This is a genomic window from Shewanella carassii, from assembly GCF_002777975.1.
GTDB lineage: Bacteria > Pseudomonadota > Gammaproteobacteria > Enterobacterales > Shewanellaceae > Shewanella > Shewanella carassii.
Window position 1 is genome coordinate 1 of the sequence record NZ_NGVS01000012.1, and the last position, 57,671, is coordinate 57,671.

Here is a 57,671-nt window from a genome sequence, read left to right on the forward strand (position 1 = left end):
AACTCAGAAGTGAAACGCAATCGCGCCGATGGTAGTGTGGGGTCTCCCCATGTGAGAGTAGGTCATCGCCAGACGCCCAATAAACGATGGATCCCCAGCACTCTGTGTTGGGGATTTTTCGTTTTAATAGCATTTTGAAATGTCCACTCTTATACCAATTTGATTAATTATCTGGTCAGATTTATCCAGTCTCTGGAGCACAGAGATTTCACCCGACAGTATCCTCAATGAAGGTATTCCAGGCTCGGGATACGTGGTCAACAATGTGCTTGTAGCAATCGAATACTCGGTTGGAAAGACAGTGTTGTCTGAGTGATTGCCGTATCCATAGTTGCGTCATCAACTATGAACTCTGCAGAGGTGATTTGGGACATCTGAGTCGACAAGACAGGGATAATAAAAAGCCAGCATAGGCTGGCTTAGGGCTTAGTTTGAAAGCTCTGTAAGGATTTTATCAAGAATCGGTTGGTTGGCATCCGGGAAAGTATATTCCTGGAGTTTTTCCAAGTGCACCCACTCGACTTGCTGTCCCTCTACGCCATAGGCCGTACCACTGAATTCCGTGACCAGGTGGATATCCAGCAACACCTGTTTGTCCGGGTAGTCATAAGACAACAACATGAACGGAGTTGAGCCCGTTACCTTGAGCCCGACTTCTTCTATCAATTCTCTGGCAAGGGCTTGGGTGACGGTTTCACCGGTTTCGACTTTTCCACCTGGAAACTCCCATTTCCCACCTTGGTGCAGATGCCCATGGCGCTTGGCCAAGAGGATCTGCTCGCCGGATTTGATCACTCCGACTGCGACATGAACTCGTTTCATCACTACTGATCCTTGAAGAAGTTACCCTCATCGTAGCCAAACTCATCCAGCAGTTGTTCATCGAATTCTGGTTTGACCGGAATGGCGTGTTTTTCCGAGGCCCAATCACCGAGATCGATGAGTTTACAGCGCTCGCTACAGAAGGGCTTAAATTTGGATTCGGGGCTCCATTCCACCTCTTTTTGACAGGTGGGGCACTTAACTGTGATAGGCATTTGTGTGTCTCTTGGGCTAACAGATGGCGCCCATGGTAAAGAGTTTAGCTGCAGGTCGCCAGTAGGAATTTGACGGTTTTATCCGAATGTTTTTGCTGGTCGAACTGGACAAAGTGAATAGCAAAACGATTCCTGTGGCCACTTATCGTAGGATAACAGCCGTGTTCGGCATCCAGTTTGACTCTGACCAGTGATAGGCTTTGTTGGCTATCGCCTTGATAAAAGCCGGCATGAGCCACGGCATCTCGATATTCACTACTCATTCGGGTGAGTTGCAGTATCAGACTGATGGGCTGTAATAGGCTATTGAAATGGCTGGTCCATTGGCGAAACTCCTGGCTTCGCTCTTCCCAAGGCTTGGCCAGCCAAAAGTGGAGTTGTGGCAGGTCGAAGTTACAGCAAGCACCGGGCATGCTGAACCTCTGCCTGAGCGCCGATATAAATCTGTCTTGTTTTAACTGACTACCGGGGCGCTGTGGATGTTGTAGAGCTTCGCGGGCGAGGGAAAATTGTTCGAGATAATACTGGAGCTGCTGCTGATCGACTTGGTCTTGCTGTTGCCAGCTTTGCAGTTGAATGAGTTGACGGTCGATATCTTTAATAACTTCGCTGCGATAATCACAGCGTTCCGTGAGTTCACAGAGAGAAAAAAGCGGGTAGAAGCATCTGTGCTGATGATCTTGCTGCAAGTTATTGTCTAATTGATGGGCGAGATATTCCAGACGCAAATAGCTGCGGACCTTTTCATTGAGCGGCTGTTCGAATATCAGTTCTGTTGTATTCATGGATTTTGTCGTTCTGCCAGCTGTAAGTATTTATTATGCAGCGCCAGCACTTGCGACTGTAGCGCAGTAACATCTCCCTGATTATCAATGACATCATCCGCCTTATCGAGCCGGGTTTGGCGGTCGCTCTGGCTATTGATAATGTTTTGAACTTGTTCCTTAGACACCTTGTCACGCTCAATAGTTCGCTGCAATTGTAATTTGGGTGAAATATCTACCACCAAGGTGCGATGCACCAGTTTATCCAAGCCGTTTTCAAAAAGCAGGGGAACGACCATGATGACATAAGGGGAGCTTGCCGCTGCTATCTGTTGCAGCATACGGGTTCGTATCATGGGATGCAGCAGGGCATTGAGCCATTCCCTGTCTTGCGGATGATGAAATATTTGCTCCCTCAGCGCCGCTCTATTCAGATGGCCTTCAGGAGTCAGCATCTGAGGGCCAAATTTATCGCCAATTTGTCTGAGGCCATCTGAGCCCTTGGCGACCACCTCCCTGGCAATGATATCGGCATCGACCAGGACGATTCCCTGTTCGGCAAACAGATTAGCGACTGTGGTTTTGCCACTGCCTATACCGCCTGTGAGGCCTACAATAAAGTTTGCCATTTAAAGCGTCCCCAAATACCAATCAACAATCTGTTGTCCCCACACCAAGGCAACCCAACCAGCTACGGCAATATAGGGGCCAAAGGGGATGGGATTCCCCCGATTGAGATCCTTGAACAGTATGAGCAACACGCCCACCAAGGCGCCGACCAATGAAGATAGCAGGATAATCAGAGGTAGCATTTGCCATCCGAGCCAGGCGCCAAACAGTGCCAACAGCTTGAAGTCGCCATAACCCATGCCTTCCTTGCCGGTGACTAATTTAAACAGCCAGTAGATAGACCAGAGGCTCAAATAACCGGCCGCGGCACCTATGGTGGCATCAGTAATACTGGTAAAAGTGCCGGAGAGATTGATCAGTAAACCAAACCACAACAGCGGCAGGGTTATCTGGTCGGGCAATAGCATCTCATCCAGATCTATGCCGCTGAGAGCTATCAACCCAAAAGTGAGAATAGTGGCGTAAACAAATTGCAGGGTCGGGCCAAAGTACCAACCCAGAGTACAAATGAGTAAGGCCGTCAGCAACTCGAATAGGGGATATCTGGCGGAAATATTCGTCTTACAGGAGGCACATTTGCCGCCAAGCAACAGGTAGCCGATTATGGGGAGGTTGTGCCAGGGTTTGATATGGGTTCCGCACTTGGGGCAGGCAGACTTTGGCAATAATAGATTATATTTTGGGGGATAATTATCTATTGGGGCATTTAACTTTGTTTCACCTATCTGTTTGACAAAGTCGGCTTGATATTCATGCAGGTACTGATTGCATTCCTGCTGCCATTCACGCTTCATCATTACCGGCAGACGATGGATCACCACATTGAGAAAACTGCCTATTACTGAGGCAAACAGAAAACAGAGAACAAGAAAGAGCCAATGATTGTGGCTCAGTATGGCAATAAATTCTGACATGAAATATTAAGCTGCCCTAAAATAATGGTTTCGAACCTACTGTTTTTATTATTACATTTTGCTGGATACCAATAACAGCATTAACCTACCACGTTACCCATTTGGAAGATAGGCAGGTACATACCAACGATTAGCCCCCCTACCAGGGTGCCGATAACCACCATCATAATGGGTTCAATCAGGCTGGAGAGGCCATCAACGGCATCATCCACCTGCATCTCATAGATATTGGCAATCTTGTTGAGCATATTGTCCAGCGAGCCGGACTCTTCGCCTATCATCACCATCTGGATCAGCATATCCGGAAACAGCCTGGTGGTGCGCATCGCCACGTTCATCTGCATCCCTGCCATCACTTCGGTACGCACATTTAACAGCGCCTTGCGGTAGACATAGTTACCCGAAGCCCCGGCGGCAGACTCCAAGCCATCGATCAGAGGTACACCGGCGGCAAAGGTTGTGGCTAAGGTGCGGGCGAAACGGGCCATGGCCCCTTTATGAAGAATTTCACCTATCAATGGAATTTTAAGCACCATTTCATCTATACGGTTTCGGAAATGCTCAGAGTTGCGATGGGCGCGCACAAATAGCCAAACACTGATGACAATGGCCGCCAGGAAAATATACCAGGTACTCTGCAGGGCGCGGCTGATATTGACTATCAACTGGGTAAATGCGGGCAGCTCGGCACCAAAGCCAGCAAATATGCTTTCAAATTGTGGTACCACAAACAACAGCAACAGTACGGTCACGGCGATGGCTACCACAACCACGGCGGCCGGATAGAACATGGCCTTTTTGATTTTGGACTTGAGCGCCTCGGCCTTTTCCTTGTAAGTGGCGATACGTTCAAAGACTGCATCCAGTGAGCCGGAGTGTTCACCGGCAGCGACCAAGTCGACATAGAGGTCATCGAAATAGATTCTATGAGGACGCAGGGCATCGGAAAGGGGAATACCGGCCTGAACATCGGCCAGCACTGTGCCCAGCAGAACCCGCATCCTATTCTTTTCATGGCCGCGGGCGATCAGTTCGATGGAGGTTACCAGGGGCACCCCGGCGGCCAGCATGGTGGCTATCTGGCGGGTGATCACCGCAATATCCATCGCTTTGATTTTTTTATCGCCACCAAACAGCGAAGCCGATTTTTTGCGTACCGTCTTGGGGTTGATCCCCTGACTTTTTAGCAGGGTTTTGATTTCGGCTATGCTGGCACCGCGCAACTCGCCGGAGCTTTGCTTGCCGTCGCGGTTGAGCCCCTTCCAGGTAAAGGTATAGATCTGGGGTTGAGCCTTGGCACCTTTCTTCTTGGTTTTATTGTTTTTGGCTGCCGCCGTTGCTGTTGCCATAATAGTTCCTTGCGATATGCCCTTTCAGCCATCTGCCGTTAATTCTAGTCAGATTCATCGGTAACCGCTTTGGCGATTATCCCCATCAATAACTGGTTACCCGGTTGACCTCGGCAATGCTGGTGACCCCCTGGATCACCTTCAGTAAGCCCGACAAACGTAGATCGCGCATGCCCTGTTGTTTGGCGGTGGCGGCAATTTGCAGTGAATTACCGCCTTCCATAATGGTTCGAGCTATTTCATCGGACATCTTCATCACCTCATAGATGCCGACCCGGCCCTTATAACCGCCGGAGCAGAGCTCGCAGCCACAAGGTTTATAAGGGGTAAAGCCCGCATCTATCTGTTGCTGGCTGAAGCCCAGCTGCAGCAACTCATGTTCGGGGATCTCCTCCGGTTGCCGACACTCGGGGCAGAGACGGCGCGCCAGGCGCTGGGCAATGATCAGATTGACCGAGCTGGCAATGTTATAACCGGGTACGCCCATGTTGAGCAGGCGGGTGAGGGTTTCGGCCGATGAGTTGGTGTGCAGGGTCGAGAGCACCAAGTGGCCGGTTTGTGCCGCCTTGATGGCGATTTCGGCGGTTTCCAGATCGCGAATTTCCCCCACCATCACCACGTCCGGATCCTGACGCAGGAAGGAGCGCAGCGCCGAGGCGAAGGTTAACCCGGCCTTGGTGTTGATATGTACCTGGTTGACCCCTTCGAGGTTGATCTCTACCGGATCTTCGGCGGTGCTGATATTGCGCTCTTCGGTGTTGAGAATATTGAGGCCGGTATAGAGGGACACGGTTTTTCCCGAACCCGTGGGGCCGGTGACCAGGATCATTCCCTGGGGTCTTGCCAGCATCTCCAGATAGGCTTGTTTCTGGTCTTCCTCGTAACCGAGTTTTTCGATCCCTAATTGCGCCGAAGAGGAGTCGAGGATCCGCATCACTATCTTTTCGCCCCAGAGGGTGGGCAGAGTACTGACCCGAAAGTCGATGCTCTTGTTGCGCGACAGCCTCATCTTGATGCGACCATCCTGAGGCACCCGGCGCTCGGCGATATCCAGCTTGGACATCACCTTCAGTCGCGCCGATATCCGCCCGGAAAGTGAAATCGGCGGCTCGGACACCTCATGGAGTATGCCATCGATACGGAAACGGATGCGATAGCGCTTCTCGTAGGGTTCGAAGTGCAGATCCGACGCCCCCTTGCGGATGGCATCGGTGAGAATTTTATTGATATAGATGACGATGGGGGCATCGTCTTTGCCTTCGCTGTTGTCTTCCGGACGCTTGTCGGTGTCGGTGACTTCAATGCCAGCGAGGGACTCTTCGTCGAGGCCATCGAGCTCCAGCGAACTCAAGTCCTCTTCCAGCACTTTTTCCAGCGCCTTGGCTAATTTGTCCTCTTCGACCAGTATCGCCTCGGCATGCAGGCCGGCGCTGAATTGAAAGTCTTCCAGGGCGGCGATATTGGTGGGATCCGAGGTGGCGATATAGAGGCGGTTGCCGCGCTTGAACAGCGGCAGGCAGCGGTGCTTGTCGATCAGTTTCTTGTTGAGAAACTCTTCCGGAATGCTGCCAAGATCGAACTCGTTGAGATCCAGCAGTGGGGTGCCGTACTCCTCATAACAGAGCTCGGCTATGCTGCGGGCGGATAAAAGCTTACTGGTCACCAAGGTGGTGACCAGGGCTTGTTTGCTGTTTTGCGACTGCTTGATGGCCTCCGCCAGGCTGCTCTCATCGAGCAGCCCCTTACGGATAAATAGGGTCGATAATCCTAAATGGAGGCCAGTCGTAGGCATTGATTAACACAGGCCTGCTGCTTGACAGGTACCACCTTCTGTCCATTGAATTGGAGCAACAATGCCGTTAGGGGTTAAGGTATATGTTGCGCTATCAACTTCTGCGGTGCCTGTTGCAGTAATGATACCATCAGCGATGGTTACACTAGTAATCACACCAGAAGCACCGACGGCAGGGGGTAACCCCAGCGAGCCAGCATCTGCATCCGCCAAAGCGGTGAATTTGCCTGATTGAGCAGATACTTCAAAAGCAGTTTTAAACGCACTGGTTGCTAGAATGACTTCTGAAAACTTTGCCTTTTTAGTATATGTTTGATACGCAGGCAGTGCGATGGCCGCCAGAATACCGATGATCGCGACAACGATCATCAATTCGATCAGGGTAAAGCCCTGAGCACGCTTGTTGAGTTTGATACCTTTCATTTGCTTTCTCCATTGTTGCCGTCTTGAGTGAATCGGTAACTTGATTCCCTGTTACTCGTATTCCTGTGATGCCTGTAAATATTCAGGCGGTCTTTCCCGGCTTGCCAGCTTAGTGGGGATGACCCCAAAGCCTATCTGGATCCAGACTCAATCAGTTCAGCAAAACTATTTAAGTTTATCGTATGTCGTTCCGGCAAACCGCACCTTAAGGATCCGAGTGTCTACTCTAAGCTGGGTTGTTACATTTGTAACAACTTCACATGCCCGAGGCAGACGCCCGGTTGGTTGGTTACCTTGTCGGTGAGGTTGGCCGAAGCGGCCATCTCGCCCGCTATAAAAGTTAGTATAAAGTTACTCAAAAGGGAATCTCTAAGTGGCGAAAAATGGCGTAAATACGCGGTAAAGCTCAAAATTGTTACATGAGCGCTTATCATGGTAGCAACAATATTTTGGCACTTGCTAAGAAGATGTCAGAGAAATGTCATTGTCAAAAAATGCAATACTGCATCATAGTGTCAAATTAAGCTTGTTAATATTATGTTTATTTGCCATTTCGTGGTTTGGGTTGTTCGCCCGGGTGCTTGATGGGCTTTGGGGGTAAATATAGACGAGTGGGAACCTTGGGTTATGGTGGGTGAGTGGTCAATCGGCTCTCTCGCTGGCAGATGCTCTGTGGCGGGGTGAGTCTGAGGGCTTAGCAGCTATGGGTTTAGTGGCTATGGTTTAGTGGCTATGGATAGTGGTTTAAATGGATAGAGGTTTGAGTGAATAGAGGCTTGAGCGGTGGAATCGAGTCTGGCTGCGGTTGGCGATGTTAGCGTCGGCGAGCGAGCCCGGGGCGCCGGGGCTCGCTTATGGAGGCCGAAGTAGGAACTCGGGCCTTAGTTTTTAAGGCGCATGGAGAGGTCCATCGCCCGTACGTGCTTGGTCAGGGCGCCGACCGAGATGTAGTCAACGCCGGTTTGAGCAAAGGCGCCTATGGTTTCCAGGGTAACATCGCCGGAGACCTCGAGTTTGGCACCCAATCCCTTGGCTTTGAAGCTGTCGTTAAGCTCTACCGCTTGCAGCATCATGGTGATATCAAAGTTGTCCAGCATGACAATATCGGCACCCCCTTGCAGCGCCTCGGTCAGCTCCTGCAGGTTTTCTACTTCGACTTCCACGGGTTTTTGCGGGTGCAGCTCACGGGCTGCAGAGATGGCGTTGGCAATCCCGCCACAGGCCATAATATGATTCTCTTTGATCAGGAAGGCATCGAATAGGCCGATACGATGGTTTTTGCCTCCACCGCAGGTGACGGCATATTTTTGTGCCGTGCGCAGGCCGGGAATGGTCTTACGGGTATCCAGCAGGCGGCATTGGGTGCCGGCCAATTTATCATTGTAGACTTTGGTGAGGCTGGCCACGCCCGACAGGGTTTGAATAAAGTTCATCATGGTGCGTTCGCCGGTGAGCAACAGGCGTGCCGGCCCAGAAAGCTCACACAACAGCTGGTTGGGAAGCACCAGGTCACCATCGTCTACATGCCAGTGCAGGGCGACTTCGCCGCCGAGCTGGTTAAATACCTGTTCGGCCCAGGCTTTACCGCAGAAAACACCTTCTTCACGGGTAATAAGAGTGGCTTCGGCATACTTGTCTGCGGGGATCAACAGAGCGGTGATATCGCCCTCAGAGGCCTTTTGGTGGCCAAGGTCTTCGTCCAGAGCGGCTTTGACACTGACCCTGATATCATTTTCGAGCATGATGCGCGTCCTTGATTGACTCGGGATTGTTGGGGTAATGATTATTGCTAGATTAGCATAATAAGCCTGGCTGCTGGTATTGTGTTCGAGGCTTAACTCGCCGAGGCTTTAACCTCGGCAGATGATGAGATTAACCGGTATCAGCGGGCATTGCCGCCCTCAATGTTTGACGTTGGCGGCGATGGGTTGCTGGTGGCCGAATAGGAATAAGGGGGAGAGTCGTTGGTAAAGGAACAATGGCATGACGGCTGGTATCGGCAGGCAAACCACAGCCCTTCGCCTCATTTTAATCGTAGGCCCGATGCTGAGGTGAGCCTGTTGGTGATCCATAATATCAGTCTGCCGGCCGGCCATTTTGGTCTGCCTTATATAGAGCAGCTGTTTTTGGGACAGCTGGATGTAGCGGCCGATGCCAGTTTTGCCGATCTCAAAGGGTTGCAGGTGTCGGCGCATTTTCTTATTCGCCGCGATGGTGAGTTGCGCCAATATGTTTCGGTAGATCAACGCGCCTGGCACGCCGGAGTCTCCAGTTTTCAAGGTCGCAGCGGCTGTAATGATTTTGCCGTTGGCATTGAGCTGGAGGGCACAGATGATTCCGGCTTTACCGAGGCGCAGTATCATACTCTTATTACTCTGACCCAGAATTTACGGCTGGCTTACCCGGATATCAGTAAAGAGAGAATTGTGGGCCATAGTGATATCGCCCCGGGACGTAAGACAGATCCAGGCCCAGGATTTGATTGGCAGAGATATTTACAGGCACTGTGACGGCTGTGGATTTGGCATGGTCACTGGCTTAGATAGAGCAAGGAGAAGGAAAGATGGCACTGTTTTCCCTGTTGATCGCGATTATTGTTGAACGTTTGAAGTTGTTGCCCGCCCGTTGGCAGTTGGACAGCGCGCTGCTCTGGTATCAAAAGCAGATGTTTACCGACAGCCAGTTGAGTACTACAGGTGGCATGATGGTGGCGCTGTTATTGCCTGCGGTCACTGTGGCGGTGGCGCTATGGGTGGTGGATGGATGGTTTTGGGGCCTGGCTTCGCTATTGTTGTGGGTGGCGTTAGCGATAGTGTGTTTTTCCCATCAGTATCAAAGGCGTTTGTTCAAGCGTTATGTGCAGGCCGCCTGCCGTGGTGATGTGCAGGCCAGTTTTCATTTTGCCGGTGAGCTGGATTGCAGCGAGTGCCTGGATGCGGTCAGTGAGGGGGAGCTGGGGGCTCGGGTGGGCCAGAGCGTAGCCTGGCTCAATTACCGCTATTATGGTGCAGTGGCGCTGTTCCTTATCTTATTTGGCCCGGTGGGAGCCGTGTTTTATTGCAGTGTGCGCTTTTTTGATGAAAGGCGTCAGCGTTTGAGTAAAGAGTGGCCCCTGGTACATACACTCTTGTATTGGCTCGATTGGTTACCGGCGCGGATCATTGGCTTTGGTTATGTATTGTGTGGCCATTTCAGCAACGCTTTTCCTCGTTGGTGTCAGTTGGCGTTGACACTGGATTCCCAGCCCAGAGAGATAGTGACCCGAGTGGCGCTGGCTGCCGAAACCCTGCCGGAAGATGAGGGGGTTCCTGTATCTGTTCAATCCACCCTGGCCTTGCTGGCTCTGAGTAAGCGTAATTCAACGCTGCTGATCACTTTGTTATCTCTGTTAACCATCTTTGGTCTGGTCAATTAACATTGATATCTATGACGGAAAGGGGATGTCAAACCTATGTTATCAGTGGGCTTGCCCAGAGATGGGAAAACTGGGCTATGCTCACACATCGTGAGATGACTTGATGTAGATCACCAACTGGACTTTGAAAGTGTGATTTGATAAAGTGCGCTCACTCATGATAATTGGTAAGACCAATTAACAATAGGAGCTGAGGGCCAGATGGCTTATAGCAAAATCAGTCAGCCAAAAATTTCTGATGTCATCATGAATCAGTTGGAGCAGATGATCCTGGAAGGCAGCCTTCAGCCGGGTCAGAAGTTACCTCCTGAACGTGAGTTGGCATTACAGTTTGAAGTTTCCCGTCCCTCATTGCGGGAAGCGATTCAAAAGCTGGAAGCAAAAGGGTTACTGTTGCGCCGTCAGGGCGGCGGTACCTATGTCAAAGAACAGCTGTGGCAGAGTCTTGCCGATCCCATAGTCGAACTTATGCAGGGCGATCCGGAGAGTCAGTACGACTTGCTGGAGTTCCGTCATGCCACCGAAGGCATGATGGCTTATTTTGCTGCCCTGCGTGGAACAGACGCCGATATGCAAAATATCCAGCGGATGATCCAGGAAGTGGAAGACGCCGACAATATTGAGACTCAAGCCGCTGCCATTGTGCATTTTTATCGGGCGGTAGCCGAGGCTTCACACAATGTTGCCATGCTGCACCTGGTGCTGAGTTTAACCCCTGTGCTACATAAAAATGTGGCGCAAAACCTGGAGCTTCTGAGCCGTCGCGAAGAAGCTTCATCCATGGCGAATAAACATAGGCGGGCCTTGCTGGCCGCAATCGTTCGCCGCGATCCCGAAGCTGCGCGTGAAGCATCCAATGACCACTTGAGTTATATCGAGGAAGTCATGTTGTCGGTACGCGAAGAAGATAGCCGGTTGCAGCGTAGCCTGCGCCGTTTGAAGAGCGGCGTGTAGCCCGAAGGCGGCAATGGCCCGCCTCAGGACGTCGCAATCACTATTAATACAATGTATAGAAGGACAGTGTCATGTCTGAAAATATGCTACAAGACTTGGATCCGTTAGAGACACAGGAATGGGTAGAATCCCTGCAGGCCGTATTGGAGCAGGAAGGCCCTGAGCGTGCTCATTACCTGTTGGAAAAGCTGATCGACAAGGCTCGCCGTAACGGTACTCACCTGCCTTACACTGCCACTACTGCTTACCTGAATACCATTCCGGCCTGGCAAGAGCCTCAAATGCCGGGCAATCAGGAGATGGAACGCCGCATTCGCGCCATTGTGCGTTGGAACGCGCTGGCCATGGTACTGCGTGGTTCCAAGAAAGATCTGGAGCTTGGTGGTCATATTTCCAGTTTCTCCTCCAGTGCCACTATCTATGATGTGTGCTTTAACCACTTCTTCCGTGCTCCCAACGAGAAAGATGGCGGCGACCTGGTTTACTTCCAGGGCCATATTGCCCCCGGCATCTATGCCCGCTCTTTCCTCGAAGGCCGTCTGAGCGAAGAACAGCTGGCCAACTTCCGTCAGGAAGTGGATGGCAAAGGCCTGTCCTCCTATCCGCATCCCAAGCTGATGCCTGATTACTGGCAGTTCCCTACGGTTTCCATGGGTCTGGGACCTATCCAGGCTATCTATCAGGCGCGCTTCCTCAAGTACCTGACTGACCGTGGTATCAAGGATTGCTCCGAGCAAACCGTGTATTGCTTCCTGGGCGACGGCGAGTGTGACGAGCCGGAAGCGCTGGGTGCCATCGGTCTGGCCGCTCGTGAAGAGTTGGATAACCTGGTGTTTATCGTTAACTGTAACCTGCAGCGTCTCGACGGCCCTGTGCGCGGTAACGGCAAGATCATCCAGGAGCTGGAAGGTGAATTCCGCGGCGCCGGTTGGGAAGTGGTCAAGGTTATCTGGGGCCGTTACTGGGATCCATTGCTGGCCAGTGACACCAGCGGTAAGCTGCTGCAACTGATGAACGAAACCGTTGACGGTGAATACCAGAACTGTAAAGCCAAAGGCGGTGCCTGGACCCGTGAACACTTCTTCGGTAAGTATCCTGAAACCGCCGAGATGGTAGCCAACATGTCTGATGATGACATCTGGCGCCTGAACCGTGGTGGTCACGATCCGGTGAAGATTTACGCCGCGCTCGATAGAGCCAAGAAGACCAAGGGTCGCCCAACCGTTATTCTGGCCAAGACAGTGAAAGGTTATGGTCTGGGTGATGCCGGTGAAGGCAAAAACATTGCCCATAACGTCAAGAAGATGGACATTGAAGCCATTCGTCACTTCCGCGACCGCTTCAACATCCCAATCCCTGATGACAAGCTGGATGAAATCCCCTTCTACCATCCGGGACCGGACTCCGAAGAGGTTAAATACCTCAAGGAACGCCGTGAGGCCCTGATGGGTTATCTGCCTGCCCGTCGGCAGAAGTTCAGCGAAGAGCTGCAAGTGCCTTCACTGAAAATTTTTGATGCGGTTCTCAAAGGCTCCAACGGCCGTGAGATCTCTTCTACCATGGCCTTTGTGCGGGTATTGACTGCCTTGCTGAAAGATAAGGGCATAGGTAAGAAGATAGTACCTATCATCCCGGATGAGGCCCGTACCTTTGGTATGGAAGGTCTGTTCCGTCAAGTGGGTATTTACGCTCACGAAGGCCAGAAATATGTGCCTCAGGATGCGGATCAGGTTGCTTACTATCGTGAGGACAAGTCCGGTCAGGTACTGCAGGAAGGGATTAACGAGCTGGGCGCCATGTCCTCTTGGGTATCGGCTGCGACCAGCTACTCGGTCAATGATACGCCGATGATCCCTTTCTATATCTATTACTCCATGTTCGGCTTCCAGCGGATCGGCGATCTGGCTTGGGCCGCCGGCGACATGCGCGCCCGTGGTTTCCTGGTAGGTGGTACTTCCGGCCGGACTACGCTGAACGGTGAAGGCTTGCAGCACCAGGACGGTCACAGCCATATTCTGGCCAACACCATTCCTAACTGCATCAGCTATGACCCAACCTATGGTTATGAAATTGCCGTTATCGTTCAGGATGGCATTCGCCGCATGTATGGCGAAGATCAGGAAGATATCTTCTATTACCTGACCACAATGAACGAGAACTATGTTCAGCCTGAAATGCCACAAGGCGTGGAAGAAGGCATAGTCAAGGGTATCTACAAGTTGGAAAGCGTTGCCGGTTCCGGTAAAGGCAAGGTCCAGCTGATGGGTTGCGGCACTATCCTCGAGCAAGTACGCAAGGCGGCACAGGCGCTGGCGAAAGACTTTGGTATTAGCACAGATGTGTTCAGCGTTACCAGCTTCAACGAACTGGCGCGTGATGGCCAGGCGGTTGAGCGCTGGAACATGCTGCACCCAACCGAAACTGCCAAGGTACCTTATGTGAGCACAGTGCTGGCCAAAGATGCGCCTGCCATTGTCGCGACCGATTACATGAAGATCTACGGCGAGCAGCTGCGTGCTTACGTGCCTTGTGACTACAAGGTGCTGGGTACCGACGGCTTCGGCCGCTCTGACAGCCGTGCCAACCTGCGTCACCACTTTGAAGTGGATGCCAAGTTCATCGTGGTTGCTGCGCTCAAGTCGCTGGTGGACCGCAACGAGCTGCCGGTAGATGTTCTGGCCAAGACCATTGCCGAATACGGCATCGACGCCGACAAGATCGACCCACAGCACGCGTAAGAGGGGAAGCAGAATGGCTGATATGAAACAAGTACTGGTTCCCGATATTGGCGGGGACGAGGTACAGGTTATTGAGATCTGTGCCAATGTGGGTGACAGCCTGGCGGCTGAAGACTCCATTATTACCGTTGAAAGCGACAAGGCGACCATGGATATTCCCGCGCCATTCGCCGGTGTGCTCAAAGAGCTGAAAGTGGCCGTTGGCGACAGCGTGTCTGAAGGCACCTTGATAGCCTTGATGACCGCCGAAGGCGCAGAAGCGGTAGCTGTTGCAGAAGCGCCCAAGGCTGAAGCTGCGCCTGCTCCGGCAGCGGCCCCAGCACAGGCGGCGCCGGCCGCACCTGCAGCCGGTGGCAGCCAGGTCATTGAAGTGACAGTGCCGGATATTGGCGATGCCGCAGATGTCGATGTTATCGAAGTGCTGGTGAGCGAGGGTGAGGCTATCGAAGCCGATGCCGGTTTGATCACGCTGGAAACCGATAAGGCGACCATGGATGTCCCTTCGCCTCAGGCGGGTACAGTCAAGTCACTGAAAGTGAAGGTTGGCGACAAGGTTTCCCAGGGCTCTTTGGTGTTGCTGTTGGAAGTTGGCGCCTCTGCCGAAGCACCGCAAGCGCCAGCGGCTCAAGCAGCCGCACAACCGGTGGCCGCTCAGGCTGCCGCGCCTGCCACTGTTGCAGTGAAAGAGATTGCGGTTCCCGATATCGGTGATGCTGCTGATGTGGACGTTATCGAAGTGCTGGTGGCGGTAGGTGATGAGATCAGTGCCGATCAAGGGCTGATCACGCTGGAAACCGACAAGGCGACCATGGAAGTACCGGCACCCTTCGGTGGCAAACTGGTTTCTCTGACCGTTAAAGTGGGTGACAAGGTGTCTCAGGGGAGCGTGATTGCCACGGTTGAGACTCAAGGCGCCGCTCCTGCAGCAGTTGTTGCACCGGCAGAAATCCCTGCTCAGGCGGCTCCAGCCCCTGCAGCGGCTCCGGCGGCCGCGCCTGCAGCGCAGAGTCGCCCACCTGTGCCGCATCATCCGAGTGCCGGTGCTCAACCAAGCACAGGTGCGGTACACGCTTCTCCGGCGGTACGTCGCCTGGCCCGTGAGTTCGGTGTTGACCTGACTCAGGTGAAAGGCACGGGGCGTAAGGGTCGTATCCTCAAAGAGGATGTGCAGGCCTATGTGAAATATGAACTGTCACGGCCCAAGGCCACGGCGGCGACTTCTGTCGGCGGCGGCAGTGGTCTGCAGGTTATCGATGCACCTAAGGTGGACTTCAGCAAGTTCGGTGAAGTGGAACAAGTACCACTGACCCGGATCCAGAAGATCTCCGGCCCTAACCTGCATCGCAACTGGGTGACCATTCCCCATGTGACTCAGTTCGATGAGGCTGATATCACAGAGATGGAAGCCTTCCGTAAGCAGCAGAATGAATTGGCGGCCAAGCAGAAGCTGAATGTGAAGATCACTCCGCTGGTGTTCATGATGAAGGCGGTTGCCAAGACGCTGCAGCAGTTCCCGGTATTCAACTCCAGCCTGAGCCCGGACGGTGAATCGCTGATCCGCAAGAAGTACTACCACATCGGGGTGGCGGTCGATACGCCAAACGGTTTGGTTGTGCCTGTGGTGCGTGATGTGGACAAGAAAGGCATTATCGAGCTCAGTCGCGAGCTGACCGAAATTTCGATCAAGGCCCGCGACGGCAAGCTTAAGGCGGCCGACATGCAAGGCAGCTGCTTCACTATCTCCAGCCTGGGGGGGATCGGCGGTACCGCGTTTACGCCTATCGTCAACTATCCGGATGTGGCGATTCTCGGGGTGTCCAAGTCTGAGATCAAGCCGAAGTGGAACGGCAAAGAGTTTGAGCCAAAGCTGATGTTACCACTGTCACTGTCATACGATCACCGGGTGATCGACGGGGCGATGGCGGCACGCTTCAGTGTCACTCTGTCAGGTATCTTGTCCGATATTCGGACAATGATCCTCTAACACAACAGGCTGCCCCTCGGGGCGGCCTTTTGTTTATTGTGATCAGTGTCAAACACGGGTTAAAATGCGCCCACCTTACGAGACAAGCACTTTCGAGCTGGCGCATCGCAGGTTGGGATGGCTGTCCCCAACGGAATGAAAGAAATCAGAGGAAAAAATGAGTAACGAAATCAAAACTCAGGTAGTGGTATTAGGTGCTGGCCCTGCTGGCTATTCTGCGGCTTTTCGCGCGGCAGATTTAGGCCTGGAGACAGTGATTGTTGAGCGTTTCAGCACTCTGGGTGGCGTATGCCTGAATGTGGGTTGTATTCCTTCCAAAGCCCTGTTGCATGTGGCCAAAGTGATTGAAGAGGCCAAGGCGGTATCGGATCACGGCGTTGTGTTCGGTGAGCCAAAGATCGATCTCGACAAGCTGCGTGGCTTTAAAGAGAAGGTGATCGGCCAACTGACCAATGGTCTTGGCGGCATGTCCAAGATGCGTAAAGTGAAGGTGGTTAACGGCTTCGGTAAGTTCACCGGCCCTAACAGCATTCAGGTGCAGGGCGCCGATGGTGAAACCACAGTGGTTAACTTTGACAACGCCATCATCGCGGCCGGCTCTCGCCCAATTCAGCTGCCTTTCATTCCTCATGAAGACCCTCGTATCTGGGACTCTACCGATGCACTGGAACTGAAAGAGATCCCAGGCAAGATGCTGGTGATGGGCGGCGGTATCATAGGTCTGGAAATGGGTACTGTTTACTCGTCTCTGGGCAGTGAAATCGACGTGGTTGAAATGTTCGACCAGGTGATCCCAGCGGCCGACAAAGATGTGGTGAAGATTTTCACCAAGCAGATCAAGAAGAAATTCAACCTGATGCTGGAAACCAAGGTGACAGCGGTTGAAGCCAAAGAAGACGGCATTTATGTGTCAATGGAAGGTAAGTCGGCACCTGCCGAGCCAGTGCGTTACGACGCTGTGCTGGTGGCCATTGGCCGTACTCCCAATGGCAAGCTGATCGATGCCGACAAGGCTGGGGTCAAGATTGATGAGCGTGGCTTTATCAATGTCGACAAGCAGCTGCGTACCAATGTGGCCAACATCTTCGCCGTGGGCGATATCGTGGGTCAACCAATGTTGGCTCACAAAGGTGTGCATGAAGGCCACGTGGCCGCCGAAGTGATTGCCGGTATGAAGCACTTCTTCGATCCTAAGGTCATCCCATCCATCGCTTACACAGATCCTGAAGTGGCTTGGGTTGGTCTGACTGAGAAAGAAGCCAAAGAGCAGGGCATAGCTTACGAAACGGCTACCTTCCCATGGGCCGCCAGCGGCCGTGCTATCGCTTCCGATGCCAGCGAAGGTATGACCAAGCTGATTTTCGATAAAGAGACTCACAGAGTCATCGGTGGCGCCATTGTGGGTGTCAACGGTGGTGAGTTGCTGGGCGAAATCGGTCTGGCCATTGAGATGGGGTGTGATGCCGAAGATCTGGCGCTGACCATTCATGCTCACCCGACTCTGCACGAGTCTGTAGGGCTGGCGGCCGAGATCTACGAAGGTTCAATCACAGATCTGCCGAATCCAAAGGCAAAAAAGAAAAAGTAATTCTCTGAATGGGATCTTGTTCCCAAGCAGTGTCGAAAACAGGCCCAGTTAGCTGGGCCTGTTTTTTTGTGCCTATTTGGCTATTTGTAAAAGTATTGTTGTTTTTAAGATGAAATTCAGCAATCTAGCTGGTAAATTCAAGACTGGTCACCAGGGTTATTCATCAGCCGATGATTAGAAAGTTAGTCACTATTTTTCTAGGGTTATCACTCTGCCTTTGTTTCGGGGCTGCACCCACCTATGCCGATGAACTGGTTCAAAGGGTGTTTTCTTCCAGAGACGGTTTGATCAATACCAGTATTCTCGACATCAGTATGGATGAGCGGGGATTTATCTGGCTCTCCACCGAGCAGGGGCTGTATCGCCTCAGCAATGCCAACATTCGCCGTTTGGATCGCAATGGCCTGGAATCACGAATGGCCGACGAGTATCTGCCATTGGTTCAGTCTCTTGGACAGCAGCAGATGCTGGTGAGTACGCTGTCGCACGCCTATCTCTACCATATAGCCGATAACCGTTTTAGTCAGTTTGGCAGTGATGAACTGTTCCCCGATTATCAAGGCGGTGGGGTTGTGAAGAGCCTGAAGTTGGCTAATGCCGATTGGTTGTTATTGACTGAAAAGGCTCAGCTCTGGCGTCTTAGTCAGGATCTGCAACAACTGCAGAAGTTGTTTGAGCTGCCCTATGACAGAGATCTGCTCTGGAGCCAGGTATTGCAGCTCGATAGCGGTGACTTGTTGTTGGGCCATGCCTACGGGGTGGAGCTGAGATCTCAGGATGGCAGAGTCGTTAAACGTTTACCCTGGCAGGAAAGTTACGGCCGCCTCAACGCCCTGTTTATCGACAGTCATAAACAGATCTGGATGGCGGCCAGTAAAGGGGTATTTCGAGTCGATTTACCGGCCAACAGCATCATTCCTGTGGCAGAAATCCCCTTTTTTACCAGTGTGATCACCGAAGATCTCCACGGAAACCTATGGATTGCCAGTAAGCAAGGTTTGCTGAAATGGTCTCCCAAGACTCGTCAGTTGAAACAGTTCAAAGAACAGTTGAAGCTCAAGGCCGGTATTGAATATATCAATGCCTTGCTGGTCGATGCCAATGGCTTACTTTGGGTCGGCGGCAGCGGACATTCCTTGGCTGTGGTGGCCGACTCCCCAGATTTTTTACTGGATAGTTTTAGCGCCTCTGAGCCTTACAAGCTCAGTGATGAGATGGTTTGGACCATCTTGGCCGACAGTGAGATGTTGTGGCTGGGAACCGACTCTGGGCTATTGGCGGTCAATAGACACACCCAACAGAGCCAAACCGCGGTGCCTCAGGGGATGGAGCTCAATGACAGTATCTACAAGATAGATAACCTGGATTCGGAGCACCTGTTGCTTTCCTCCACCAATGGTTTGTTTGTGATGAATAAACAGACCCTGAAGGGGCAACCCCTGGGAGATTGGAACGGCAGTGGTCAGTCACTGAGTCATAAGACAGTCTTCAATACTCTGCATGAAGATAATCTTTGGTGGTTTGCGACCAGTAATGGCCTTTATCAATGGGATCAGACTAGTGGCAGTATGACTCACAAGAGTCTGCCAGGTGCCGAGCATAGCGGTAATAATCGGTTGATTTATGGTGTATACCGCGATAGCCGTCGGCGTTTGTGGCTCGGTGGCAATAAGTCGTTCGGCTATCTGGAACAGGGCGGCGGTTATCGTTCGCTGGAGACGGTATTCGACGAATTGCCGCATATGCCGACTGTGAGTCAGTTACTGGAACTGAGTCCGGATCGCTTCTGGCTGGCGACTCGCCAGGGGGGCTTGATTGAGCTGGACTTACAGACCATGAAGGTACGTCGGCTGACCCAGGAATGGCAGCTGGACTGCAATACGGTGTTTTTCCTGCAGGACACCGGGGATTATAGAGTGGTGGGTTGCACCTATGTCTTGATCCGCCAGGATAAGCGCAGCGGGCAGCTCACTGTATTCAATAATGATGACGGCTTGGTGGGCAAAGAACTCAATGAAGGGGCCTATTTCTTTGAGCCGCAACAGGGGCTCTATGTAGGCACCCCAGATGGGGTGATGTTGCTCGATGTCGATGCCATGGTGAACCGTATCTCCCGTCATGGCGCCATTCTCGAATCTATTGCCGCCTACTATGACAACAAGACAGAGCTGAGTTTGGTGCCTGTACCCGGAAAGCGCATTGCTCCGGGAGCCCGCATGCTCAGCTTTCAGTTGACCAGTATGGATTACCTAGATGATGCGCCTATCAGTCTCAAATACCGTTTACGGCGGCCGGGGGAGGAGGTGCTGAACTATTTACTGCTGGATAATCAGTCCCAGATCAACCTTTCAGGGCTGACTCCCGGCGCTTATCAACTGGAGGTGATTAGCCAAAATAATGGTCTCTGGCAATCAGAAGCCTTTCGCTTTCCCTTTTCTGTTGACCAGTTCTGGTGGCAGAGTCAGTGGTTCAAGGGGTTGCTGTTACTCATTGTACTGGCAACGATTTTCAGTATCGTGCTGTTGCGTCAGCGTCAGGTGCAACGTTTTATGACCATGAACCTGGCGCTGCGCCAGAGCGACGACAGGCTGAGGCAGTCGCTGAAGGGCAGTGAGTCGGATCTCTGGGAGTGGCGCCGTGATACCGGTCAGTTTCACTTGGACAATCGTGGCGGCGTGCTTGGCAATGAAAATGACCTTATTCTTATCGACATAGAACAACTGCCGGTGCATCCGGACGATAGGGCTGCCGCCTTGGTTGAGTGGCAACGACTGCTCGAGGGTGAGAGCGACAGGTTCGAGACGGAATACCGGTATCTGCGTCGTGACGGCAGTTGGGGCTGGCTCAGGGTGCGCGGTAGGGCAGTGAGTCATGACCCGGTTTCCGGCAAGGTCAGCAAGGCCGCCGGTATCTACTCCGACATTACTATCAAGCGGCAACTGGAGGATGAAGTCGAATTGCTGGCTCAGGCGTTTGAAAACACCTCAGAAGGGGTATTTATTCTGGACGCCGAAGAGGTAATTAAAGTCGCCAACCGCGCCGCAGAGGCGATCGTCGGTCAGGACAGACAAAAGCTTCAGGGACAACACTTTGGTAAGTTAGTGGTTGGTGAGCATTTCCATAAAGATAATGTCGCGGCCCTGCTGCAAGAGAAGGACTCCTGGACCGGCGAGCTTGAGATCAAGGGGGTTGCCGGGTCGCGCTGCCCCGTGTGGCTCAATATCTCTCTGATGCAGGATCGCAAAGAGCGGGTGCAACACTATGTGGTGGTGTTCTCCGACATCACTGAGCGCAAGCGTACCGAAGCGGATCTGCGCCGCCTGGCCAACTATGACGTGCTGACCGGCTTGCCGAATCGCTCGCTGTTTGCCAACCGTTTGCAGCAGGCGATAGAAGGGGCGAGTGATAAGCAACAGAAACTGGCCTTGCTGTTTTTGGATCTGGACAGGTTCAAGTATGTCAACGACTCCTATGGTCACAGCATGGGGGATGCCTTGTTGGTCGAGGCCGCCAACCGATTACAGTCGGTAATGGAGCAGGAGCAGGTGTTGTGCCGCTTTGGCGGTGATGAGTTCGTAATCCTAGTGAACGATGTTGAGATAGATAAGCTCAATCGTTTGTGTGAGCGCCTGTTGGCGCAAATAGCGCAGCCGTTTGAACTCTATGGGCGGGAGTTTTTTATTTCCACCAGTATCGGGATCAGCATCTGGCCCGATGATGCCAGACAGCCCGAGGCGCTGATCAAGAATGCCGATCTGGCCATGTATCACGCCAAGGAAGAGGGACGGGGTAATTTCCAGTACTACTCCAGTGATCGTAATGCCGAGGCCTTGTATCACCTGCGTTTAGAGGCGGATTTACGTCATGCCATAGAGCAGGACCAGTTTGAGCTCTATTACCAGGGGCAGTTCGATGTCAAGGAACGGCAAGATTTTATCGGTATGGAAGCCTTGTTGCGTTGGCATCACCCGACGGAAGGCTTTGTACGGCCGGATATTTTCATTAAGGTTGCCGAGTCCTGTGGTTTGATTGTCGCCATCGACCGTTGGGTGTTGCGCCAAGCCTGCGAGGATGGGGTTCGCTGGAGCCAGACTAGTGCCCGGCCGTTTAAGTTATCGGTGAATGTCAGTGCGATGCATTTCCGCCACCCGGAATTTATCAGTGGTGTGCGCAAGATCCTCGAAGAAACCGGAATGCAGGCGCAATATCTGACTCTGGAGATCACCGAGGGGGTGCTGATGAAAGAGTTGCAGATTGCTCGCCAGCATCTGCAACAGCTGAGGGCCCATGGCATAGAGGTGGCGATTGATGACTTTGGTACCGGCTACTCCTCTTTGGCTTATCTGCGCCACTTTGAAGTCAACACTCTGAAGATAGATCGCTCCTTCCTCAAGGATATTGCCAGTAACAGCGCCGATCAGGCGATAGTCAGCAGTATCGTCGAGCTGGCCCGTAACCTGGGACTCAAGGTGGTTGCCGAAGGAGTGGAAACTCGGGAGCAGTTGCAACAAGTCACGCAGAGGGGATGCCATGTTATTCAGGGATATTATTTTGCCAAGCCGGTGCCTGCCGCCGAGTTGACATCCTGGTTTTATGAATAGCCATCCATAACGGTTGTTTATGCTCTTTTAGAGCTTTCTCTTTACTGTAAATTCTTTGTTAGAATATGTCGTCTCTGATTCTGGAATGCTTGCAAGGTATGAAGACCTCTCTGCGCTTATTGGTTTTGATTGGCACTCTATTGAGTGTGGCCGCGATGGCGGCTGAACGTCCCAAAGTGGGGCTGGTTCTCAGTGGCGGTGGCGCCAAGGGCGCGGCGCATGTCGGAGTGCTCAAGATGCTGGAGGCCAACAATATCCCAGTCGACTATGTCGCCGGTACCAGCATAGGTGCCTATGTGGGTGGTCTCTATGCGCTTGGCTACAGCGCCACAGAAATAGAGATCATCATGATGAATGAGGACTGGTCCAAGGGATATTCGGATACCATTCCTCGCCAGGCCATGAGCTACCGGGATAAACAGCAAAGGGATCAATACAATATTCCGCTTAATCTGGGGATCCGTGACGGTGAGGTGCAGTCGCCGAGTGGGGTGCTTTTGGGGCAAACCATGTCGCAACTGTATCGCAATACCACAGATCTGGTGCGGGAATTCAACAGCTTCAACGAGCTGTCCATTCCCTATCGGGCGGTGGCGACAGATTTGGAAACCAGTTTGCCTGTGGTGATCAGCAGTGGCAGCCTGGTGCAGGCGATGCAAGCCTCGGCTACCGTGCCGGGAGCGCTGCAACCGGCCGAAATTGATGGCAAGTTGCTGGTGGATGGGGGCATTGCCAATAACATGCCGGTGGATGTGGTCAAGGCCATGGGCGCCGATGTGATTATTGCCGTCGACATAGGTTCACCTCTGGTGAAGAAAGATCAGCTCAACGGCACAATAGCGGTGTTGAACCAGCTGTCGACCATGTTGACCAATGCCAGCACAGAGCGGCAAAAGGCCTTATTGACCAAGGACGACATACTGCTACGCCCTGCCATAGATAAGCTTAGCACCACAGACTTTACCGACATGCCCAAGGCGCTGGAGGCCGGAGTGACGGCCGCGGTACAACATACCGCCAGACTGAGTCAATTGGCGGTTTCCCCCGAGGAATACCGCGCTTATGTGCAGCAAAAGCGTGAGACCAGTCGAGGTTGGATGGATGAGCTGGATCGTCCTGTGATTCGTATCGTTCTCGACAACCAATCCAAGGTCAGTGACTCGCTGCTCAATGATATGCTGGAGATCGAGGTGGGCGATAGGGTCAGCAAGCAAGAGTTGAATGACAGCATCGCCCGCCTATACTCGCTGAACAAGTTTGAGCGGGTCAGCGCCGAATTTCAGGATACTGCCGAGGGTAGGGTGTTAACCGTGACCACCAAGGCCAAGTCCTGGGGGCCCAACTATTTTCAATTTGGCTTGAATTGGGAGGACGATTTCTCACTGGATTCGGCGGTGACTCTGGATGGTGCCGTGACCATGACAGACTTGACCGAAAATGGTGGTGAGTGGCGCAACGAGCTGAAGATGGGCTTCGAGAAGCTGATAGGTACCGAATTTTACCAACCTCTGGACAAAGATCAGCAGTTCTATGCCCGCGCCCGTTACCAGTATGAGATCAAAGGTTGGGATGTCTTTGATGCCAACAAACTCTACTTTGAACTGGATCGCAAGAGTCACAGGGTCGACCTTGGGTTGGGGTACAACTATGTCAAACAGGGGCGAGTGGAGTTGGGACTCACAGCAGAGTCCGGGATTGTCTCCAATGATGCCTTTTTCGATGATCTTAAGTTCAATACTTATGGTGCCTACTTCAAGTTCGGCTATGACACACTGGACAGTATCAGCTTTCCCACCTCGGGTAACCGTTTCACCCTGAATGTCTATCTGCGCAATGAAGAGTATGAAGAGGGAGAGTTCAAGACAGATCCCGAGCAGTCGCTGCAGATAGAAGCCGACTGGAAGGGGGTGGTCAGTGTCGGCAGTCATTCTTTTGTCGGCAAGGCGTCCTATGCCACTGTGGATAAAGATGGCAACTTTACTCTCTATGTATCGGACCTCGGTGGTTTCTTGAATCTCTCCGGCTACCACAAGAACTCCATCGCCGGCGCGCAGAAGGTTTTCGGTGCCTTTATCTATCAGTATGATCTTGGTCGCGATGCGCTGGGGATGCAGGACTTTCCCCTGTATCTGGGGGCTAGCTTGGAGGCGGGTAACGTTTGGGGCCTGGATGAGCATGTAATGTTTAACGATCTCATCTATTCCAGCAGCTTGTATCTGGGGACAGAAACCCAACTGGGCCCTGCGGCGCTCGGCTTTGGTTTCAGTGATAACGGGGAAAAAGCGGTTTACCTGTTTCTCGGCAAAAACTTCTAAGGCGGGCATCGCCTGTCAGTGACCCGCTCTGTAGTGTTCATAGATATTTACAAAAATCCACTACAGACTGGTCACAGGGAGTGCTAAGGTTTTAAGCTGACATGTTTGTAACAATATAACTATTTGAACAATCACAGATTCGGGGATGAAAATGAGCAAAATAAGCACCCTGGCATTGGGCGTCGCCCTCAGCCTTGGTCTGGCTTCCTGTGCCAGCCAGCAAGCGCCACAGTCGCAAGTCGAAACCCAAAAGGTCTCGGGTATTGAGCTGGAGAACTTTGACCATCAGGTTCGCCATCAGGACGATTTCTACTACAGCGTCAACGGTAAGTGGTTGGCCACTACGCCTATCCCGGCCGACAAATCCAACTATGGTGCCTTCTCTGTTCTTTACGAAGAAAGCCAGGCGGCTCTGAAACAGATTATCGAAGAAGCCGCCGCCAAGCCCAATAAGGCCGAGGGTTCAGTGGAGCAGAAGATAGGCGATTTCTATGCCGCCTATATGGATACCACTCTGACAAACCAGTTGGGGATCGCGCCGCTCAAGGGGCAACTGGCCGATATCGCCAAGACTGCCAGCCACGCCGATATTGCTGCGCTGATGGGCAAGCTATTGACCGATGGCTCCGGCATTCCCTTTGGTTTTTACGTCAACAACGATGCCAAGAATTCCAGCCAATACGGGGTTTACCTGTACCAGAGCGGCCTGACACTGCCGGATCGTGATTACTACCTCAAGGACGACCCCAAGTTTGTCGCCAACCGCGAAGCGATGCGTGAATATGTCCGCAAGCTGATGAGTGCCGCAGGCTACCCGCACGCCGATGCCGCTGCAGCCAATGTCGCCAACATTGAACTCTTTATTGCCCAGAGCCAGTGGAGCCGGGTCGAGTCTCGCGACGCCAACAAGGCCTACAATAAGATGAGCCTGAAAGAGTTGCAGCAGCTGATGGGCGACTTCGACTTCGACGGTTTCGCCAAGGCCGCTGGGCTTACCGGCAAGACCCAGGACGTGATAGTGCGTCAGCCTTCCTACTTTGAGAAGCTGGGCGCCGAGTTCGGCAATTTCCCTGTTTCGGCTTGGCAAGACTACCTGGCATTCCATCTGGTGGACTCCTATGCTGGCTTGCTGAGCCAGCAGTTTGTCGATCTGCATTTTGATTTCCACAGCAAGACCTTGATGGGTATTCAGGAGCAAAAACCACGCTGGAAGCTGGCCGTCGATGGCGCCGATCAGGTGATTGGTGAGCTGGTGGGTAAAGAATATGTTGCCCGTCACTTCCAGCCTGAGGCCAAGGCGCGGATGGAGTCGATGATTAAGAACTTGATCAAGGGCTTTGAAGTCAGCATCAATGAGCTGGAATGGATGACCCCCGAGACCAAGAAAGCGGCTCAGGAAAAACTGTCCAAGTTTACCTACAAGATAGGTTATCCGGACAAGTGGAAGGACTACAGCAATCTGGAGATCAAGGCCGACGATCTGGTGGGTAACTACCAGCGTTATGCCCGTTTCGAGTACCAGGACATGCTGGCTAAGCTGGGCAAGCCAATCGATCGCACTGAGTGGCACATGACACCGCAAACGGTGAACGCCTACTACAACCCTGTGATGAACGAAATCGTGTTCCCGGCCGCCATTCTGCAGCCGCCTTTCTTCAACATGGAAGCCGATGATGCGGTGAACTATGGTGGTATAGGCGCGGTGATCGGCCACGAGATCAGCCATGGTTTTGATGATCAGGGCGCCAAGTATGACGGCGACGGTAACCTGCGCAACTGGTGGACGGACAAAGACCGCGAAGAGTTCCAGAAGCGCGGTGCGCAGCTGTCTGCCCAGTACAGCCAGTTTGAAGCTCTGCCAGGCAAGTTCGTCAACGGTGACTTGACTCTGGGCGAGAACATAGGCGATCTGGGTGGCTTGACCGTTGCCCTACGCTCTTATCACCTGAGTCTCAACGGTAAAGAAGCGCCGGTAATGGATGGCCTGACCGGCGATCAGCGTTTCTTCGTCGGTTGGTCACAAGTGTGGCGCCGCAACTACCGTGATGAGGAGCTGGGGCGTCGTCTGCTGACTGACCCGCATTCACCCAGCCACTACCGCGCCATGGGCACTCCCCGCAACGTGGAAGGTTTCTACAAAGCCTTCGACCTCAAGCCGACTGACAAGATGTATCTGTCGGAAGAGGACAGAGTGAAGATCTGGTAAGGTGGATTATCAGAAAACAGAGCCAGGCAGATGCCTGGCTCTCTTGTATCTGGCGGTTTATAGGGTATCCAGCAGTGTCGGCAGGGCTTCCAGGCTATCACGCTGATAATGCGCCGCAGCCCAGCGGGGATCCTGGCGCTGCTCGGCTGCCGGGACTATTAAGGTCTGCATATTGGCGGCGCGAGCGGCTATCAGGCCGTTGAAAGAGTCTTCTACCGCCAGGCAGCGGCTCGGCGCCAGTGCCAGTTGGGCGGCGCAGGAGAGATAAACCTCGGGGTGGGGTTTACCGAGTGGATAATCCTGTGCCGATTGAATCGCATCGAAGGCTTCTGTGATGGCGAGTTTGCCAAGCACGGCATCGATAATATCCCAGGAGGAAGAGGTGGCCAGACCCACTTTCAGGCCTCGACTACGACAGGCACTGAGGGCATCGACAACACCAGGCATGGGTTTGCCATCGCGGCGGATATAGGCGATGACTGCCGCTATGATTTGCTCGGCGATATATTGAGGATCTACTTTGACCTCGGGAAAGCGCTGTAACCAGAAGTCCACCACTTGATCGATTCGCAGGCCGGTGGTGAGCGCAATGGCCTCGCGGCTGACTGTCATTCCAAGCGAGTGTAAAACCTGATACTCGGCTTGCTGCCAGACGGGTTCGGAATCGATCAATATTCCGTCCATATCGAAAATAACGGCCTGAATGCTGGGTGCTTGCATGGAAAAGTCTCAAAAAAACGCTGCGGATTAGGATGCAGGATAACGAAAAGCGACTCCGGGATGCAAAATTCGATTGTCGCAATCTAATTATTTGTATTTAAATGAAAAAATCATTTTTTCAAACTATTGTCTAATTTCCTTTGTTTTATGAGAAGCTTAGTGTGTCGCCGACCTTGGGATTTGGCCACGATTTCTCAGTTGCCTTAGTGTGATCTCATTCATACTTTTGCAAAGCTGTAGTATACTGCTAGCCGGAATTTACGGGTCGATCCTGTGGGGCTGTCAGCTTCATTCATGAAGACGTGCAGTCGTAAAAGCGCCTAACAAAGAGGAATGTTGCCGTGCTAGAAGCATATCGTAAACACGTCGAAGAGCGTGCTGCTGAGGGCGTAGTCCCTAAGCCATTGGATGCACATCAAGTGGCTGAGCTTGTTGAATTAGTGAAAAACCCACCTGCAGGCGAAGAAGAATTTATTCTTAACCTGCTCGAAAATCGTATTCCCCCAGGTGTTGATGAAGCCGCCTATGTTAAGGCCGGTTTCCTGGATGCCGTTGCCAAGGGTGAGGTGAAATCCCCAATCCTGAGCGCCGAACGGGCGCTGGAACTCTTGGGCACCATGCAGGGCGGTTACAATATCGAACCCCTGATCCGCCAATTGGACAACGAGCAGATGGCCCCACTGGCGGTCAAGGCTCTGTCCCACACCCTGCTGATGTTTGATGCCTTCCACGATGTGGTTGAGAAGATGAAGGCGGGTAACGCCTATGCCAAGCAAGTAGTTGAGTCCTGGGCCAATGCCGAGTGGTTCCTCAGCCGTCCCAAGCTGGCCGAGAAAATCTCTCTGACCGTATTCAAGGTTACAGGCGAAACCAACACCGACGACTTGTCTCCGGCTCCTGATGCCTGGTCACGTCCCGATATCCCACTGCACGCCTTGGCGATGCTGAAAAACGCCCGCGACGGTATTGAGCCGGATCAGCCAGGCGTGGTAGGTCCAATCAAGAAGATTGAAGAACTCAAGACCAAGGGCTTCCCACTGGTTTATGTGGGCGACGTGGTAGGTACAGGTTCTTCCCGTAAGTCGGCGACCAACTCTGTGCTGTGGTTCATGGGCGATGATATTCCATTCGTGCCCAACAAGCGTGCCGGTGGTTTCTGCCTCGGTGGTAAGATAGCCCCTATCTTCTTCAACACCATGGAAGATGCCGGTGCTCTGCCGATTGAGTTAGATGTGGGCAACATGGAGATGGGCGATGTTATCGACATCTATCCTTATGCCGGTAAAGTGACCCGTCATGACAGCGATGAAGTTATTTCTGAATTCAAACTCAAGACTGATGTGCTGCTGGACGAAGTGCGTGCCGGTGGCCGTATTCCATTGATCATCGGCCGTGGTCTGACCGACAAGGCCCGTGAAGCTCTGGGTCTGGAAGCCTCCGATGTCTTCGTGCGTCCAGGTGACGTTGCCGATACCGGCAAGGGTTACACCCTGGCGCAGAAGATGGTAGGTAAGGCCTGTGGCGTAGAAGGTATCCGCCCCGGCCAATACTGTGAACCCAAGATGACTTCTGTCGGTTCTCAGGATACTACCGGCCCTATGACACGTGACGAGCTGAAAGACTTGGCCTGTCTCGGTTTTAGCGCCGATTTGACCATGCAGTCTTTCTGTCACACTGCCGCTTATCCCAAGCCTGTTGACGTGAATACGCACCACACTCTGCCTGACTTTATCATGAACCGCGGCGGTGTTTCTCTGCGTCCAGGTGACGGTGTTATTCACTCCTGGCTGAACCGCATGCTGCTGCCTGATACCGTAGGTACAGGTGGTGACTCGCACACCCGTTTCCCAATCGGTATCTCTTTCCCTGCAGGTTCCGGCCTGGTGGCTTTTGCCGCCGCGACCGGCGTTATGCCACTGGATATGCCTGAGTCTGTGCTGGTGCGCTTCAAGGGTAAGATGCAACCTGGTATCACTCTGCGTGATCTGGTGCATGCGATTCCGCACAAGGCCATCGAAATGGGGCTGCTGACCGTTGAGAAGAAGGGCAAGAAGAATATCTTCTCCGGCCGTATTCTCGAAATCGAAGGTCTGGAGCACCTCAAGGTTGAGCAGGCATTCGAACTGTCTGATGCGTCTGCCGAGCGCTCTGCCGCCGGTTGTACCATCAAGCTGGATAAAGATCCTATCATCGAGTACCTGAACTCCAACATAGTCATGCTCAAGTGGATGATTGCCGAAGGTTACGGCGACCGCCGTACCATAGAGCGTCGTATCAAGGGCATGGAAGAGTGGTTGGCGAACCCTGAACTGATGGAAGCCGATAAGGATGCCGAGTACGCGGCCGTGATTGAAATCGACCTGAACGAGATCAAAGAGCCTATTCTGTGTGCACCGAACGATCCCGATGATGCCGTGTTGCTGTCTCAGGTAGCCAACACCCAGATTGATGAAGTGTTTGTCGGTTCCTGTATGACCAACATAGGCCACTTCCGCGCCACGGGTAAGATGCTGGACAAGTTTGCCAAGACGCTGCCGACTCGTCTGTGGATTGCTCCGCCAACCAAGATGGACAAGGATCAGCTGACCGAAGAAGGTTACTACGGTATCTTCGGCCGTGTCGGTGCTCGTATCGAGATCCCGGGTTGTTCTCTGTGTATGGGTAACCAGGCACGGGTTGCCGATGGTGCGACCGTGGTGTCGACTTCTACCCGTAACTTCCCGAACCGCCTGGGTACGGGTGCCAATGTGTACCTGGCCTCTGCCGAGTTGGCTGCCGTTGCGGCGCTACTGGGACGTTTGCCAAGCCCTGAAGAGTATCAGGAATATGCCAAGGAACTGGACGCAACAGCGGCCGATACCTACAGATACCTGAATTTCGACCAACTGGAGTCTTACACCAAGAAGGCCGGTGAAGTGATCTTCCAGTCAGCGGTTTAAGTTATCGCAATAACAAAAGCCAGCTCATAGAGCTGGCTTTTTTGTGTCTGAAAGGCCGCAGACGGATGCAATATGGTACGGCGATGGCTTGCAGGCCCGTTATTGGATTCAGTTGATGGTCGGTGCCAACTTCTTGTTGTGCAGCACTTCTAACATTCTGTCTTCCAGCTGGAAGCGGGTCTCCAGGGCGTGTACCAGTTCGGCGAGATCTTTATCCAGCTGGTAGAGCAGATCGTCGCTTTCCAACTCGGAATACTTGTCGCTGAAGTCCAGGGCCTGATCTGTGGTCTCGACAATCTTTGGCAGCAACTGCTGTGCCAGTGCCTTGTTCGAGTGTCCCTGTTCGTCACAGGCGTCGACTACCTTGTTGAAGACTTCGAAATGCCCCTCCGAGACGTAATCCACCAGCAGATTGCAGAAGCTGCGGACTTGATCTACGCAGGGCAGGGACTTGTCACGTTTTTCATAGGGAGCCAGTCCAGCCAACTTACAGTAATAAACCAGTAGTTTTCTGCGGTTGTTCAACCATTGATCCACCAGAGCATTGGCTCCGCCCCATTTTTGCTCGGCTTGTTCAAGTTGTTTCAGCATGCTTGTCTCATCCTTTATCACCGCACTTGCTCCTAATTTAGGTGACAAGTTAATCAGTGATCAACTCTTTTCGGTGTTTTTCAATCGAGGTCGGATTGGTTGTTTCTTGTGCGGGGAAATGGGGGATGTTAAAAAATGTATCAAATTATGATATGGGAAATAAAAAGCCCAGCGGTAGAAACTACAGCTGGGCGAGGAAAGTTTTAACAGGCTCGATGTGACGAGCTTCTTGATTGTTCTTGCTAGCGCAGAGTTTTTATACCAAAGGGTGAGAAGCTGTGCAACTTTTTTCTGTCTTTAGCCACTTAGTTGACACTGTGGTTTTTTGTGTGTTTGTTGTGTAAATGTAATGTTTCGCCTGGCTCAATGATGGACTTTGAAGCTTATTGAGGCGCTTTATCCATGGCAATGGTCACATAAATACTCAGACACAGGTTACAATACAGCCGCAAATGCTAAACTACCGCCCCAGCAGATCTCAATCGGAGTAGGAATAAGCCCAATGGCAGAATTAAAAAACGATCGTTATTTACGTGCGCTGCTCAAGCAACCTGTTGATGTTACCCCAGTTTGGATGATGCGCCAGGCTGGCCGCTATCTGCCAGAATATCGTGCTACCCGCGCTGAAGCCGGTGATTTTATGGCGCTGTGCCGTAATGCCGACTTAGCCTGTGAAGTTACCCTGCAACCGCTGCGTCGTTTTGATTTGGATGCGGCAATCCTGTTTTCCGATATTTTGACTGTGCCTGACGCCATGGGGCTGGGTCTGTATTTTGAAGCCGGCGAAGGCCCTCGCTTCGAACGCCCAACCGATACCATAGAAGCCATCAAGAAGCTGGCTGTTCCGGATCCGGAAGATGAGCTGGGTTATGTGATGAAAGCCGTCAGCACCATTCGCCGCGAACTCAAGGGCGAAGTGCCGTTGATCGGTTTCTCCGGCTCTCCATGGACACTGGCCACTTATATGGTCGAAGGCGGCTCCAGCAAGGCCTTCGAAAAGATCAAGCGGATGATGTATGCCGAGCCTGCTGCATTGCATATGCTGCTGGACAAACTGGCCGATTCCGTAACCCTGTATCTGAACGCCCAAATCGCCAACGGTGCTCAAGCCGTGATGATCTTCGACTCTTGGGGCGGTGCGCTGTCTCATGCGGCCTATCGCGAGTTCTCATTGCGTTACATGCAGAAGATAATCGATGGTCTGAACCGTCATTCTGAAGGTCGTCAGGTGCCTGTGACCCTGTTTACCAAGGGCGGTGGTCTGTGGCTCGAAGCCATGGCCGAAACCGGCTGTGATGCTTTGGGTCTGGACTGGACCATAGACATAGGCGATGCCCGTAAGCGTGTGGGTGACAAGGTGGCCCTGCAAGGCAATATGGACCCATCGACTCTGTACGCTTCTCCTGAGCGTATTCATGAAGAAGTGGCGCAGATCCTGGCCAGCTATGGTCAAGGTACTGGTCATGTATTTAACCTGGGTCATGGTATTCACCAGCATGTGGATCCTGAGCATGCCGCTGCCTTCGTTAAGTCGGTACATGAACTGTCGGCTCAGTATCACAAGTAACCCAGTTGCTTGATGAAAGGCCCGCAACGCGGGCCTTTAGTTTATTTATGACTACTGGTTGTTCGCTGGCGGAAATGCCATTCCTGTTTTGTGATTCCGTTGTTTTCAGGGCGGATATTGACTATCGGTCGCCATTGTTTAATGCCGTTGTATGGTAGATTTTTTCTTTTATTCGCATAACCGATAGCCGTTCGTTTTCAAAGCCGTCGTTAGGGCTGAGTCGTATTCCAAACAGAATGTCATTAGTGGCATTTCCAATTTTGTAAATTGTGCTGAAAAGCACATAAGTAACCACTTTTTCCTGCGCCAAATCAACACATGCAGATAGTAGTCAGTGCCAGACTGGTGTAGTCTGCCTTTATCTGAGTGGGATGACAGATAAGACGTCGGCACAGTCGTTATGATTGCACGTCAAATGAGGTATGTTGCCCACCGGAGACTGCTGAATTCAGTTCTCCGAAAACAATAAGAAGCCGTGGTTTGAGATGCACATTGGCAAAAAAATTGGCGTATTTATTCTGGGTTTTTGTATTCCGGCCCTGCTGACTGTCGCCTATAGTTTGAATTTTTGGTTTGAATATAGCCTGGGCCAGTTCCGGCAACAGACGCTGGAACATGAATACGCGGGGATTGAACAGCAGTTCGATCGCGAGTCTTATCGGCTGGTTCAACTGGCGCGTCTTTATGCCCCGATCCTGGAGAATCAGACAGACGCCTTGTTGATGGGGTGGCAGGAGGGGCTACAGTCTTCCAATATCAGCCTGTTCCGCCTAGAACAGGACAAGATCATCCCATTGGCCGACGGTCGAACCCGAGTCGCCGGACAAGTATTCCCCGATGCCAATATGTTCGAGTCTCTGGGTAAAGAGGCTTACGGTGCCGCCATTGTTAAAGGGCAGCCACTGCAGATAGGTTTTCATCGCATTAACGATGATGAAGCTCTGATTGTGACCCGTTTATTGACCCCCGTTCACCTGCAAAGTCTCGGCCAAGCCGATCTGATCCATTCGATTACTTTGGTCCCGGCCGATGAGCCCCTAAGTTCGGGACAGCACATGCTGTTATATAGCCAAATTCAAGTCCCTAGCCTGGTGGGGGCGCCATTGATGCTGCAGGTCAGGCAGCAAAGAGATGCTTTTGAACGCCTGGAATGGCAAAGCCTATCCGTAGTGATGCTGCTGCTATTGGGGGGCATGCTGATGGTGGCCATAGGTTATTTGTGGTTAAGGCGAGGGTTGGTTAAGCCTTTTGATCGCCTGATGATGGAATTAAAAGAGATCGATCCCAGTGCCAGACGCTATACCCATGTTAGTGGTAGCGGCGGCGCCGAATTCAAGGTGTTGGCCGACAGGATCAACAACCTGTTGCTGCGCATCTTTCAGCAGAAGGAACGCTCCCGAATTACCCTAGAGTCCATTGCCGAAGCCGTGATCCTCACCAACAACAAGGCCAAGGTCATTTACCTTAACCCCCAGGCGGAATCACTGCTCGGATTGCGCAGTCAACAAGCTCAGGGCCGTACCCTAGATACCCTGCTCAAGAGCGATAAAAAACTGGATAAAGAGTTATTCAGCTTCATGGCCAGCGGCAGTCGGGTGCCTGAATACAGCAAGGTCACTCTGCAGAACCCTCAACCCAAGATTATGGAACGAGCCGTCAGTAATCTATTCAATCACAAGGGAACTGTGATCGGTGGAGTTCTTGTGCTGCGGGATATCACTCAGGAGGAGAACCTCAAGCAACAGCTCAGATTGAAGGCCAGTGTCGATGGCATTACCGGACTCTATAATCGCAGCGCCTTTGAAGAGCGCCTAGCGGAGTTCGCCGATGGGGCCCGCACTTTGGCATTTTGTTATCTGGATCTGGAGCAGTTTAAGCTTATCAATGATAACTGTGGTCATGATGCCGGTGATCAGATGTTGATCATGGTTGCCCGGGCCATAGAGTCTTGCCTGAAGGGGGATGAAATACTGGCCAGGCTCGGTGGTGATGAGTTTGGTTTGGCCGTCCGTAACCGTAGCGCCTTGGAAGTCGCCAGGTTGTTGAAACGTGTGGTTCGGCAAGTTTCGTTGCTGAGCCTGCCTTGTGGTGGCGCCCATTACCGGGTCGGTGTCAGCTGCGGGGTGGCTTTCCATCGTGGTCCTTGCCGTGCGCCGGCCGAGCTGCTCAAAGATGCCGACATTGCCTGCCTGGCAGCCAAACGCAAGGGCAGCAACCAAATTCACTTCTTCGATGATCGCAATAAAGAGCTGGCCAATGAACGCAATGCCCCCAAGTGGGCGGTGCGCATTGCCAGGGCCATAGAAGACAAAGAGCTGCTGCTCTATTTCCAGCCGATTAAGGGGCTCAATGGTTGTTGTCGCCGTCAGAGGCTGGAGATCTTGCTGCGGATCCGCGACAACAGTGGCCGCATCTTGCCTCCGGCCCAGTTTATTGCGGCGGCGGAACGCTTCAAGTTAATGCCCGATGTCGATAGGGAAGTGATCCGCAAGGCTTTCCTGTGGCTCTCTGAGCATCCGCAGCTGTGGCCTGAGATCAGTATCTCTATCAACCTCTCGGGTAATAGTCTGGGCAGCGAGGGCATGCTCGAATATATCGCCGAGATGCAGGGCCGTTTCGGGATCCCCAGTTCCTGCGTCTGCTTTGAGATCACGGAAACCAGCGCGATTCAAAACCGAACTCGGGCGATGGAGATGCTCAACCAATTGCGCCGCCTGGGATTTGCCTTTGCCTTGGACGACTTTGGCAGTGGCTTTGCTTCTTACGGTTATCTGCGCGAGCTTCCCGTGGACTATGTGAAGATAGATGGCTGCTTTGTCCGGCATCTGGCGACCAATGCCAGGGACTATGCGATCGTGAAATCGATTCACGATGTGTGCCGGGTCATGGGGATAGAAACTGTGGCCGAGTTTGTCGAGAACCAGGAGATCATGGATAAATTGCTGGAAATTGGGGTCGATTACGCCCAGGGATATGCCATAGGGCGGCCTAAACCCCTGGAGCAATTTTACCTCTGGGAGAAGCGCCATGAACATCAGCAGCAGGGATTGCACTTGCAAGAGGAGTATGCGAGCTTAGCCTGATTACTTCGACAGACAATGGACTGCAGATGGAAGGATTGGCCGATAAAGTCATAGTGATCACCGGCGCCTCGGAAGGAATTGGGCGGGCGCTCGCTCTGGCACTGGCACCGCTTGGCGGACAACTGGTACTCAGTGCCCGCAATGAATCCAGGTTGCGTACCCTGGCGATGGAGGTCGAGTCGGTCGGCGGTGCGCCGCTGGTGGTTTGTAGTGATATCGGGCGACAACAGGATTGTGAAGCCTTGATAGCCACGGTTATCGAGCGTTTCGGCCGACTAGACATACTGATCAATAATGCCGGTATGACCATGTGGAGCCGCTTCGATGAACTCAAGCAGCTGGACATTCTCGAACAGTTGATGCGGGTCAATTACCTTGGCCCGGCTTGGCTGACCCATGCGGCCCTGCCGTATCTCAAGGCCTCTCAGGGGCAAGTCGTTGCCGTGGCTTCTGTGGCGGGGCTCACTGGAGTGCCTACCCGTAGCGGTTACGCCGCTTCCAAACATGCTGTAGTGGGTTTCTTCGATTCTCTGCGTATCGAGTTGGCTGAGGACAATGTCGCTGTGACAGTGATCTGCCCCGACTTTGTGGTTTCAGAGATCCATCGACGGGCACTGGATGGAGAGGGTAAGCCGCTCGGGGTTTCTCCTATGACAGAGAGTAAGATCATGACCGCCGAAGAGTGTGCGCAGATGATGTTGCCTGTCATTGCCGCTCGGGGCAGGATGCTGATCACTTCATGGCGTGGCAGGCTGGGACGTTGGCTCCGGCTTATTGCTCCGGTCTGGGTGGATAACCTGGCCCGTAAGGCCATAGCCTCCGGACATTAGTCTACTAAGTATGAAAAAGCCTCCGCATGGGAGGCTTTGGGCATTCCAGAGATTACTTTTTGTCGTTGAGGTGCTGGACTATCGTTGCCTTGGCTTCTTCATGGCTGGCTTTCTCTTTTTGTGCCTGAATATGGGCCGTGGCCTTGTGGCCGGTTAAGTCCTCGGCAATATGCAACCAATCCGGATGCCAGTAAAACTGGCTGCCTTCCAGCGTCGACCAGTTATGTACTCCATGAGTTTCACCGTTATATATCAGATCTTTAATTGAATATCCCATAATCAGCACCTCCAGGTTCGTTAGATGTCCGTATTGGCGTAATACAGTGCATTATCATGCGACCGTAGCGGTCGCATGAGTGTGAACCTTGTCGCGTTTTTTAGGTGCGGAAACGGCTGATCAGTTGGGCCAGGTTGTGGGCCAGCTGACTCAGTTCCTGACTGGATTGAGACACGTGTCCGGTTCCCATGGAGACCTTGGAGGCGGCGTCACTGATATTGGTGATATTGACCCCCAGCTCGCCGGTAACGGCGGTCTGTTGCTCGGTGGCGCTGGCGACCTGAATTGCCATATCGTTGATGATACTGATGGCTGCACTGATCCTTTCAATCGCATCACTGGCGTCGTTGGCGCAGCGAACACTGCCCTGCATCCGCTCACGGCTTCTTTGCATTACTTCATTGGCATGTTGGGCTCTTTGTTGCAACTGCTCTATAGTGCCTTTGATTTCCAGCGCCGAGCTTTGGGTACGACTGGCAAGAGTACGCACTTCATCGGCCACCACGGCAAAGCCTCTGCCGGCCTCACCGGCCCGGGCGGCTTCAATGGCGGCATTGAGGGCCAACAGATTAGTCTGTTCGGTGATCTGAGCGATCACTTCCAGCACCATGGCAATGGAGTCAGAGTCTTTTTGCAGCTGACCTATGACTTCGCTGGCGGTAGTGATTTCCGCATCTGAGCTTCGAATGGTTTCCAGGGTTTGCAGCACTACCTGCTGACCTTCGGTTGTTGCCTGTACGCCTTGGTTAGCTTGATCGGCGGTTTGCGTGGTGTTGCGGGAAATATCGGCAATCGAACTCTGCAGCTCTGTCATGGCGGTAGCTACCTGGTCGACCTCAGAGCGTTGTTGTTGCATCTCGTCGGCGGATTCAGCAGCAACGGTAGTCATCTCTTCCACGGCGGCTGCCAGCTGCACCGAGGCGGCACCTATTTGAGAGATCATATCGTGCAGTGTGGTGCGCATCTGTTCGAGCGTTTCGGCCAAGTGGGTAAATTCGCTGCTGCTGAATTTTTCCATCGGGATGCGAGTCGCAAGATCGCCGGAAGCAATGTTTTCCAGTACTTGAGTGGTGGCATTCAGAGGCATAAAAATGCGTCGCAGCAGGAACCAAGCGGCTCCGAGCGCCAGGGTTACAAAGAGGCAGAAGACGATGACCAGGCTGTTGCTGAGAGATTGAATTGCCTGTTCACTGGCTCCTCTGGCATCGCTGACCTTCTTGGTTTCCAGTTCCATTAAGGCTTTGAGTTCTGTCTCAACATTGTTGTAGATGTGCCACGCTTCCATTGAGGTGAGCATGTTGGCTGTATTTTCTGCCAGATCGCTGAGGTCTTGTTTCAAAAACTGATTATGCAGTCCCATAAAGGCTTGCAGTGGGGCATCCAGCTTCATTAATTGTGTAAGGGTGTCTTTTCCGGCACCCTGCTTGAGATCTTTTAGTGCCGCATGGATCAACAGGGTCTGATCCTGCAGATATTGACGTGATTCTTCACTCATAGGAGCGTCCAGTACCCGTCTCAAGCTGTAACCCAACTGTTCACGTCTAAGACCGGATACCAGTTGTAGTAAAGAGGCGGCCTGATCATTGCTGTGATACTCTCGTTCCAACAGACTGATCTGACTTTTAACCTCTTGCAAATGATAGGCAATAGTGCCCAAGGATAGGCAAAATAGCGCTAACAGCGCAGCGAACAAGGTGATCAATAACTTGCGCAAAGAAAGATTGGAAAAGATGGCTTGGTTCACAACCCGACTCCAAAAACAAATGTATGAAATATATAATGAATGTTTCAATATCCTAGGTGTTTGTACCGGAATAAACTGTGAGTTAAGGCAATTTAATTGGTAAATGTTTTAGTTTTTAGTATTTTTCATTGCTTATATCTGTAAGTCATTATTTGCGTTTTGGTTTAAAAAAGATGGTGTCGTGGAATTAAGGCATATAACGCCTTGCTATCTTCCGGCGTGTGCTATTGCTGGTGAAAACTCTCTTAGGACATTTTTCAGGGGGATTCCCTGGACAAATTAAGTCGTGATTTGTTGTTCACTATTGAATAGTGCGTTGCTATTTGCCCGCTTAGGCTTGATTGTGTTGGCTTCTCTGCATTCATTTCTATCATCCGACATGCTTTTTTGCCGTTGGCCAAGTTCTTGGTTACGTATGAGCAGAGGGGCTTTCCTGCTATAATGCGCGCTCGTTTTTGTGGAGGCGCGAATGGACGTATCTTCTTTATTGGATGGCCTGAATGACAAGCAGCGTGAGGCGGTGGCCGCACCTCAATCGAGCATGCTGGTGCTCGCCGGAGCCGGTAGTGGCAAGACCCGGGTACTGACTCACAGGATTGCCTGGCTGCTGCAGGTGGAAAACCAGAGCCCATACTCCATTATGGCGGTGACCTTTACCAATAAGGCGGCCGCCGAGATGCGGGAACGGGTGGAGAAGATAGTCGGTAACCATATGGGCCGCATGTGGATCGGTACCTTCCATGGTCTGGCCCATCGTCTGCTGCGCACTCACTGGCAGGATGCTGGCCTGCCGCAGAATTTTCAGATCCTCGACTCGGATGATCAGCTCCGCCTGCTCAAGCGCATCCTCAAGAGCCTGAATCTGGATGAGAAACAGTATCCGCCGCGGATGGTGGCCGGCTATATCAACGGCAAGAAGGATGAAGGACTCAGGCCGAAACATCTGGATGGCGGCCTCTTCCCGATGGAGCAGAAGCTGGTGCAAATCTATCAGGTGTATCAGGAGTCCTGTGATCGCGCCGGGCTGGTAGACTTTGCCGAGATACTCTTGCGGGCTCACGAGCTGTTTCTCAACAAGGAACATATTCTGGCCCACTATCAGGATAGATTCCGCAATATTCTGGTGGATGAGTTTCAGGACACCAACGCCATTCAATATGCCTGGATCAGAGTACTGGCAGGCAAGAACGCCAATGTGATGATAGTGGGCGACGACGACCAGTCCATCTATGGCTGGCGCGGCGCTCAAGTGGAAAACCTGCACAAGTTTTTGCAGGACTTTCCCAATGCCGAAACTATTCGCCTGGAACAAAACTACCGCTCCAGCGGCAATATTCTCAAGGCCTCCAACGAGCTTATCGCCAATAACCCGGATCGGCTGGGCAAACAGCTTTGGACCGAAGATGTCGATGGTGAGCCGATCTCAGTTTACTGTGCCTTCAATGAGATGGATGAAGCCCGCTTCATCATAGGCCGCATTGGCGACTGGCAGGACAAGGGCGGCAGTCTCAGTGACTGCGCCATCCTCTATCGCAGTAATGCTCAATCGCGGGTGTTGGAAGAGGCCTTGCTGCACAAGGGGCTGGCCTATCGCATCTATGGCGGCTTGCGCTTCTTCGAGCGTCAGGAGATCAAGGATGCCATGGGATACCTGCGTTTGATTGCCAACCGCGACGATGACGCCGCCTTCGAGCGGGTGGTCAACACTCCCGCCAGGGGGATAGGCGATCGCACCCTGGATATTCTCAGAACCACGGCCCGGCAGCAGCAACTCACCCTGTGGCAGGCCTGCGTCCGTTTGTTGGAGGAGAAGGTCTTGGCCGGCCGCGCCGCCAATGCGGTGCGCAGCTTTATGGACTTGATAGTGCAGCTGCGCAGCGACACCGAAGAGCTGCCCCTCTATCGCCAGGCGGATAGAGTGATCCAGGACTCCGGGCTCAAGGCCATGTATGAGCAGGAAAAGGGCGAAAAGGCTCAGGCCAGAGTGGAAAACCTCGAGGAACTGGTCACCGCGGCGCGCACCTTCGAAGTGCCGGAAGAGCTGGTGGACATGGGTGAGTTGAACGCCTTCCTGTCCCATGCGGCGCTGGAGGCGGGAGAAGGCCAGGCCGATGCCCACACAGATGCGGTGCAGCTGATGACGCTGCACTCGGCCAAGGGGCTGGAGTTCCCGCTGGTGTTTATGGCCGGTGTTGAAGAAGGACTGTTCCCCAGCCAGTTGTCGCTGGAAGAGGGCGATCGTTTGGAAGAAGAGCGGCGCCTGTGTTACGTGGGCATGACCCGCGCCATGCAGCAGCTGTATATCACCTATGCCGAGTCGCGGCGCATCTATGGCCGTGAAAACTATTCACGGCCATCGCGCTTTATCAAGGAGATCCCGCCTCAGTACCTGCAGGAAATTCGTCTCAAGGCGCAGGTGGCCACCCCCATGGCCAATAACAGGTTCAACAAGTCGCAAAGCAGCTTCAACGACACGGGCTTTAATGTTGGCCAACGGGTATTGCATCCCAAATTCGGTGAGGGGATAGTGACCAACTTCGAGGGCCAGGGCGCACAGGCCAGGGTACAGGTAAATTTTGACGATTTCGGCAGCAAGTGGTTGGTGGTGGCTTACGCCAAGTTGGTTGCTTGTTGATTGTCATAACAGGAAAATTTGCTTTTTGTGGTGTCAATCACATTGCCGCTGAGTCATAATGCAGGGCAAGCTTAAGGCCGGGATGTTTGGAGAGCCTACCGATGAACTTGAGGGAAAAAATTGACGTCTATGCCCGTCTGTCGCGTCTGGACAGACCCATAGGAACTTTTCTGCTGCTGTGGCCCTGTTTAATGGCGTTGTGGTTGGCGGCCGGGGGCTTACCGGATCTCAAGGTGTTGATCATCTTTATCATAGGTGTGTTTGTGATGCGCGCCTGCGGCTGCATCATCAACGACTATGCCGACCGTGAGCTGGACACCTATGTCGAGCGCACCAAGGCCAGGCCTTTGGCCAGTGGCGAGGTCACGGTCAAAGAAGCGCTGGGCCTGTTTGTGGTCATGGGGCTTTTTGCCTTTGGTCTGGTGCTGCTGCTCAATCCTCTGGTGGTTAAACTCTCCCTTGTCGGCATGCTGCTGACCATTATCTATCCCTTCACCAAGCGCTACACCAATATGCCGCAGATGTTCCTCGGCACGGTTTGGAGCTGGTCGATCCCTATGGCCTACGCCGCCCAGACAGGTGAAGTGCCTGTCGAAGCCTGGTGGCTATTTGCCGCCAACTGGTTCTGGACTGTGGCCTACGACACCATGTATGCCATGGTGGACAGGGACGATGACCTCAAGGTGGGGATCAAGTCCACCGCCATTCTGTTTGGCCGTTACGACAGGCAGATCATCGGTCTGTTTCAGCTGGCGGCGCTGGCCTGCTTTATGACAGCAGGTTATGTGGCCGAGCGTGGCGCCCTCTATCTGGTGGGGCTGCTGGCCTTTATCGGCTTTGGGCTTTATCAGCAGAAGCTGATTTATGATAGGCAGCGGGCGCCCTGCTTCAAGGCGTTTCTCAACAACAACTGGGCGGGTATGGCCTTGTTTGTCGCCTTGGGGATGGATTACCTGCTCTGAACGACATTGAGTTTGACTATCAACGCCGCGATTCCCGCGGCGTTTTTGCTGGCACACACCGCCGCCAGCCGTTAATCTGAACTGCTGGGTTATTGAATGAAGCAGTGGCAAGAGGTGCCGCTGAGGACTGAAGCAAGAAGGAGTCTTGGTATGTTGATAGAACAACTCTTTGGTATTGAATTTCCGCTTATTCAAGCCCCCATGGCTGGTGCTCAGGGCGTGCCGCTGGCATTGGCGGTCGCTTCTGCCGGTGCGCTCGGCTCCATTCCCTGCGCCATGCTATCCCATGACAAACTCAAGCAAGCTATTGAGAGTTTCAGGCGTCAGAGTGACCGGCCGCTGAACCTCAACTTCTTCTGCCATAAGCCACCCGAGGAACAACCCGAGCGTTTGCGTACCTGGCTGCAGCAACTGGCGCCCTATTACCGTGAATTCGAGGTCGAAGAGCTCGGCGGTGGTGCTGAGCGGCGTCCCTTCGATGAAGAGGTCGCTGCGGTTATAGAACCCTTTCGCCCCGAAGTGGTGAGTTTTCATTTCGGGCTTCCTTCCACCGAGCTGATGCTCAGGGTCAAGAGCTGGGGCACCAAGGTGATTGCCTCGGCAACCAGTGTCGCCGAAGCCAAGTGGCTCGAATCCAGAGGCGTGGATGCCATCATAGCCCAGGGCCTGGAAGCCGGTGGTCACAGAGGCCATTTCCTCAGTGATGATTTGACCGAGCACAGTGGTACCTTTGCCCTGTTACCGCGTCTGGTACAGGCGGTGAAGGTGCCCGTGATTGCCGCCGGTGGTATTGCCGACGCCGCCGGAGTGCAGGCGGCCATGGCTTTGGGAGCGGCCGGGGTGCAGGTGGGCACGGCCTATCTCTTGTGCCCGGAGGCCGAGATCAGTGAACTGCATCGCCAAGCGCTGAAAGATCCGCAAATCAATCGCCATACGGCACTGACCAATCTCTACAGTGGTCGCCCGGCCAGAGGCATAATGACCCGTTTGATGCGTGAGTTGGGGCCTTTGGGGCAAGCGCCGGACTTTCCATTGGCGGCCAATGCCATTGCGCCGCTGCGCGCCGCGGCAGAAGCACGCGACTGCAGTGATTTCAGCCCGCTCTGGTGTGGTCAGAACCCGGAGGGATGTCGGGAAATTCCCGCCGCCGACTTGACCCGTGAGTTGATGGCGGCCTTTATCAAGGCTTGAGCTTTTTCTGGTCTAGTGTATGTAACTGCCTGTATCATTGCGAATTAGTCACTCCTGCAATCGGCGGAATGACCCTATCTTAAGATGGACGGCAATCAAAGCTTTGACTGTGGCGTAGAGCCGCAATAGGGAGATATAGATGAAAAAATCACTTGCTCTGGCGCTGCTGGCCCTGATGGTCAGCGCCAACGCTGCGGCGCGAGATACCATAGCCCAGTATCCGGTACAGGAACTGCTGCAGACCGAGAAGGCCAAAGAAGCCCTTCACGATGTGCCCCTGTATTTTGCCACTCAGGCGCATCCGCAGATCAGCAAGAGCTATGGCGAGGTGATCACCAATAAAAAGACCAATGCCTTTGGCAAGTCGGATCGCGAAGCCTGTGAGTGGGTGATGTTGAGTGCCCTCAAGGCATTGCAGGAACGCGCCGAGCGTGAAGGAATGGACGCCGTGGTCAATATCCAGTCCTATTACAAGAAGCGTGAGTTTGCCAGTGAAACCGAATATGAGTGCGGCGCCGGGGCTATCATGGCCGGGGTGGCGCTGAAAGGGACCTTGGTGAAGTTCTAACGGTGAAGTTCTAACGATGAAGCACTCACAGTTTTAATCGCTGAAAAAGCAGACCTGAGGTCTGCTTTTGTGGGCGAGCGGTTGGGAACCTGTTTGGTTCCCCAAAGGCGAGTGCCAGTTTAGGATTGAACGCCGAGCGTTACACCAGGTCCTTGAGGTTGGCTGGACGATAATAGACAGACTTGAGTACCTTGCCCTGGCGCACTGTTTTACCGGTCATTTCCACATCTTTGGCACACTTGGCTATCAGGAAGTCACCTTGACGGCTGCCGATAATTTCCACCCCTTGCTTGGCATAGTGGGCCACGGTATCTGCCAGTTCCTGCTCATTGCGGCATACCTTGCTCATGTTGCTGGCATGCACTTCATCCCAGCAGGGCTCAAAGTCGATTGCCTTGTTGGCGGCAACCTGCAGCAGCAGATCTATCAGGTAACTGATCTCCAGTCGCTCCCCGACCTGGTTGCAGCCCAAGTGCACCAAGCGGCCCATCAATACATACACGCTGTCGACTATGGCGTCGGCCTGTTCAATTTTGTCTGTTGCTTCGGCCAGTTCGGTCAGCTCTTCGCTGATAAGTGAGGTGTGCAGCGTGTCTGCCTTGGCATCCAGGGTGTCAGGAGAGTCGACCGGCAGATCGAAGGTGGTTCGGAATTCGTGAATATCCCGGTAGAGCTTGCTGTATAGCTCTTGAGTCAGCAGAGTCAGTTTCATTGCTTGGGTTCCAGCTTGGGCAAAGGAGGGGATGATAAAGAATGCGCGCGCCGAAGGCAAAAAAGCGCCGTAAAAAAGCCTCCCGAAGGAGGCTGTTTGAGGTGAAAATCAGAGAATGAAGCGACTCAGATCTTCATCCTGAACCAGGTTGTCCAGGTGAGCATCGACATATTCGGCATCGATAACAAACTTGCTGCCGGACTTGTCGCTGGCCTCGAAAGAGATGTCTTCCATCAGCCGCTCCATCACAGTGTGCAGCCGACGGGCGCCGATGTTTTCGGTACGTTCGTTGACTTGCCAGGCGGCCTGGGCGATGCGGTCGATACCCGACTCGGTAAATTCGATGCTGACTCCTTCGGTGCCCATCAAGGCCACATACTGCTCGGTGAGCGAGGCGTGGGGCTCGGTGAGGATCCGTTTGAAGTCGGAGGCGGTCAGGGCATCCAGCTCGACCCGAATCGGCAGACGGCCCTGCAGTTCGGGGATCAGATCCGATGGCTTGCTCATCTGGAAGGCGCCGGAGGCGATAAACAGAATGTGGTCTGTCTTTACCATGCCGTGCTTGGTGTTGACTGTGCAGCCTTCCACCAGAGGTAATAGATCACGCTGTACCCCTTCGCGAGACACGTCCGGGCCTGAGGTTTCGCCGCGCTTACAGATTTTGTCTATCTCATCGAGGAACACTATGCCGTGTTGCTCGACCAGCTCAATGGCCTGCTCTTTGAGATCTTCCTGGTTGACCAGCTTGGCGGCTTCCTCTTCGACCAGTTGCTTGTAGGCATCCTTGATCTTGAGTTTCTTGCGCTTGCTCTGTCCCTGACCCATGTTCTGGAACAGGCTCTGCAGCTGGTTGGTCATCTCTTCCATGCCGGGAGGCGACATGATTTCGACACCAATTTGCGGCGCCGAGACATCGATTTCGATCTCTTTGTCGTCCAACTGGCCTTCACGCAGTTTCTTGCGGAACACCTGGCGGGTGTGGGACTTGTCCTCGGTTTCCTGATCCCAATCGTTCTTTGGCTTGGGCAGCAGGGCATCGAGAACCCGCTCCTCGGCGGCTTCTTCGGCGAGGGAGCGGCACTTCTTCATCTGCTGCTCGCGGGTTAGTTTGACCGCGGCGTCGGTGAGATCGCGGATGATCTGCTCCACTTCCTTACCCACATAGCCCACTTCAGTGAACTTGGTCGCTTCAACCTTGATAAAAGGCGCATTGGCCAGCTTGGCCAGACGGCGGGCGATCTCTGTCTTACCAACACCGGTTGGGCCTATCATCAGAATATTCTTCGGGGTCACTTCCTGGCGCAAGCCGGCATCCAGCTGCATGCGGCGCCAGCGGTTACGCAGGGCTACTGCGACAGAGCGTTTGGCCTTCTGTTGGCCTATGATGTGCGCGTCCAGTTCGTGGACGATTTCGCGGGGTGTCATTTCAGACATAATGCTTCCTCACGCTCGGGATCAGTAATTCAGTTCTTCTATAGTCTTGAACTGGTTGGTAAATACGCAGATATCGCCGGCTATGGTCAGCGCCTTCTCGGCAATATCACGGGCACCCAGTTCGGTGTTCTCCAGCAGCGCCAACGCCGCGGCCTGGGCATAGTTGCCACCAGAGCCTATGGCGATAAGATCATGCTCCGGCTGCACCACATCGCCGTTACCTGTGATGATCAGTGAGCTTTCATGATCGGCCACCACCAACATGGCTTCGAGTTTCCGTAAGGCTCTGTCGCTGCGCCAGTCTTTGGCCAGCTCGACCGCCGACTTCATCAAATGCCCCTGATGCATTTCCAGTTTTGCCTCGAAGCGTTCAAACAGGGTAAAGGCATCGGCGGTGCCACCGGCAAAACCGGCCAATACCTTATTGTGGTACAGGCGGCGTACTTTGCGGGCATTGCCTTTCATCACAGTGTTGCCCAGAGACACTTGGCCGTCACCGGCGACAACAACCTGATTATTACGGCGTACAGATACGATAGTGGTCACGATAGATCCTCTTCTCGGGCGGACGGCGTGTCCGTCATGGGTCAAATCCCCAGGGTCTGCTGCATGAAACGGCCCATTGGGGCACAGCAAGGCCAACTAATGAGGTGATAGTTTTCTATATGGGGTTGGGGGCGGGAATATCAAGTGCCCGGCAGAGGCTTTCGTCCTGAAAAACAAAAAGGCTGCAAATCTTATTGTTTGCAGCCTTTAAATTGAGAGGAGTTTATTCCTCCCAGAACCAGATCATACAGCCGTTGAGACCGGCTCTTTGCAGCACGTGGCGCTGCCGCTCGGCATCGCGCTTGCTGTCGTAGGGGCCGAGCACCACCTTGTACCAGACGCCGCTGGTGCCTTGCACCTTGCGCACCTGGGCTTCTAGCCCCTGGAAGGCGATCACGGCTTTCATCTCGTCGGCCTGGGACTGTACCCGGAAGGAACCGCACTGCATCTGATAAGGGCGAGATGGCTTGTTGCTCTCTTCCGGAAGATCCACTTCTACCTGCTTGTTTTCCAGCTCCTTGAGGTAGGTCCACTCCTCTTTGGGCTTGGGCGGTAGAGCGTTGGGGTCTTTCTTCTGGGGCACCGGCTTAGTCTGTGGCTGAGGCTGAGCCACTTCGGCCTCGGGGGCGCTGCTCTTCAGGCTCCAGAGGAAATAGCCAAAGCCGGCCACCACGGCCACTACCACCACAAGCAACAGCACAGGAAAGCCTTGCTTGGGCTGCGGTTGCTTGCGAGCGCCCCGCTTGGCAGGCTTGCGGGGCTTGGGTTTGCTATTGGCGTAATCGCGTCCCATGGATTACATGCGCTCCAGAGTCTCGATACCTAGCAGTGACAGGCCTTGCTTGAGGGTCTTGGCGGTCAATTGAGACAGCAGCAGACGGCTGTGCTTCTGGGTTTCGTTATCGGCCGCCAGCACGGGGCAGGCTTCGTAGAAGCTGGAGAAGGCACCGGCCAGTTCGAACAGATAACCACAAAGTACATGGGGTTGGCCCTTGTCGACCATACGGGCAAGGATTTCACCGAACTGGGCCAGCTTGTTGCCCAGCTCTTTTTCCTTGTCGTGTTCCAGAGCGATAACGGCATTGCTCAGATCCACATCTTCGGCCCGCTTGAAGATCCCGGCAACCCGGGTGTAGGCGTATAGCAGGTATGGCGCTGTGTTGCCTTCAAAGCTCAGCATCTGATCGAAGCTGAAGATATAGTCGCTGGCGCGGTTCTTCGACAGATCGGCGTATTTCACCGAGGCGATGCCCACTACTCGGGCGATTTCGGCCAGGGTGTCTTCGTCCATGTCGGGGTTCTTGCTGCGTACCAGCTCCAGCGCCCTGACATTGGCTTCATCGAGCAGGTCAACCAGTTTCACCACCCCGCCGCTGCGGGTCTTGAATGGGCGGCCGTCTTCACCGTTCATGGTGCCAAAGCCCATGTGTTCCAGTGTCATTTCCGGGCGCACAAAACCTGCGGTGCGGGCCAGGCTGAACACTTGCTGGAAGTGCAGCGCCTGGCGCAGATCCACGAAGTAGAGGGCGCGATCGGCATGCAGGGTACCCGAGCGATAGCGCATGGCTGCTAGGTCTGTGGTGGCATAGAGATAGCCGCCATCGGCCTTCTGAATGATTACCGGCAGGGCTTCACCGTCTTTGTTACGGAATTCTTCCTGGAATACCACCTTGGCGCCGTTACTTTCAGACAGCAAGCCTTGGGCATCCAGATCTTTGACCACCTGTTCCAGATCGTCGTTGTAAGCGCTTTCACCATGGACATCGGCGCGGGTCAGGCTGACGCCCAGGCGCTGATATACGTCATGGCAGTGGCTCAGGGAGATATCGTTGAACTCACGCCACAGCTTGTTGCAGTACTCGTCACCGGATTGCAGCTCGACCACCAACTGGCGGGCGCGGGTGGCAAATTCGGCCGACTCGTCGAAACGCAGTTTGGCGGCGCGATAGAAGCTTTCCAGATCAGACAGCTCCAGGTTGGCGTTTTCGCCATTTTGTGCCCGCAGCTCTTCCATATAGGCCAGCAACATGCCGAACTGGGTACCCCAGTCGCCGACGTGGTTTTGGCGGATCACCTTGTGACCGAGAAACTCCAGCGCCCGCACAACGCTGTCGCCAATGATGGTGGAGCGCAGGTGGCCCACATGCATCTCTTTGGCGAGGTTAGGGGAGGAGTAGTCCACTACCACGGTTTGCGACTTGGGCAAACTCACACCCAGATGCTCGTCGGCCAGTGCCGCCTGCAGCTGTTTGGCCAGGGCACTGTCATCAATAAAGAAGTTGATAAAGCCGGGGCCAGCTATCTCTACCTTGGCCACATGGCTTGAGGCAGGCAGGTTGTCGATGATCAGTTGTGCCAGCTCCCGAGGTGGCTTGCCGGCAGCTTTGGTCAGCATCATGGCCAGGTTGGTGGCCAAGTCGCCGTGACTCTTATCCTTGGTTCGGTCTACCTGAATCCTTGGCGCAGTCTCTTCGGGGATCAACCCCTGTTGTTTCAAAGTGGCTACTGTCTGTTCAAGCAAAGATTGGATATGTGATTTCATTGGCGTTTTATCGACACTGACTGATAAAGGTTAAAAGGGGATAACCGCACATTCTAGCGCTTTCGGCGGTAACATTGCTATCACCAGTACGGTTTTATCAGCAAATTTTGTTGTTGCCTGGATTTGCCACAGCCAGGGCCGTTTTAAGATCACTATTATGGATGAATCTTTGTTTAAGAATCGCTGATCTTTATTTTTGGGGAGTATGATGTCGATCCTGTCTTCCCCCAAGTGCCGATTTTGCCATCGGCATGCGTCGATAGTTTCAATGGAGATATAGATGCTGGACTCCATCACCACAGTGTTACAAGCCATTTGGCAACAGGATTTCACCGCGCTGCATGCTCCGGGTATCGCCCTGAGTATCTATGTGTGCATCTTCAGTTTTATTTTCCTGGAGAGCGCTTTGCTGCCGGCGGCCCCCTTGCCTTGCGACAGTGTGGTCATACTCTCAGGCACCCTGGCGGGAATGGGGATCCTCAACCCCTTGCTGGTGTTTCTGTTACTGTTTGTGGCGGCCGCAGGCGGCAGCTATTTGGCATTTATTCAGGGGCGGCTGCTCAATCGTTTGCCCAAGGTGCAGGGCTGGGTCTACAAGGTGCCGCCCGACAGTCTGGCGGCAGTGGATAAACTCCTTGGTCGTCATGGGCTGGTGGCACTCTTCTGCGCCCGTTTTCTGCCGTTGGTGCGTTCGCTGCTGCCTTTGGTGATGGGCGTGCGCATGGCCTGTATCAAGACCTTCTATTTTTTTGCGGCCCTGAGCGCCTTCTTCTGGGTGGGGCTGTTGGTATCACTGGGCTATATGATGCCGTTTCTGCCCGAGCGGATCAGCAAGCTGTTGACCATGGCGTTGATGGCGGCGCCGGTGATTACTCTGGTATTGGCGCTCGGCAGTTGGCTGACCTATAAGCTGCTGCGCAAGCCGCAGGACAAGCAGGGGCCTCACGGTCAATTCTGAGCCGGATTAAAGCCGTTCGAGGGAGTTACAGCAGATCCTGCGGACTCTTATCAATTACAACAGATCCTGCGGATCTCGATCCAGACTCCAGCGGCAGCGCTTGGCCTCGGGTAGCTGTTCGGCCTGAGGCAGCAGCTGTTCAAACACCTGTTGCAGCCTGCGTCTGTCCTTGGCTTGGGCCAACAACTGGCGCCGATACTTGCCGGCCTTGCGATCCAGCGGCGCCGGCAGCGGGCCTATCACTTCAAAATCCTTGTCCATGGGTAACATGGCGGCAAAGGCCGCCAGAAAGGCATCGGCATCCTCGGCGCGGTGTGATTCGGCGCGGATCAGCACCATATGCCAGGCCGGGGGTAACAGTGCCTGCTGGCGTTCATTGAGCTGACTGCGGGCAAACTCGCCATAGCCTCTGTGAAGCAGGTCCCTGAGCAAGGGGTTATCGCTCTGATGAGTCTGCAGTAGCACAGTGCCTGGCTTGCTGGCGCGACCGGCGCGACCGGCTACCTGGGTATAGAGTTGGCCGAAGCGCTCAGGGGCCCGAAAATCGGCGCTGAACAGGGCGCCATCTACATCCAGCAGCCCCACCAGGGTGACATCGGGAAAGTGATGTCCCTTGGCCAACATCTGGGTGCCTACCAATATCTTGTATTCGCCGCGATGAATGGCGCTTAAGTGCTGTTCCAGCGAGCCTTTGCGGCTGGTGGTATCCCGGTCGATTCGCACCACGGGATACTCGGGAAACTCCTTGCTGAGCGCCGCCTCCAATTGCTCCGTACCTATGCCCTGACCCTGCAACATGGTGCTGCCGCAGTTGTGGCACTGGCGTGGAATCGCGTATTGGTTGCCGCAGTGGTGGCAGCGAATTTCGCCGAGGGATTGGTGCAGGGTGAAAAACGCATCACAGCGATCGCACTCATGCAGATGGCCACATTCGTGGCACAGCAGGGCTGGGGCAAAGCCGCGGCGATTGAGAAAAAGCAACACCTGGTTACCGGCCTGCAGATGCAGGCGCATCTCGTTCAGCAGCGGTTGCGACATGCCCGCCTGCAGCGGTTGGTTGCGGATATCTATCAGTCCCTGACGCACCTTGAGGGCATTGCCGGCCCGCTCTCCCAATTGCAGATGTTGATAGCGGCCGCTGAGGGCGTTTTGCAGGCTCTCCAGCGACGGCGTTGCGCTGCCTAGCAGCACAGGAACCTGCTCCAGGTGACCGCGCATGACGGCCAGATCCCGGGCGTGATAACCCACGCCTTCCTGCTGTTTGAAACTGCTGTCGTGTTCCTCATCGAGAATGATGATCCCGGGCCAGGCCATGGGGGTGAACAGCGCCGAGCGGGTGCCGATTATGATGGCCGCCTCACCGCTGCGGGCCAGGCGCCAGGCGTCGAGGCGCTGCTTGTCAGTCAGGCCGGAATGGATCACGGCAACCGTGACTTTGAATCTGCGTTTGAACCTGTTAATGGTTTGCGGCGTCAGGCCGATTTCCGGCACTAGGATCAGCGCCTGCTTGCCAGCCTTGAGTATGGTTTCCAGTACCGCCAGGTAGACCTCTGTCTTGCCTGAGCCTGTGATCCCTTCAAGCAAGCTGCACTGATAGCCGCTCTGTGCATTGAGGCTGGCGACCGCCACGGCTTGCTCCGGGTTGAGCCTGTGAGGTTCTTCCCCCAGTTCAAGCTTTTGCCGCCATTCAAGATTGGCGCTGACTGACCGCTCTCGTTGCTCGGCCCAGCCCTTGTCCAGCAGCCCCTTGATGGCACTCTTGCTCAGCTCCAGCGCATTGACCTCTTCAGTGGTCAGTTCCCCCTGTTTGAGCTGTTGCAGCAGTTTGCGTTGGGCGGGAGCGCGTTTCAGCGACTCCAGTGTGGCTTCCAGGCCCGCACTGGTCAGACACAGATAACTGATTTTCTCCGGCGCGGCATCGGCACCCTTGCGCAGCGCCACCGGCAGGGCTTGGGTCAACATCTGCCCCTGGCTGCAGAAATAGTATCTGGCGGCCCAGAGGGTCAGTTGGTACAGCGCCGGTGGCAGCAATGGCGCGCTGTCCAGCACTTGATATACCGGCTTGAGTTGTTTGGGCTCGAGCTCGCACTCATCACTCAGGCTTGTCACTAGGCCTATGAGTTGCTGGCGGCCAAAGGGCACCTGCACCCGCATTCCCGGCTCGAGTGGCCAGGGGCAAGCTTTGGGCATCAGGTAACTGAAGTTCTGCCGCATGGGAACGGGAAGGGCAACTTCTACAAACTGCGGCATAGTCAGAATTTTCGCAAATGATCACGGCACATGTTGCCCGTCAGTTTACTCAGGCTAGAATGAGAGAACCAGTCCCGGAAACAAAAAGCCGCAAAAACCACAGCTTGAATCTGCTGACTTAACGAATCCAAACCAAAGAACTTAAGCCAGAGAACCTAAGCCGAATAGTCTAAACTGGGTAATTCAAAATCAAACAGAGAGGATAGGGATGAGAGCGGGTTTACTGATGTTTGTACTCATGTTGCTAACGTCTGTTGCCAGAGCAGAAACCGCCCATGTCAGTATCAATCAAAGAATGTTTGAACTCGGGCACTTGCCCATGCTCAAGGTCAACGTGGTGGCCGACAGTGAGGATATGACCCGGCTTGAGTTTATTGTCAGGCAGCAAGGTGCGGCGGAAAAACTCATGGTGCAACCCATTAACCGTTACATGGTGTTGCTGCTGGGGATAGATGAAGTGACCGACAAGCAGGCCGAATTGCTGGTGCGGGAATACCGAATCAATCGCTGGCATGAACTCAAACGCTTGCCCTTGTTCGATACCTCGGTGCCTGTGGCACTGCGCTCTAACCGTGCCCGGGTCTTTGGTGAGCAGATGCCGAGTGAGTCACAGCGGGCTGCAGTGCCAGCCACAACAGGAGCAAGCGAAGCTGTGCCATCGTCAGCCGTTCAAGCTCAAAGGGTTAAAGAAGTCGCCGGTCAACCCCAGAGTGAGCCTCAAAGCCTTGGCGTGTCCTTGGCCTCTCAAGCCGTTGCCGCGCCAGGCTCACAGGTAACGGCGCCGCCAATTGAGACGCGTGAGCCGGGATGCATGCTGGATTTCGATGGTACTGAAACCCTCTGGCGGGTGGCCAGCCGCTATGCCGAGAGCCGCCATACCCATGTCTACGGCGCTATGCTGGCTATTTTTGAGGCCAACCCCAAGGCCTTCAACCGTGGCAACATTCGCCACCTTCGCCGCGATGCCAAGTTACACTGCCCCAGTAGCCGCTTGTTGCAGTCCTATGGAGATAAGACGGCCGCCAAAGAAAAGTTCGAGCAGATGTAGTCACCTACTTGTCAGCGCTGGGCAGATACTGTACTATTCTGCGCCCTGAACTTTTGATATTAACCGCATGTGGTGTCCGACTTCGGGTTGGAAGAGCGACATGGCCTTAACTTGAGGTAACCCCAATGAAACCAGGTATCCATCCTGAATACGCAGAAATCACTGCAACTTGTACTTGTGGCAACGTCATCAAAGTAAACTCTACTGCAGGCAAAGCTCTGCACTTGGACGTTTGCGGTGCATGTCACCCTTTCTACACTGGTACTCAGAAAGTTGTTGATACCGGTGGTCGTATCGACAAGTTCAACAAGCGTTTCGGTATGCTGGGCAAGAAGTAATTGCCACTGCAACCAATCGAAAAGGCGTCCCATGGACGCCTTTTTTGTTGCTCTTTTCGGGGCAAGAGTATCCTCTTTCGAGCGCCTTTGGATAACCTTATCGGAAATGGAAATCAGCTAAATATTTTATGGATAGTATTTGAATGAAGGCATAGCTAGTTCACTTTGAACCAGTGAAATCCCCAGGCTTTATGACTCATAAAGCCCCTGTCAATACATGTTGTTGAGGCTTATCATGTTTTTCGGTTTGAACTTCTGCATATTATTCGACTGACAGCCTCTGGCGTCTTCTCTACCTAATGGGCAGGGTGATAAGTCGCTGAAAATATCGATATTAACGCATAGTTTATTGTTAACCCTTTTAAGTAAGTCTTGTTTTTTTAATTGGCCAAACATCAGATCCAGCTTTATGGTACTGATATGCAATATGTCGGCTATTTCTTCCCGAGTTAACTTGAGATCTATGGTTAACCAGCGATTATTAAATGGGGATTGAAGAACAACTAATATATCAAACAAGAACTTAATAAGCTTATCTTCCGGTGATGATGTTAACAGAAATATGGCTAATCCAGTTTGTCTTTCTGTATAGTAGGCCGCGTCATACATAAACTGCATGAAGAGCTCTACATCCTCATTAACCAATTTCTTTATTACTTTCTTGTCTATGGTTATGATCTTGCTGTCTCTGGCGGCCAGAATGCTTTTACAGCATGTGCAACCGTCATCCAATAACAGGTGATAGTCAGTCAGCCGGCCAGGGAAAATGACATTTAAAAATTTGGGGCGAGTAAAGTCGTTGGTTCTTTTGGAGTAAAATATTAGCCCGCTTTCAAGGTAGACAAAGTTATTGAGAAGTATATTTTTGTTTAATGGCGAGCCTTTCTTTAACTTTCTTACGATACCGTTGGCGTAAAAGAAGTTAGCGATGCTTTCATTGACTCCTCCGGGAAAAAATAGAGTCGATTTCTTTTTTTCATCTGCGCCAAGTGATATAACATTCAACATTACTTATGCCCTAAAATAATGATTGATTGAATAGTAACAAACCTCTTGAGTGACAAATGTGTTATTGATCCGCAAAATAAGGATTGAGCTGTGTCGGGTACATCTGAGTTATCAGTTTTTTCTTATGTTGTGAGCGCTAATCTCTATTGATAATGACAGGCGACTCATCCACCAATCTCTGTAGATAGAGAAAATATTCACTGGCTAATAACGCCATGCTTCGATAATAGTTTGTTTGGGCATGTGCGATGGCCAATTCCAGACACTGCTGTACCCAAGGTTGCACATGACGATCAAGTAAAGTGTGAAGGATTGCCATGGTGTCATGTTGCTTATCTTCGTTGAGCTGAGCCAACAAGTAGGCAATAACGGCAAAGATCAGTCCGAGATGATCAACGGGTTCGTTCCGCTCAAAATGGATTTGTAGGCCATGTTGTTGATAAAACCTCATCAACTCCAGCGTCGAGGCTTCATTCAATAAAGCGGATGCCGATTGATAGACTGAGCCCCAAGGTGGCGCAACCGGAGTTCCCGGGCCGTTGAATAACTGGCCATAGTCCAACTGAAGCGCAATCAGTTGCTTGTTGCTGCCATCCCAGTGTTTGAGATAGTGTTCCAATTCGGTCAAGGCCAGGGATTCGCGCTTACTTTGGGTTAACCTGGGCCACTGGGTGGCGATATCGTTTAGTCGAAAGTGTTCGACCAGCTCAGCCGTTGGCAGATCCAGCAACACCTTATGAAATACGTTGGCAATACTCTGTAAACTTAAGAGTGTATCGGTTGATATAGTCATAATCATCCACAAAAAGGAGAGCAGCCAAGGCTGCTCTCTTGGAGGGTTACACTTCTCTAATATTCAAAATGTGCCCATTGCTGCGAGCATTGCGGGGCGCTTTGACTATCAGGTTGGGAGAGGTGATAGATTGCGAGGGCAGCGGAGCAAAGTGACCATCGCCATCACCATATTTGGCTCTCAGGTTATCCATGGTATCGAAATCCAGTGCCCTGAGCGGGCAGGCATCAACACATATGGGTTTCTGTCCTTGCTGCAATCTGTCCTGGCAACCATCACACTTGGTCATAATCTTACGTTGCGCATCCAATTGCGGCGCATCATAAGGGCAGGCTCTGGCACAGCTTTCGCAGCCAATGCACAGGGACTCATCGACTAACACCAGACCATTATCTTTCTGTTTATGCATGGCGCCGGTTGGACAAGCCTTAACACAGACGGGGTCGCTACAATGGTTACAGCCTATGGAGGCATAGTGAGCGAATACATCCTGTTCATAGCTGCCATCGCTATTTTGGCTCCAATTGCCGCCGCCGTATTCATAGACACGTCGCCAAATCACCCCGGGTAAGGCGGCTACCCCCAGTTCTCTGACATTGTCCTTGGCACGCAACAGGCCAACCATGCGGTCTTTACAGGCAATATGACAAGTCTTGCAACCAGTACATTTGCTGCTGTCAAAATAGAATCCATATTGAGTTTGCTGAGTCATTTTTTCGATCCTCTATTATCTTTTCTTGATAACAGCAACACGGTTGGTGTGTTGAGGGTTACCCTTGGTAATGGGAGATGGGTGATATTTGGTAATGGTGTTGATACAACCCCCCAGATCGACAGTATGTCCGGAAGGTCCGGTGTTCTTGGCCGGATCCGGCTTGTACCAAGCGCCTTGTCCCAGTGAACACACACCGGGTATCACTCGGGGAGTCACTTTCACCGGCACTTCAATAGTGCCGCGTTCGTTGTAGGCCCACACTATGTCACCATCGGCAATACCTTGTGCCGCGGCGTCAGTTGGGTTCATCCACAGGGCATCTTCCACGGCCTCACGCAGCCAAGGCACATTGTGGTAACTGGAGTGGGTGCGTCCCTTGGTGTGGTAGCCACACAGCTGTAAGGTAAAGCCTTTGTCAATTGCTTCCTGATCCTGGTAGCCATCCCAAGTCACTACATATTTAGGTAGCGCGGTGATTTGATCTCCCGGGCGTAGTGTCCAGGTGGCTGCCTTGCGCGCCAGTGAGATGGAATAGAGTTCGATCTTGCCTGAGATGGTAGGTCTGGCATTGGCAACCGGGTCGGTGATATAAGCCTGCATCGCAATGGTCGATGTTGGCATGTATTTACGGAATACCCCGGCTTTTTGCGCCTCGGCATAGGTCTCAGGCCATTTAATGTCAGGATGCATCGCCTTGGTTTGTTCATACAAATGTTCACACCACTGTTCGCCTGTACGCCCCTCTGTATAGGCGGCTTCTTTGCCCATCGCCTTGGCAATACCGCTACAGATGTCGTACATGGACTGAGCCTGGCCCAAAGGCTTCAGGGCGCTGCTCATAAAGGTGGCATAGGCCATCTGTCCCGAAGCGTAACTGTCGTTGGCAAAGTCATTGGATTCCAGCCAAGTGCTGTCCGGCAACAGATAGTCGGCAAACTTGGCCGATGGCGTCATCCAGCAGTCACAGACCACGATTAGCTCGCACAGACTCTCGTCTTTCAAAATGGCGGCGGTGCCGTTGCTGTCGGAATGTTGGTTAATCAAGGCATTACCGGCGCAGTTGATAATCGCCTTAATATTGGTTTTGAGTTTAGTGGCGTTGTGATCCACCAGTTCGTTAGTGCTACCGGCGACACGAACGCCATCTGTGCTGCCGGTAAACTCCTGGCCGCGAACTATGGCTTCTGACCAAGTAAACACAGGAATGGTGACATCAACCGGGTTAGTGCCGGTAGGCATGCCGGGAATGGCAAAGCTGTAGCTGGTAGGCATGGCGCCGTTATTCACCCCTTCGCGGCCCAGTTTGCCGGTCATGATTGCCAGAGTGTATACCGCACGTGTGGCCTGATCGCCATTGGCATGACGGCTGATGCCCGCGCCGGCACTAATATAGGGGGCGTTGGCATTCATGAGATCTGTGGCCAAGGCTTTGATTTTGTGTTCGGGGACGCCACATACTTCTGCGGCCCATTTGGCATCATGGGCACCATCGGCGGCAAACTTACCGACA

43 protein-coding genes and 1 rRNA gene (1 of these 44 running past the window's edge) are annotated in these 57,671 nt (G+C 53.1%); 21 read left to right on the forward strand and 23 right to left on the reverse strand.

The window, feature by feature from the left end:
* Nucleotides 1–74, forward strand: a 5S ribosomal RNA gene (gene rrf / locus CBE72_RS20655); the annotation flags it as partial.
* A gap of 352 nt (nucleotides 75–426) precedes the next feature.
* Here the strand turns inward: rrf and mutT are convergent.
* From mutT to nadC, 9 genes are all read right to left on the reverse strand, one after another.
* The gene (gene mutT, locus CBE72_RS07235; RefSeq protein ID WP_100142957.1) at nucleotides 427–825 is read right to left on the reverse strand and encodes an 8-oxo-dGTP diphosphatase MutT; all 399 of its coding nucleotides are present in this window, start codon (nucleotides 823–825) and stop codon (nucleotides 427–429) included.
* A complete protein-coding gene (yacG, locus tag CBE72_RS07240; RefSeq protein WP_100142958.1) occupies nucleotides 825–1,037 on the reverse strand; it encodes a DNA gyrase inhibitor YacG in 213 nt (70 codons plus the stop codon). Before yacG ends, mutT begins: the two co-directional genes overlap by 1 nt.
* Before the next feature lie 44 nt (nucleotides 1,038–1,081).
* The gene (zapD, locus tag CBE72_RS07245; protein WP_100142959.1) at nucleotides 1,082–1,822 is read right to left on the reverse strand and encodes a cell division protein ZapD; all 741 of its coding nucleotides are present in this window, start codon (nucleotides 1,820–1,822) and stop codon (nucleotides 1,082–1,084) included.
* Complete coding sequence (gene coaE / locus CBE72_RS07250; protein WP_100142960.1) at nucleotides 1,819–2,430, reverse strand: dephospho-CoA kinase; 612 nt, start codon at nucleotides 2,428–2,430, stop codon at nucleotides 1,819–1,821. Before coaE ends, zapD begins: the two co-directional genes overlap by 4 nt.
* Nucleotides 2,431–3,345 (reverse strand): prepilin peptidase, encoded by a 915-nt coding sequence (locus CBE72_RS07255; RefSeq protein ID WP_100142961.1) that lies wholly within the window; start codon nucleotides 3,343–3,345, stop codon nucleotides 2,431–2,433.
* Between the two features lie 80 nt (nucleotides 3,346–3,425).
* Nucleotides 3,426–4,694, reverse strand: a complete 1,269-nt coding sequence (locus CBE72_RS07260; protein WP_100142962.1) for a type II secretion system F family protein — start codon at nucleotides 4,692–4,694, stop codon at nucleotides 3,426–3,428.
* 85 nt (nucleotides 4,695–4,779) lie between these two features.
* The gene (gene pilB, locus CBE72_RS07265; protein ID WP_100142963.1) at nucleotides 4,780–6,486 is read right to left on the reverse strand and encodes a type IV-A pilus assembly ATPase PilB; all 1,707 of its coding nucleotides are present in this window, start codon (nucleotides 6,484–6,486) and stop codon (nucleotides 4,780–4,782) included.
* Nucleotides 6,487–6,489: 3 nt separating this feature from the next.
* Nucleotides 6,490–6,909 (reverse strand): pilin, encoded by a 420-nt coding sequence (locus CBE72_RS07270; protein ID WP_100142964.1) that lies wholly within the window; start codon nucleotides 6,907–6,909, stop codon nucleotides 6,490–6,492.
* 881 nt (nucleotides 6,910–7,790) lie between these two features.
* Nucleotides 7,791–8,651 (reverse strand): carboxylating nicotinate-nucleotide diphosphorylase, encoded by an 861-nt coding sequence (gene nadC, locus CBE72_RS07275; RefSeq protein ID WP_100142965.1) that lies wholly within the window; start codon nucleotides 8,649–8,651, stop codon nucleotides 7,791–7,793.
* Nucleotides 8,652–8,873: 222 nt separating this feature from the next.
* On the opposite strand from nadC, the gene ampD reads away from it, so the two are divergent.
* From ampD to CBE72_RS07320, 9 genes are all read left to right on the forward strand, one after another.
* Nucleotides 8,874–9,419 carry a 1,6-anhydro-N-acetylmuramyl-L-alanine amidase AmpD gene (ampD, locus tag CBE72_RS07280; RefSeq protein WP_100142966.1) on the forward strand — a complete coding sequence of 182 codons (546 nt, stop codon included), beginning with the start codon at nucleotides 8,874–8,876 and terminating at the stop codon, nucleotides 9,417–9,419.
* A gap of 53 nt (nucleotides 9,420–9,472) precedes the next feature.
* Nucleotides 9,473–10,324, forward strand: a complete 852-nt coding sequence (gene ampE, locus CBE72_RS07285) for a beta-lactamase regulator AmpE (protein ID WP_100142967.1) — start codon at nucleotides 9,473–9,475, stop codon at nucleotides 10,322–10,324.
* 201 nt (nucleotides 10,325–10,525) lie between these two features.
* A complete protein-coding gene (pdhR, locus tag CBE72_RS07290) occupies nucleotides 10,526–11,278 on the forward strand; it encodes a pyruvate dehydrogenase complex transcriptional repressor PdhR (RefSeq protein WP_100142968.1) in 753 nt (250 codons plus the stop codon).
* Nucleotides 11,279–11,349: 71 nt separating this feature from the next.
* A complete protein-coding gene (aceE, locus tag CBE72_RS07295) occupies nucleotides 11,350–14,016 on the forward strand; it encodes a pyruvate dehydrogenase (acetyl-transferring), homodimeric type (protein WP_100142969.1) in 2,667 nt (888 codons plus the stop codon).
* 13 nt (nucleotides 14,017–14,029) lie between these two features.
* A complete protein-coding gene (aceF, locus tag CBE72_RS07300; protein ID WP_100142970.1) occupies nucleotides 14,030–16,000 on the forward strand; it encodes a dihydrolipoyllysine-residue acetyltransferase in 1,971 nt (656 codons plus the stop codon).
* Nucleotides 16,001–16,157: 157 nt separating this feature from the next.
* Nucleotides 16,158–17,588: a dihydrolipoyl dehydrogenase gene (gene lpdA / locus CBE72_RS07305; RefSeq protein ID WP_100142971.1), complete on the forward strand. Its 1,431-nt coding sequence runs from the start codon at nucleotides 16,158–16,160 to the stop codon at nucleotides 17,586–17,588.
* 170 nt (nucleotides 17,589–17,758) lie between these two features.
* Nucleotides 17,759–22,189 carry an EAL domain-containing protein gene (locus CBE72_RS07310; protein WP_100142972.1) on the forward strand — a complete coding sequence of 1,477 codons (4,431 nt, stop codon included), beginning with the start codon at nucleotides 17,759–17,761 and terminating at the stop codon, nucleotides 22,187–22,189.
* Nucleotides 22,190–22,287: 98 nt separating this feature from the next.
* Nucleotides 22,288–24,504 (forward strand): patatin-like phospholipase family protein, encoded by a 2,217-nt coding sequence (locus CBE72_RS07315; RefSeq protein WP_100142973.1) that lies wholly within the window; start codon nucleotides 22,288–22,290, stop codon nucleotides 24,502–24,504.
* Nucleotides 24,505–24,655: 151 nt separating this feature from the next.
* Nucleotides 24,656–26,710 carry a M13 family metallopeptidase gene (locus CBE72_RS07320; protein WP_100142997.1) on the forward strand — a complete coding sequence of 685 codons (2,055 nt, stop codon included), beginning with the start codon at nucleotides 24,656–24,658 and terminating at the stop codon, nucleotides 26,708–26,710.
* A gap of 57 nt (nucleotides 26,711–26,767) precedes the next feature.
* Here the strand turns inward: CBE72_RS07320 and hxpB are convergent, their stop codons facing one another.
* Complete coding sequence (hxpB, locus tag CBE72_RS07325; RefSeq protein ID WP_100142974.1) at nucleotides 26,768–27,430, reverse strand: hexitol phosphatase HxpB; 663 nt, start codon at nucleotides 27,428–27,430, stop codon at nucleotides 26,768–26,770.
* Nucleotides 27,431–27,771: 341 nt separating this feature from the next.
* On the opposite strand from hxpB, the gene acnB reads away from it, so the two are divergent.
* Nucleotides 27,772–30,369 (forward strand): bifunctional aconitate hydratase 2/2-methylisocitrate dehydratase, encoded by a 2,598-nt coding sequence (gene acnB / locus CBE72_RS07330; protein ID WP_100142975.1) that lies wholly within the window; start codon nucleotides 27,772–27,774, stop codon nucleotides 30,367–30,369.
* A gap of 108 nt (nucleotides 30,370–30,477) precedes the next feature.
* Here acnB and rsd read toward each other — a convergent pair whose 3' ends face one another.
* On the reverse strand, nucleotides 30,478–30,960 hold the full coding sequence (gene rsd / locus CBE72_RS07335; RefSeq protein ID WP_100142976.1) for a sigma D regulator: 483 nt from the start codon (nucleotides 30,958–30,960) through the stop codon (nucleotides 30,478–30,480).
* A gap of 502 nt (nucleotides 30,961–31,462) precedes the next feature.
* Here rsd and hemE point away from each other — a divergent pair.
* The 3 genes from hemE (at nucleotide 31,463) to CBE72_RS07350 (ending at nucleotide 36,440) form a co-directional block, all read left to right on the forward strand.
* A complete protein-coding gene (hemE, locus tag CBE72_RS07340) occupies nucleotides 31,463–32,527 on the forward strand; it encodes a uroporphyrinogen decarboxylase (RefSeq protein WP_100142977.1) in 1,065 nt (354 codons plus the stop codon).
* Nucleotides 32,528–33,012: 485 nt separating this feature from the next.
* Entirely contained in the window at nucleotides 33,013–35,610 is a 2,598-nt protein-coding gene (locus tag CBE72_RS07345) for a putative bifunctional diguanylate cyclase/phosphodiesterase (protein ID WP_100142978.1), read from the forward strand.
* A 26-nt stretch (nucleotides 35,611–35,636) separates the two neighbouring features.
* Nucleotides 35,637–36,440: an SDR family oxidoreductase gene (locus CBE72_RS07350; RefSeq protein ID WP_100142979.1), complete on the forward strand. Its 804-nt coding sequence runs from the start codon at nucleotides 35,637–35,639 to the stop codon at nucleotides 36,438–36,440.
* A 52-nt stretch (nucleotides 36,441–36,492) separates the two neighbouring features.
* Here the strand turns inward: CBE72_RS07350 and CBE72_RS07355 are convergent, their stop codons facing one another.
* Both CBE72_RS07355 and CBE72_RS07360 read right to left on the reverse strand, forming a co-directional pair.
* On the reverse strand, nucleotides 36,493–36,717 hold the full coding sequence (locus CBE72_RS07355; RefSeq protein WP_100142980.1) for a hypothetical protein: 225 nt from the start codon (nucleotides 36,715–36,717) through the stop codon (nucleotides 36,493–36,495).
* 100 nt (nucleotides 36,718–36,817) lie between these two features.
* Nucleotides 36,818–38,461: a methyl-accepting chemotaxis protein gene (locus CBE72_RS07360; RefSeq protein ID WP_229672036.1), complete on the reverse strand. Its 1,644-nt coding sequence runs from the start codon at nucleotides 38,459–38,461 to the stop codon at nucleotides 36,818–36,820.
* Nucleotides 38,462–38,930: 469 nt separating this feature from the next.
* On the opposite strand from CBE72_RS07360, the gene uvrD reads away from it, so the two are divergent.
* The 4 genes from uvrD (at nucleotide 38,931) to CBE72_RS07380 (ending at nucleotide 43,817) form a co-directional block, all read left to right on the forward strand.
* Complete coding sequence (gene uvrD, locus CBE72_RS07365; RefSeq protein WP_100142981.1) at nucleotides 38,931–41,096, forward strand: DNA helicase II; 2,166 nt, start codon at nucleotides 38,931–38,933, stop codon at nucleotides 41,094–41,096.
* A 101-nt stretch (nucleotides 41,097–41,197) separates the two neighbouring features.
* Nucleotides 41,198–42,058 (forward strand): 4-hydroxybenzoate octaprenyltransferase, encoded by an 861-nt coding sequence (gene ubiA / locus CBE72_RS07370; RefSeq protein ID WP_039034837.1) that lies wholly within the window; start codon nucleotides 41,198–41,200, stop codon nucleotides 42,056–42,058.
* 150 nt (nucleotides 42,059–42,208) lie between these two features.
* Entirely contained in the window at nucleotides 42,209–43,249 is a 1,041-nt protein-coding gene (locus CBE72_RS07375) for an NAD(P)H-dependent flavin oxidoreductase (RefSeq protein ID WP_167387652.1), read from the forward strand.
* A gap of 139 nt (nucleotides 43,250–43,388) precedes the next feature.
* Nucleotides 43,389–43,817, forward strand: a complete 429-nt coding sequence (locus tag CBE72_RS07380; RefSeq protein WP_100142983.1) for an excinuclease ABC subunit A — start codon at nucleotides 43,389–43,391, stop codon at nucleotides 43,815–43,817.
* 139 nt (nucleotides 43,818–43,956) lie between these two features.
* Here the strand turns inward: CBE72_RS07380 and CBE72_RS07385 are convergent, their stop codons facing one another.
* From CBE72_RS07385 to argS, 5 genes are all read right to left on the reverse strand, one after another.
* Nucleotides 43,957–44,529 carry a nucleoside triphosphate pyrophosphohydrolase family protein gene (locus CBE72_RS07385; protein WP_100142984.1) on the reverse strand — a complete coding sequence of 191 codons (573 nt, stop codon included), beginning with the start codon at nucleotides 44,527–44,529 and terminating at the stop codon, nucleotides 43,957–43,959.
* Between the two features lie 108 nt (nucleotides 44,530–44,637).
* Entirely contained in the window at nucleotides 44,638–45,963 is a 1,326-nt protein-coding gene (gene hslU / locus CBE72_RS07390; RefSeq protein WP_100142985.1) for an HslU--HslV peptidase ATPase subunit, read from the reverse strand.
* A 21-nt stretch (nucleotides 45,964–45,984) separates the two neighbouring features.
* Nucleotides 45,985–46,509 (reverse strand): ATP-dependent protease subunit HslV, encoded by a 525-nt coding sequence (gene hslV, locus CBE72_RS07395; RefSeq protein ID WP_100142986.1) that lies wholly within the window; start codon nucleotides 46,507–46,509, stop codon nucleotides 45,985–45,987.
* A gap of 223 nt (nucleotides 46,510–46,732) precedes the next feature.
* Nucleotides 46,733–47,302 (reverse strand): SPOR domain-containing protein, encoded by a 570-nt coding sequence (locus CBE72_RS07400; protein ID WP_100142987.1) that lies wholly within the window; start codon nucleotides 47,300–47,302, stop codon nucleotides 46,733–46,735.
* 3 nt (nucleotides 47,303–47,305) lie between these two features.
* Nucleotides 47,306–49,051 carry an arginine--tRNA ligase gene (gene argS / locus CBE72_RS07405; protein WP_100142988.1) on the reverse strand — a complete coding sequence of 582 codons (1,746 nt, stop codon included), beginning with the start codon at nucleotides 49,049–49,051 and terminating at the stop codon, nucleotides 47,306–47,308.
* 280 nt (nucleotides 49,052–49,331) lie between these two features.
* Between argS and CBE72_RS07415 the strand changes: the two genes are divergently transcribed.
* The gene (locus tag CBE72_RS07415) at nucleotides 49,332–50,009 is read left to right on the forward strand and encodes a DedA family protein (protein WP_100142990.1); all 678 of its coding nucleotides are present in this window, start codon (nucleotides 49,332–49,334) and stop codon (nucleotides 50,007–50,009) included.
* Nucleotides 50,010–50,063: 54 nt separating this feature from the next.
* Here CBE72_RS07415 and priA read toward each other — a convergent pair whose 3' ends face one another.
* The gene (gene priA / locus CBE72_RS07420; protein ID WP_100142991.1) at nucleotides 50,064–52,259 is read right to left on the reverse strand and encodes a primosomal protein N'; all 2,196 of its coding nucleotides are present in this window, start codon (nucleotides 52,257–52,259) and stop codon (nucleotides 50,064–50,066) included.
* 208 nt (nucleotides 52,260–52,467) lie between these two features.
* On the opposite strand from priA, the gene CBE72_RS07425 reads away from it, so the two are divergent.
* On the forward strand, nucleotides 52,468–53,307 hold the full coding sequence (locus tag CBE72_RS07425; RefSeq protein ID WP_100142992.1) for a FimV/HubP family polar landmark protein: 840 nt from the start codon (nucleotides 52,468–52,470) through the stop codon (nucleotides 53,305–53,307).
* Nucleotides 53,308–53,432: 125 nt separating this feature from the next.
* Entirely contained in the window at nucleotides 53,433–53,645 is a 213-nt protein-coding gene (gene rpmE, locus CBE72_RS07430) for a 50S ribosomal protein L31 (protein WP_025009259.1), read from the forward strand.
* A gap of 210 nt (nucleotides 53,646–53,855) precedes the next feature.
* Here the strand turns inward: rpmE and CBE72_RS07435 are convergent, their stop codons facing one another.
* The 4 genes from CBE72_RS07435 to CBE72_RS07450 all read right to left on the reverse strand — a co-directional run.
* On the reverse strand, nucleotides 53,856–54,653 hold the full coding sequence (locus CBE72_RS07435; RefSeq protein WP_100142993.1) for a Crp/Fnr family transcriptional regulator: 798 nt from the start codon (nucleotides 54,651–54,653) through the stop codon (nucleotides 53,856–53,858).
* Nucleotides 54,654–54,789: 136 nt separating this feature from the next.
* Nucleotides 54,790–55,446, reverse strand: a complete 657-nt coding sequence (locus tag CBE72_RS07440; protein ID WP_157929047.1) for a TorD/DmsD family molecular chaperone — start codon at nucleotides 55,444–55,446, stop codon at nucleotides 54,790–54,792.
* A 46-nt stretch (nucleotides 55,447–55,492) separates the two neighbouring features.
* The gene (locus CBE72_RS07445; protein WP_100142995.1) at nucleotides 55,493–56,158 is read right to left on the reverse strand and encodes a DMSO/selenate family reductase complex B subunit; all 666 of its coding nucleotides are present in this window, start codon (nucleotides 56,156–56,158) and stop codon (nucleotides 55,493–55,495) included.
* Between the two features lie 15 nt (nucleotides 56,159–56,173).
* Nucleotides 56,174–57,671: the 3' portion of a DMSO/selenate family reductase complex A subunit gene (locus CBE72_RS07450; RefSeq protein WP_100142996.1), read on the reverse strand. The gene runs 1,052 nt beyond the window's last position; the window shows 1,498 of its 2,550 coding nt (coding positions 1,053–2,550); the start codon falls outside the window, past its right edge — the gene reads right to left on this strand; the stop codon is at nucleotides 56,174–56,176.

Coding starts and splice junctions, on each gene's coding strand:
- lpdA (WP_100142971.1), top strand. CDS start 16,158: ATGAGTAACGAAATCAAAACTCAGGTAGTGGTATTAGGTGCTGGCCCT.
- zapD (WP_100142959.1), bottom strand. CDS start 1,822: ATGAATACAACAGAACTGATATTCGAACAGCCGCTCAATGAAAAGGTC.
- argS (WP_100142988.1), bottom strand. CDS start 49,051: ATGAAATCACATATCCAATCTTTGCTTGAACAGACAGTAGCCACTTTG.
- CBE72_RS07425 (WP_100142992.1), top strand. CDS start 52,468: ATGAGAGCGGGTTTACTGATGTTTGTACTCATGTTGCTAACGTCTGTT.
- CBE72_RS07320 (WP_100142997.1), top strand. CDS start 24,656: ATGAGCAAAATAAGCACCCTGGCATTGGGCGTCGCCCTCAGCCTTGGT.
- coaE (WP_100142960.1), bottom strand. CDS start 2,430: ATGGCAAACTTTATTGTAGGCCTCACAGGCGGTATAGGCAGTGGCAAA.
- CBE72_RS07435 (WP_100142993.1), bottom strand. CDS start 54,653: ATGTTGAATGTTATATCACTTGGCGCAGATGAAAAAAAGAAATCGACT.
- CBE72_RS07315 (WP_100142973.1), top strand. CDS start 22,288: ATGAAGACCTCTCTGCGCTTATTGGTTTTGATTGGCACTCTATTGAGT.
- pilB (WP_100142963.1), bottom strand. CDS start 6,486: ATGCCTACGACTGGCCTCCATTTAGGATTATCGACCCTATTTATCCGT.
- rpmE (WP_025009259.1), top strand. CDS start 53,433: ATGAAACCAGGTATCCATCCTGAATACGCAGAAATCACTGCAACTTGT.
- CBE72_RS07270 (WP_100142964.1), bottom strand. CDS start 6,909: ATGAAAGGTATCAAACTCAACAAGCGTGCTCAGGGCTTTACCCTGATC.
- aceE (WP_100142969.1), top strand. CDS start 11,350: ATGTCTGAAAATATGCTACAAGACTTGGATCCGTTAGAGACACAGGAA.
- CBE72_RS07440 (WP_157929047.1), bottom strand. CDS start 55,446: ATGACTATATCAACCGATACACTCTTAAGTTTACAGAGTATTGCCAAC.
- CBE72_RS07345 (WP_100142978.1), top strand. CDS start 33,013: ATGCACATTGGCAAAAAAATTGGCGTATTTATTCTGGGTTTTTGTATT.
- aceF (WP_100142970.1), top strand. CDS start 14,030: ATGGCTGATATGAAACAAGTACTGGTTCCCGATATTGGCGGGGACGAG.
- CBE72_RS07445 (WP_100142995.1), bottom strand. CDS start 56,158: ATGACTCAGCAAACTCAATATGGATTCTATTTTGACAGCAGCAAATGT.
- ubiA (WP_039034837.1), top strand. CDS start 41,198: ATGAACTTGAGGGAAAAAATTGACGTCTATGCCCGTCTGTCGCGTCTG.
- CBE72_RS07380 (WP_100142983.1), top strand. CDS start 43,389: ATGAAAAAATCACTTGCTCTGGCGCTGCTGGCCCTGATGGTCAGCGCC.
- hslU (WP_100142985.1), bottom strand. CDS start 45,963: ATGTCTGAAATGACACCCCGCGAAATCGTCCACGAACTGGACGCGCAC.
- hxpB (WP_100142974.1), bottom strand. CDS start 27,430: ATGCAAGCACCCAGCATTCAGGCCGTTATTTTCGATATGGACGGAATA.
- CBE72_RS07400 (WP_100142987.1), bottom strand. CDS start 47,302: ATGGGACGCGATTACGCCAATAGCAAACCCAAGCCCCGCAAGCCTGCC.
- nadC (WP_100142965.1), bottom strand. CDS start 8,651: ATGCTCGAAAATGATATCAGGGTCAGTGTCAAAGCCGCTCTGGACGAA.
- hemE (WP_100142977.1), top strand. CDS start 31,463: ATGGCAGAATTAAAAAACGATCGTTATTTACGTGCGCTGCTCAAGCAA.
- pdhR (WP_100142968.1), top strand. CDS start 10,526: ATGGCTTATAGCAAAATCAGTCAGCCAAAAATTTCTGATGTCATCATG.
- priA (WP_100142991.1), bottom strand. CDS start 52,259: ATGCCGCAGTTTGTAGAAGTTGCCCTTCCCGTTCCCATGCGGCAGAAC.
- CBE72_RS07385 (WP_100142984.1), bottom strand. CDS start 44,529: ATGAAACTGACTCTGCTGACTCAAGAGCTATACAGCAAGCTCTACCGG.
- CBE72_RS07355 (WP_100142980.1), bottom strand. CDS start 36,717: ATGGGATATTCAATTAAAGATCTGATATATAACGGTGAAACTCATGGA.
- yacG (WP_100142958.1), bottom strand. CDS start 1,037: ATGCCTATCACAGTTAAGTGCCCCACCTGTCAAAAAGAGGTGGAATGG.
- CBE72_RS07415 (WP_100142990.1), top strand. CDS start 49,332: ATGCTGGACTCCATCACCACAGTGTTACAAGCCATTTGGCAACAGGAT.
- CBE72_RS07350 (WP_100142979.1), top strand. CDS start 35,637: ATGGAAGGATTGGCCGATAAAGTCATAGTGATCACCGGCGCCTCGGAA.
- CBE72_RS07260 (WP_100142962.1), bottom strand. CDS start 4,694: ATGGCAACAGCAACGGCGGCAGCCAAAAACAATAAAACCAAGAAGAAA.
- CBE72_RS07375 (WP_167387652.1), top strand. CDS start 42,209: ATGTTGATAGAACAACTCTTTGGTATTGAATTTCCGCTTATTCAAGCC.
- rsd (WP_100142976.1), bottom strand. CDS start 30,960: ATGCTGAAACAACTTGAACAAGCCGAGCAAAAATGGGGCGGAGCCAAT.
- ampE (WP_100142967.1), top strand. CDS start 9,473: ATGGCACTGTTTTCCCTGTTGATCGCGATTATTGTTGAACGTTTGAAG.
- uvrD (WP_100142981.1), top strand. CDS start 38,931: ATGGACGTATCTTCTTTATTGGATGGCCTGAATGACAAGCAGCGTGAG.
- CBE72_RS07310 (WP_100142972.1), top strand. CDS start 17,759: ATGATTAGAAAGTTAGTCACTATTTTTCTAGGGTTATCACTCTGCCTT.
- CBE72_RS07255 (WP_100142961.1), bottom strand. CDS start 3,345: ATGTCAGAATTTATTGCCATACTGAGCCACAATCATTGGCTCTTTCTT.